General features: G+C 69.0%; 47 protein-coding genes and 1 tRNA gene. 31 read left to right on the forward strand and 17 right to left on the reverse strand.

All coding sequences use genetic code 11. From position 1 onward, the window contains the following. Window positions 1-89: 89 nt before the first annotated feature. The 3 genes from ABD089_RS01165 to ABD089_RS01175 all read right to left on the reverse strand — a co-directional run bounded on the left by ABD089_RS01165 (window position 90) and on the right by ABD089_RS01175 (window position 3,097). Window positions 90-866, reverse strand: coding sequence for an ATP-binding cassette domain-containing protein (locus tag ABD089_RS01165; RefSeq protein WP_343884329.1), 777 nt, complete (start codon window positions 864-866; stop codon window positions 90-92). A gap of 174 nt (window positions 867-1,040) precedes the next feature. After that, entirely contained in the window at window positions 1,041-2,105 is a 1,065-nt protein-coding gene (locus ABD089_RS01170; protein WP_343884330.1) for an ABC transporter permease, read from the reverse strand. After that, entirely contained in the window at window positions 2,102-3,097 is a 996-nt protein-coding gene (locus ABD089_RS01175; RefSeq protein WP_343884331.1) for a substrate-binding domain-containing protein, read from the reverse strand. The genes ABD089_RS01170 and ABD089_RS01175 overlap by 4 nt, the downstream gene beginning before the upstream one ends. Before the next feature lie 87 nt (window positions 3,098-3,184). Here ABD089_RS01175 and ABD089_RS01180 point away from each other — a divergent pair, with 87 nt between their 5' ends. Continuing rightward, window positions 3,185-3,925, forward strand: a complete 741-nt coding sequence (locus ABD089_RS01180) for a GntR family transcriptional regulator (protein WP_343884332.1) — start codon at window positions 3,185-3,187, stop codon at window positions 3,923-3,925. A gap of 27 nt (window positions 3,926-3,952) precedes the next feature. Here the strand turns inward: ABD089_RS01180 and ABD089_RS01185 are convergent, their stop codons facing one another. Further along, window positions 3,953-4,576 carry a hypothetical protein gene (locus tag ABD089_RS01185; protein ID WP_343884333.1) on the reverse strand — a complete coding sequence of 208 codons (624 nt, stop codon included), beginning with the start codon at window positions 4,574-4,576 and terminating at the stop codon, window positions 3,953-3,955. 106 nt (window positions 4,577-4,682) lie between these two features. Between ABD089_RS01185 and ABD089_RS01190 the strand changes: the two genes are divergently transcribed. The 5 genes from ABD089_RS01190 (at window position 4,683) to ABD089_RS01210 (ending at window position 10,402) form a co-directional block, all read left to right on the forward strand. Next, window positions 4,683-5,459 carry an SDR family NAD(P)-dependent oxidoreductase gene (locus ABD089_RS01190; protein ID WP_343884334.1) on the forward strand — a complete coding sequence of 259 codons (777 nt, stop codon included), beginning with the start codon at window positions 4,683-4,685 and terminating at the stop codon, window positions 5,457-5,459. Beyond that, entirely contained in the window at window positions 5,456-6,217 is a 762-nt protein-coding gene (locus ABD089_RS01195; RefSeq protein WP_343884335.1) for a lysophospholipid acyltransferase family protein, read from the forward strand. Before ABD089_RS01190 ends, ABD089_RS01195 begins: the two co-directional genes overlap by 4 nt. Then, entirely contained in the window at window positions 6,214-7,998 is a 1,785-nt protein-coding gene (locus tag ABD089_RS01200; RefSeq protein ID WP_343884337.1) for an FAD-binding oxidoreductase, read from the forward strand. Before ABD089_RS01195 ends, ABD089_RS01200 begins: the two co-directional genes overlap by 4 nt. A 66-nt stretch (window positions 7,999-8,064) precedes the next feature. Further along, window positions 8,065-9,369, forward strand: coding sequence for a lipid II:glycine glycyltransferase FemX (locus tag ABD089_RS01205; RefSeq protein ID WP_343884338.1), 1,305 nt, complete (start codon window positions 8,065-8,067; stop codon window positions 9,367-9,369). A 1-nt stretch (window position 9,370) separates the two neighbouring features. Continuing rightward, the gene (locus tag ABD089_RS01210; protein ID WP_343884339.1) at window positions 9,371-10,402 is read left to right on the forward strand and encodes an alanine racemase; all 1,032 of its coding nucleotides are present in this window, start codon (window positions 9,371-9,373) and stop codon (window positions 10,400-10,402) included. A gap of 27 nt (window positions 10,403-10,429) precedes the next feature. Here ABD089_RS01210 and ABD089_RS01215 read toward each other — a convergent pair whose 3' ends face one another. The 4 genes from ABD089_RS01215 to ABD089_RS01230 all read right to left on the reverse strand — a co-directional run bounded on the left by ABD089_RS01215 (window position 10,430) and on the right by ABD089_RS01230 (window position 16,239). Continuing rightward, window positions 10,430-13,303 (reverse strand): YhgE/Pip domain-containing protein, encoded by a 2,874-nt coding sequence (locus ABD089_RS01215; protein ID WP_343884340.1) that lies wholly within the window; start codon window positions 13,301-13,303, stop codon window positions 10,430-10,432. 174 nt (window positions 13,304-13,477) lie between these two features. Then, window positions 13,478-14,467 carry a Gfo/Idh/MocA family protein gene (locus tag ABD089_RS01220; RefSeq protein WP_343884341.1) on the reverse strand — a complete coding sequence of 330 codons (990 nt, stop codon included), beginning with the start codon at window positions 14,465-14,467 and terminating at the stop codon, window positions 13,478-13,480. Between the two features lies 1 nt (window position 14,468). After that, window positions 14,469-15,560, reverse strand: a complete 1,092-nt coding sequence (locus tag ABD089_RS01225; protein WP_343884342.1) for a DegT/DnrJ/EryC1/StrS family aminotransferase — start codon at window positions 15,558-15,560, stop codon at window positions 14,469-14,471. A 67-nt stretch (window positions 15,561-15,627) separates the two neighbouring features. Continuing rightward, entirely contained in the window at window positions 15,628-16,239 is a 612-nt protein-coding gene (locus ABD089_RS01230; RefSeq protein ID WP_343884343.1) for an acyltransferase, read from the reverse strand. Window positions 16,240-16,527: 288 nt separating this feature from the next. On the opposite strand from ABD089_RS01230, the gene ABD089_RS01235 reads away from it, so the two are divergent. Then, window positions 16,528-17,817: a hypothetical protein gene (locus ABD089_RS01235; RefSeq protein WP_343884344.1), complete on the forward strand. Its 1,290-nt coding sequence runs from the start codon at window positions 16,528-16,530 to the stop codon at window positions 17,815-17,817. A 130-nt stretch (window positions 17,818-17,947) separates the two neighbouring features. Here ABD089_RS01235 and ABD089_RS01240 read toward each other — a convergent pair whose 3' ends face one another. From ABD089_RS01240 to ABD089_RS01255, 4 genes are all read right to left on the reverse strand, one after another. Next, a complete protein-coding gene (locus ABD089_RS01240) occupies window positions 17,948-19,081 on the reverse strand; it encodes a glycosyltransferase family protein (protein WP_343884345.1) in 1,134 nt (377 codons plus the stop codon). Then, the gene (locus tag ABD089_RS01245; protein WP_343884346.1) at window positions 19,071-20,495 is read right to left on the reverse strand and encodes a glycosyltransferase family 87 protein; all 1,425 of its coding nucleotides are present in this window, start codon (window positions 20,493-20,495) and stop codon (window positions 19,071-19,073) included. Before ABD089_RS01245 ends, ABD089_RS01240 begins: the two co-directional genes overlap by 11 nt. 71 nt (window positions 20,496-20,566) lie before the next feature. After that, window positions 20,567-22,843 (reverse strand): transglycosylase domain-containing protein, encoded by a 2,277-nt coding sequence (locus tag ABD089_RS01250; protein ID WP_343884347.1) that lies wholly within the window; start codon window positions 22,841-22,843, stop codon window positions 20,567-20,569. Beyond that, the gene (locus tag ABD089_RS01255) at window positions 22,836-23,255 is read right to left on the reverse strand and encodes a DUF5318 family protein (RefSeq protein WP_343884348.1); all 420 of its coding nucleotides are present in this window, start codon (window positions 23,253-23,255) and stop codon (window positions 22,836-22,838) included. The genes ABD089_RS01250 and ABD089_RS01255 overlap by 8 nt, the downstream gene beginning before the upstream one ends. Before the next feature lie 226 nt (window positions 23,256-23,481). Between ABD089_RS01255 and ABD089_RS01260 the strand changes: the two genes are divergently transcribed. The 16 genes from ABD089_RS01260 (at window position 23,482) to efeB (ending at window position 38,040) form a co-directional block, all read left to right on the forward strand. Next, window positions 23,482-24,327, forward strand: a complete 846-nt coding sequence (locus tag ABD089_RS01260; RefSeq protein WP_386769331.1) for an aminodeoxychorismate lyase — start codon at window positions 23,482-23,484, stop codon at window positions 24,325-24,327. A gap of 65 nt (window positions 24,328-24,392) precedes the next feature. Next, window positions 24,393-24,468: transfer RNA gene (locus tag ABD089_RS01265), tRNA-Ala, on the forward strand. A 68-nt stretch (window positions 24,469-24,536) separates the two neighbouring features. Continuing rightward, window positions 24,537-25,544: a DUF2079 domain-containing protein gene (locus tag ABD089_RS01270; protein WP_343884351.1), complete on the forward strand. Its 1,008-nt coding sequence runs from the start codon at window positions 24,537-24,539 to the stop codon at window positions 25,542-25,544. Further along, window positions 25,448-26,560, forward strand: coding sequence for a hypothetical protein (locus ABD089_RS01275; RefSeq protein ID WP_343884352.1), 1,113 nt, complete (start codon window positions 25,448-25,450; stop codon window positions 26,558-26,560). The genes ABD089_RS01270 and ABD089_RS01275 overlap by 97 nt, the downstream gene beginning before the upstream one ends. 66 nt (window positions 26,561-26,626) lie before the next feature. Next, window positions 26,627-27,316 (forward strand): DUF4129 domain-containing protein, encoded by a 690-nt coding sequence (locus tag ABD089_RS01280; protein ID WP_343884353.1) that lies wholly within the window; start codon window positions 26,627-26,629, stop codon window positions 27,314-27,316. Then, entirely contained in the window at window positions 27,313-27,783 is a 471-nt protein-coding gene (locus tag ABD089_RS01285; protein ID WP_343884354.1) for a hypothetical protein, read from the forward strand. The genes ABD089_RS01280 and ABD089_RS01285 overlap by 4 nt, the downstream gene beginning before the upstream one ends. Further along, a complete protein-coding gene (locus tag ABD089_RS01290) occupies window positions 27,780-28,760 on the forward strand; it encodes an AAA family ATPase (RefSeq protein ID WP_343884355.1) in 981 nt (326 codons plus the stop codon). The genes ABD089_RS01285 and ABD089_RS01290 overlap by 4 nt, the downstream gene beginning before the upstream one ends. 15 nt (window positions 28,761-28,775) lie before the next feature. Then, a complete protein-coding gene (locus tag ABD089_RS01295) occupies window positions 28,776-30,092 on the forward strand; it encodes a DUF58 domain-containing protein (RefSeq protein ID WP_343884356.1) in 1,317 nt (438 codons plus the stop codon). 3 nt (window positions 30,093-30,095) lie between these two features. After that, the gene (locus ABD089_RS01300; RefSeq protein ID WP_343884357.1) at window positions 30,096-30,656 is read left to right on the forward strand and encodes a hypothetical protein; all 561 of its coding nucleotides are present in this window, start codon (window positions 30,096-30,098) and stop codon (window positions 30,654-30,656) included. Between the two features lie 91 nt (window positions 30,657-30,747). Then, a complete protein-coding gene (locus ABD089_RS01305; protein WP_343884358.1) occupies window positions 30,748-31,788 on the forward strand; it encodes an ABC transporter substrate-binding protein in 1,041 nt (346 codons plus the stop codon). Next, window positions 31,785-32,786, forward strand: a complete 1,002-nt coding sequence (locus ABD089_RS01310; protein ID WP_343884359.1) for a FecCD family ABC transporter permease — start codon at window positions 31,785-31,787, stop codon at window positions 32,784-32,786. Before ABD089_RS01305 ends, ABD089_RS01310 begins: the two co-directional genes overlap by 4 nt. Next, window positions 32,783-33,898, forward strand: coding sequence for a FecCD family ABC transporter permease (locus tag ABD089_RS01315; protein WP_343884360.1), 1,116 nt, complete (start codon window positions 32,783-32,785; stop codon window positions 33,896-33,898). Before ABD089_RS01310 ends, ABD089_RS01315 begins: the two co-directional genes overlap by 4 nt. Then, window positions 33,895-34,731, forward strand: a complete 837-nt coding sequence (locus ABD089_RS01320; protein WP_343884361.1) for an ABC transporter ATP-binding protein — start codon at window positions 33,895-33,897, stop codon at window positions 34,729-34,731. Before ABD089_RS01315 ends, ABD089_RS01320 begins: the two co-directional genes overlap by 4 nt. Before the next feature lie 35 nt (window positions 34,732-34,766). Next, window positions 34,767-35,636 (forward strand): iron uptake transporter permease EfeU, encoded by an 870-nt coding sequence (efeU, locus tag ABD089_RS01325; RefSeq protein ID WP_343884362.1) that lies wholly within the window; start codon window positions 34,767-34,769, stop codon window positions 35,634-35,636. After that, window positions 35,633-36,793 carry an iron uptake system protein EfeO gene (gene efeO, locus ABD089_RS01330; RefSeq protein WP_343884363.1) on the forward strand — a complete coding sequence of 387 codons (1,161 nt, stop codon included), beginning with the start codon at window positions 35,633-35,635 and terminating at the stop codon, window positions 36,791-36,793. The genes efeU and efeO overlap by 4 nt, the downstream gene beginning before the upstream one ends. Beyond that, on the forward strand, window positions 36,793-38,040 hold the full coding sequence (gene efeB / locus ABD089_RS01335) for an iron uptake transporter deferrochelatase/peroxidase subunit (RefSeq protein WP_343884364.1): 1,248 nt from the start codon (window positions 36,793-36,795) through the stop codon (window positions 38,038-38,040). The genes efeO and efeB overlap by 1 nt, the downstream gene beginning before the upstream one ends. 154 nt (window positions 38,041-38,194) lie before the next feature. Here the strand turns inward: efeB and ABD089_RS01340 are convergent, their stop codons facing one another. From ABD089_RS01340 to ABD089_RS01350, 3 genes are all read right to left on the reverse strand, one after another. Beyond that, entirely contained in the window at window positions 38,195-38,848 is a 654-nt protein-coding gene (locus ABD089_RS01340) for a hypothetical protein (RefSeq protein WP_343884365.1), read from the reverse strand. A gap of 72 nt (window positions 38,849-38,920) precedes the next feature. Next, window positions 38,921-39,880 (reverse strand): GNAT family N-acetyltransferase, encoded by a 960-nt coding sequence (locus ABD089_RS01345; RefSeq protein ID WP_343884366.1) that lies wholly within the window; start codon window positions 39,878-39,880, stop codon window positions 38,921-38,923. Window positions 39,881-39,974: 94 nt separating this feature from the next. After that, on the reverse strand, window positions 39,975-41,180 hold the full coding sequence (locus ABD089_RS01350; protein ID WP_343884367.1) for an alpha-amylase family protein: 1,206 nt from the start codon (window positions 41,178-41,180) through the stop codon (window positions 39,975-39,977). A gap of 294 nt (window positions 41,181-41,474) precedes the next feature. Between ABD089_RS01350 and ABD089_RS01355 the strand changes: the two genes are divergently transcribed. The 3 genes from ABD089_RS01355 (at window position 41,475) to ABD089_RS01365 (ending at window position 43,670) form a co-directional block, all read left to right on the forward strand. Next, window positions 41,475-42,752, forward strand: coding sequence for a sensor histidine kinase (locus tag ABD089_RS01355; RefSeq protein WP_343884368.1), 1,278 nt, complete (start codon window positions 41,475-41,477; stop codon window positions 42,750-42,752). Further along, window positions 42,749-43,417: a response regulator transcription factor gene (locus ABD089_RS01360; RefSeq protein WP_343884369.1), complete on the forward strand. Its 669-nt coding sequence runs from the start codon at window positions 42,749-42,751 to the stop codon at window positions 43,415-43,417. Before ABD089_RS01355 ends, ABD089_RS01360 begins: the two co-directional genes overlap by 4 nt. A gap of 79 nt (window positions 43,418-43,496) precedes the next feature. Then, the gene (locus tag ABD089_RS01365; RefSeq protein WP_343884370.1) at window positions 43,497-43,670 is read left to right on the forward strand and encodes a hypothetical protein; all 174 of its coding nucleotides are present in this window, start codon (window positions 43,497-43,499) and stop codon (window positions 43,668-43,670) included. Window positions 43,671-43,808: 138 nt separating this feature from the next. Here ABD089_RS01365 and ABD089_RS01370 read toward each other — a convergent pair whose 3' ends face one another. Both ABD089_RS01370 and mobA read right to left on the reverse strand, forming a co-directional pair. Further along, the gene (locus tag ABD089_RS01370; protein ID WP_343884371.1) at window positions 43,809-46,115 is read right to left on the reverse strand and encodes an esterase-like activity of phytase family protein; all 2,307 of its coding nucleotides are present in this window, start codon (window positions 46,113-46,115) and stop codon (window positions 43,809-43,811) included. A gap of 120 nt (window positions 46,116-46,235) precedes the next feature. Further along, entirely contained in the window at window positions 46,236-46,838 is a 603-nt protein-coding gene (mobA, locus tag ABD089_RS01375; protein ID WP_343884372.1) for a molybdenum cofactor guanylyltransferase, read from the reverse strand. Window positions 46,839-46,881: 43 nt separating this feature from the next. Here mobA and ABD089_RS01380 point away from each other — a divergent pair, with 43 nt between their 5' ends. Genes ABD089_RS01380 through ABD089_RS01400 form a run of 5 tightly spaced genes read left to right on the forward strand, consistent with a single transcriptional unit; the run spans window position 46,882 to window position 54,961 of the window. Then, on the forward strand, window positions 46,882-50,592 hold the full coding sequence (locus ABD089_RS01380; RefSeq protein WP_343884373.1) for a nitrate reductase subunit alpha: 3,711 nt from the start codon (window positions 46,882-46,884) through the stop codon (window positions 50,590-50,592). Beyond that, a complete protein-coding gene (gene narH / locus ABD089_RS01385) occupies window positions 50,592-52,286 on the forward strand; it encodes a nitrate reductase subunit beta (RefSeq protein ID WP_343884375.1) in 1,695 nt (564 codons plus the stop codon). Before ABD089_RS01380 ends, narH begins: the two co-directional genes overlap by 1 nt. Beyond that, window positions 52,283-52,948 (forward strand): nitrate reductase molybdenum cofactor assembly chaperone, encoded by a 666-nt coding sequence (narJ, locus tag ABD089_RS01390; RefSeq protein WP_343884376.1) that lies wholly within the window; start codon window positions 52,283-52,285, stop codon window positions 52,946-52,948. Before narH ends, narJ begins: the two co-directional genes overlap by 4 nt. Before the next feature lie 37 nt (window positions 52,949-52,985). Beyond that, on the forward strand, window positions 52,986-53,741 hold the full coding sequence (gene narI, locus ABD089_RS01395) for a respiratory nitrate reductase subunit gamma (RefSeq protein WP_343884377.1): 756 nt from the start codon (window positions 52,986-52,988) through the stop codon (window positions 53,739-53,741). Beyond that, window positions 53,738-54,961, forward strand: coding sequence for a nitrate/nitrite transporter (locus tag ABD089_RS01400; RefSeq protein WP_343884378.1), 1,224 nt, complete (start codon window positions 53,738-53,740; stop codon window positions 54,959-54,961). The genes narI and ABD089_RS01400 overlap by 4 nt, the downstream gene beginning before the upstream one ends. The last annotated feature ends 292 nt before the right edge of the window (window positions 54,962-55,253 follow it).

The following is a 55,253-nucleotide window of genomic DNA, read 5'->3' on the forward strand; positions in this document are numbered from 1 at the left end:
CCATCCGGGTCTTCGCCGTTCATGGGGAGGGCGGGTTCGTTCGCAGGGCGGGTTCGTTCGGAGGGCAGGCGGCCGCAAGGTAGCCAGTCTCAGGCGCTGAGTTCGTGGGCCAGTTCGTCGAGTTCGGCGCCGCCGGCCATCTGCTGGGTGAGTTGTTCGAGGGTGAGGGTCTGCTTGGACCCGTCCAGTACCACCCGTCCGAGCGCGAGGACGACGAAGTGGTCGCCCACCAACCAGGCGTGGTTGGGGTTGTGGGTGATGAACACGACCGCGATGCCGGCGTCGCGGGCGCGGGCCACCTGCTTGAGCACGACTCCGGACTGCTTCACGCCCAGAGCGGCGGTCGGCTCGTCGAGGATGAGCACCTTGGCGCCGAAGTGGAGGGCCCGGGCGATCGCGACGCACTGGCGCTGGCCGCCGGACAACGACCCGACCGGGGTCTCCAGGTCGGGGATGTCGATGCCCATCTGCAGCAGCGACTCGCCTGTGATCCGCTTCATCTCCGCGATGTTCATCCGGCCCAGGCCGTGGGTGATCTCGTTGCCGAGGAAGAAGTTGCGCCACACCGCCATCAGCGGGGTGAGCGCGAGGTCCTGGAAGACGGTCGAGATGCCCGCGGCCTGCGCGTCGCGGGGGGACGAGAAGCGCGTCTCGCGTCCGTCCACCAGCAAGGTGCCGGACGAGTGCTGGTGCAGCCCGGCGATGATCTTGATCAGCGTCGACTTTCCGGCGCCGTTGTCGCCGAGCACGCAGGTGACCTCACCGGCGCGGGCGACCAGGTTCACGCCGCGCAGCGCGTCGACATTGCCGTAGCTCTTGCCCGCCTCGCGAAGCTCGAGGTAGGCGGCTGGTCCAGTGGCTTCCATTCGTACTTCTCCTTCCACGAGCACAGCTCCGAGCCTGCGAGGAGCGATGCGTGCGAGTGTTCGGGGGTCCAAGGGGGTCGTCCCCCTTTGCAGTGACGAGCACAGCTCCGAGCCTGCGAGGAGCGATGCGTGCGAGTGTTCGGGGGTCAAAGGGGGTCCTCCCCCTTGCAGTGACTAGCGCTGCTCCGCCTTTCGCTTGAGCCAGACATTCAGCAGCGTGGAGAGCAGCAGCATCACGCCGAGGAAGGTCTTGAACCAGTCGGGGTTCCAGCCGGCGTAGTTGATGCCGAGCTGGGTCATGCCGTAGATCAGCGCGCCGACGGAGGCGCCGACGACCGAGCCGAAGCCGCCGGTCAGCAGGCAGCCGCCGATCACTGCGGCGATGATGTAGAGGAACTCCTTGCCGACGCCCTCACCGGACTGCACGACGCCGTAGCCGAACAGCAGGTGCATGCCGCTCAGCCAGGCAGCGAAGGCGACGAACAGGTACAGCCCGACCTTGGTCCGGCGCACCGGGACGCCCGAGGCACGGGCTGCGTCCTCGTCCCCACCGACGGCGAGGATCCAGTTGCCCCAGCGGTTGCGCAGCAGCAGCCACGCGCCCACCAGGGTGAGCAGCAGCCAGTACAGCAGCGTGATCTTGAGCCGCAGCGTGTGCGTGCCAAACTGCAGCACCCACTCGGACGCGAACACCGCGTGCGCGGAGCTGAAGCCTGCCATGTCGGAGATCGCCGGGGACGCGACGCCACCGCCCACCCAGCGGGTGATGCCCAGGTTCACGCCCTGCAGGACGAAGAAGGTGCTCAGGGTGGTGAGGAAGCTGGGCAGCCTCGTGCGGGTCAACAGCAGTCCGTTGACCAGCCCGACGGCCAGCGCGACGAGCAACGCCAGCACGACCCCGACCCAGACGTTGAGATTGAACGACCACGACAGCAACGCAGCAGCCAACCCCGCGGTGGTGACGAGCACACCGGCCGACAGGTCGAACTCACCCCCGATCATCAACAGCGCCACCGGCACGGCCATCAGACCGATCGTGGAGGCGCCGTAGAGGATCGTCCCGGCATTGTCGACGTTGCGGAAGCTCGGCGCCACGACCATGAAGAAGCAGAAGATCGCCAGCCCGCCAACCAGCGAACCGATCTCCGGACGCACCAGCAGCCGCGTCGCCAACGACCGGCGCCGGGTCCGATCGTCGCGGGTCAGCTCGCCCGCTGTGGTGGTTGCGGCACTGCTCATCGCTTGCCAGCCGCCGCGAACTTCTCGATCGCCGCGACATTCGTCTTGTCGACGAAGGCCGGCCCGGTCAGGGTCGCCGTGCCACCGCCGATGGTGTCGCCATTGGTCTTGTACAGCCACAGCGCGTCCACCGCGAGATAGCCCTGCAGGTAGGGCTGCTGGTCGACCGCGAACTGGACACTGCCGTCCTTGATCGCGCTCACCAACTCGGCATTGGTGTCGAAGGTGGCGATCTTCGCGCTCGACCCGGCCTCCTTGACCGAATCCACCGCCGTCAGCGCCACCGCCGCCTTCAGCCCGAGCACGTAGTCGATCGACTTGTCCTGCTGGAGCTTGCCGGTGATCTTGCTCGACACATCGGTCATGTCCGCGCCATTCACGTACAGCGTCTCGGTGCCCGGCAGCGTTGCCTTCACACCCGCGCAACGCGAGTCATTGCCGACATTGCCCTGCTCGTGGAGGATGCACAACACGTGCTTCGCGCCGTCGGCCTTGAGCCGCTCGCCGGTCTTCTCACCAGCAACGCGGTCCTCCTGACCGAAGAAACCCGCGACGCCGAGGCCCTGCCACACGTCCACACCGCCATTCAACGCGGTCACCGGAATGTCCGCGGCGACGGCCTTCTTCACCTCCGCCGACATCTGGTCGGGCTTGCTCAGCGTCACGGCAATCCCGTCCACCTTCTTGTCGATCGCGGCCTGCACCAGCGACGCCTGCTCGGCACCCTCCGGGGATGCCTGGTACTCGAAGTCGATGCAATCCTTCTTCGCCGCATCCTCAGCACCCTTGCGAACCAGGTCCCAGAAGTCGTCACCGGGAGCGGAGTGGGTGACCATCGTCACCTTCATGGTGGTTGTCGCGCAGCCGCCGTCAGCGGTGGCGGACGCCTCGGCGGACGACCGTCCGCCAGTGGCAGAGCAGCCCGCCAGGACGAGGGCCGGGACAAGCAGAGCCGGGACGAGCAGGGCGGGGCGCGGGCGCAGCGGAGTCACGAGGAGTCCTTCCGGTCGTGGGATCAACCCAAGGTACACCTATTGTCCTTTTGTCCTGACATTTGCACACGCCCTACTGTTGTTCCCATGCCCAGCACCCTGCCCGTCGTGGTCGACCGCACCTCACCGGTGCCGCTGTACCACCAGCTGGCGGAGCAGTGGGCGGCGGCAATCCACAGCGGCGCGCTCAAGCCCGGAGATCCCTTCGAGAACGAACTCGCCCTGGTCGCCCGGCTGCGCCTCTCCCGCCCCACCGTCCGCAAGGCGATGGATGAACTGGTCCGCCAGGGCCTGCTCGTGCGACGCCGTGGCGTCGGGACGCACGTCGCCTCCACCCTCAACCAGCGACGCGACCCACTCACTCCCCTGTTCGACAGGCTGCTCACCACTGGACGCCAGCCCGCCACCGAGGTGCTGCGACTACAGTCGTCGCGCCCCAACCCCGAGGCCGCCCGCCAGCTGGGCCTGGCGATCGGCACCCCGCTGCTCTACCTGGAACGCCTGCGGCGGGCCGAGGGACGTCCGCTGGTGGTGCTGCGCAGTTGGCTGCCTCCCCGCTTCGCGGACGTGATCGCGGACGACTTCACCGACCATGGCCTCTACGAGGTGCTCGGTGCCCGGGGTGCAAGCCAGGTGGTCGCCACCCAGCAGGTCACCGCGCGCATCCCCACCCTGCGCGAGCGCCGGCTGCTGGACCTGACCAGACGCGACGCCGTGCTGGCGGTCAGCTGGCTGAGCCAAGACGGGGACGGCAATGGCCTGGAGTACGGCCTACACACCTACCGCGGCGACGCAGCGATCGAGAACACCCTGTACAAGGAGTGCTGAGGGGTCTGCCCCACCGCACCGAACCGGTCAGGAGAGCGAGTCCCACAGTTCCTCGGCGTCGGAGCGCAGCTCGGCGGTCGTGGTCTGGTTTGAGCCGAACAGCTGGATGTTTCCGCCGTCCAACCACAGGTAGCAGCCCACCAGGCCGGTCGTCTGGATCGTCCCGCACGTGGTGTGGCCCTCGGTGACGGGCTCCGAGAGCAGCGCCAGCGCAGCCGAACGCTGCTGGCCCTTGGTCAGCGTCGCGACGAGCATCTGATCCTCGGTGGTGCCGGTGTACTGGCCGACGGAGGTGTTGGCGTCCTGCTCGAAGAGCTGACCCTTCAGCCCGGCCAGGGTGGTGGGCAGCTCTGCGGTGGATGCCTTCTTCAGGCTCTCGGTGGGCGCGGCGACGGTCGCGGTGACCGAGGGGCTCGCGTCGCCGACCTCCATCGCGCTGGAGGGGGTCGCGGCGGCGGTGCTGGGCGTCGAGGCAACGTCGCTGCCGGCCCCCTCGCTGGGCGTGCTGGCCGAGGTCGCGGTCGCGGTGGCCGTCGTGGTGGGGGCGGACGCATCGTCGGAGGCACAGCCGGACAGCGACAGCCCGCCGACCAGCAGGCCGGCCACGCAGGCGCCGAACAGGCGGGCGGACGAAAGATGGGTGCGGGTCATGGTGGCCTCCGGTCTACGTGCTCACAGCCCATTGTGTCCCATCAGCGGCAGTCGTCCTGGGGCAGGCGTGCACATGGCCGTTGCCGGGTGCCGTAAGTTTGTGCCCATGGCAACAGCACTCGTGACCGGCGGCACGTCCGGCATCGGGAACGCCTTCGTCCGGGCCTTCGCGGCCCGCGGCTTGGACGTGGTGATCGTCGCCCGCGACACCGCCCGCATGGATTCCATCGCTCGCGACATCACGGCCCAGCACGGGGTGCACGTCGAGACGATCACCGCCGACCTGTCCAAGGCCGAGGACGTCACCCGCATCGCCGCCTGGATCGAGGACCCGGCCCACGACCTCGACTGGGTCATCAACAATGCCGGCTTCGGGCTGCACGCCAAGCTGCTGGACGCCGACCAGCTGGCCACCCAGCGTCGGGCGATGGACGTGATGTGCTGGGCCGTCCTGGAGATCTCCGCCGCCGCAGGGCGCGCGATGACGACCCGCGGGCGCGGCCACATCGTCAACGTGGCCTCCACCTCGGCGTGGTACTACTCCGGCAACTACTCGGCCATCAAGGTCTGGTGCCTCAGCTTCACCCAGGCGCTCGCCAATGAACTGCGCGGGACGGGCGTCACCGCCACGGCGCTGTGCCCCGGGTGGGTGCACACCGAGTTCCACGACCGCGCCAGCATCGCCACCACCACACTTCCCGAGTTCGTCTGGGTCGACCCCGACGTGCTGGTGTCCGAGTGCCTGGCCGATGCCGAGAAGGGCAAGCCGGTCAGCATCCCCACCACCAAGTGGAAGGCCGTCATCGCCGTGGCCCAGATGCTGCCGCGCACGACCATTCGCTGGGCCAGCCGCAAGATCTCGGGAACGAGGACCAAGAAGTGAGCCCCAGCTTCGGTGAGCGTGGCCGCTACACCTCCGAGTCGACCGCACTGGCCCGCACGGGCGCACAGATCCTGTTGCTCAAGCCTGCCGTCTGGCGGCTGGTGGACATCGAGGTGCACAACCAGGGACTGCTGGAGAACCTCGAGGCACCCTTCGTGGTCGTCGGCAACCACTCATCGCACCTGGATGCACCGCTGATCATCGGCTCGATGCCGCGCCGGCTGGCGAAGTTCCTGGCCACCGGCGCTGCCGCCGACTACTTCTTCGACCGGTGGTGGAAGGCCGCCCCGACGGCACTGTTCTTCAATGCCTTCCCGGTCGACCGCAAGGGGACGCGTGCCCGCAAGGGCATGGCCGGCCAACTGCTGGCCGACGGCGTCCCGCTGCTGCTGTTCCCCGAGGGGACCCGTTCGCGCACCGGCGCGATGGCCCCCTTCAAGCCCGGCGCCGCGGCGTTGTGCATCTCGCGCCACGTCCCAGCCGTCCCGGTCGCCCTGGTCGGCGCCTACGCGGCGTGGCCACACAAGCAGACCCACCCGCCCCTCAACCGTCCCAAGGTGCACGTCGTCTTCGGCCGCCCGATGATGCCCCAGCCCGGGGAGATCGCCCACCAGTTCAACGAGCGGATCCGCCGCCAAGTGCTCGAGTTGCACGACTCGACGGCTCGCGCCTACGGCATGAAGACGCTCGCCGAGTACGCCCACACCGCCGCGCTGGAGAAGGCGCGCACCGCCGAAGCACCCGAGGAGAAGTCGTGAGCACCCCTGAGCAGGCCGGCACCAACCAGACCGGCCAGCCGAACAAGAACAGCGTGGCCGTGAAATTCCAGAAGTGGTGGGGCTGGGGCGACGAGGCTGCGAAGCCCTATGCCGTCGCGGACAAGCCCAAGTTCCCAACCTTCGCGATGGAGAACCTCGGCGTCGACATCCTGTCCAAGGAACTCGAGACCCCCAGCTTCGACGACCTCGACGTCCCCGCCTCCCAGCTCCGTGATGATCTGCGCGCCAAGCTGGTCGAGGTGATCGGTGAGCAGTACGTCGCCACCGACGACGAGGTGCGCGTGATCCACGCCTTCGGCAAGGGCGTGCGTGACCTGGTCCGCGTCCGTCGTGGGCAGCTGGACCGCATCCCAGACGTCGTCGTTTACCCCGCCGACGAGGCCCAGGTGCGCGCCGTGATGGACGCCGTGCTCGAGGCTGACGCCGTCGTCATCCCCTACGGCGGCGGCTCGAACATCGTCGCTGCGCTGGAGCCGGAGAAGGGTGAGCAGCGCCAGGTCGTCACCGTGAACATGGGACGGATGGGCAAGGTGCTCGAGATCGACGAGCACTCCTGCCTGGCCCGGATCGAGGCCGGCGCGTTGGGCCCCGACATGGAGGAGCAGCTCAACAAGCAGGGCTGGACCCTGGGCCACTTCCCAGACTCCTTCATGTGGTCGACGGTCGGCGGCTGGATCGCCACCCGTTCCACCGGTTCACAGTCCGACAAGTACGGCGACATCGCCGACATGACCCGCGGGGTGCGGATGATCATGCCCGCGGCTCCCGGTTCCGCCGAACGCACTGACGTCCTGGTGCTGCACCCGCTGCCGTCGTACTCGTCCGGCCCGAGCGTTCGGGAGATGGTCCTGGGCTCGGAGGGGCGTCTGGGCATCATCACCGAGGCGTGGATGCAGGTGCACAAGCTGGCCGAGGTCCGCGAGATCCAGGCCTACTTCTACCCGACCTACGAGGACGGGCTGCGAGCCGCGGAGGCGATCGCGCACTCCGATGCCGAGCCGATGATGCTGCGCGTCTCCGACGCGGCCGAGACCCAGTTCTCGATGGCGAACGGCAAGAAGAGCTCGAAGGTGAGCCACTACATGAACCAGGCCGTCCAGCGCGTGATGCTGGCCAAGGGCTGGAACCTCGACGAGATCTGCATCAGCTTCGTCGGCTTCGAGGGTTCGGCGACGCACGTCCGCTACACCAAGAGCGTCGTCAGCAAGATCGTGAAGGCCAACGGGGGCCTGGGCGTCGGCAAGGGCCCAGGAACCCTGTTCGACCAGAAGAAGTACGACATCCCCTACATCCGCGACTTCCTGCTCAACATCGGGATCCCGGCGGACGTCTCGGAGACCGCCACCCCCTGGAGCCAGGCGGAGGAGATCCACACGAAGACCGTCGCGGCAGCCGAGAAGGCCTTCGCCGAGACCGGTCACCGGGGCTTCATCATGTGCCACGTCTCGCACAGCTACCACGCGGGCGCCTGCCAGTACTTCACCTTCGCGGTGGCCGATGGCTCTGAAACCAGCATGGACACCTATGACCACGTGAAGCGCGCGGTGCAGCAGTCCTTCATCGACTGTGGAGGCACCGTGAGCCACCACCACGGCGTGGGCGAGGAGCACTCCCCCTGGATCGACCAGGACATCTCCCCCGCCGGAGTGCACATGCAGCGCAAGCTCTTCGAGGGCGTCGACCCGGGCCGCAACCTGAACCCCGGCAAGATCGTCCATGACGGACGTCCGGGGGTCTCGTCCAACTCCTCGGACGCCTGAGCCATCGCCAGCGACGCGCATCCCGTACCCAGCCTGTGCACCGCAGCCTCCCGCTAGATTGGCGGTGTGACGATCCACGCGCGCCGCATCACGGCTGACCAGCACCTCGCCTTCGTCGAGGCCCGGGCTGCCGAGGCCGACTACCCCACCACCGTCAGCTTCCTGCAGCTCCCCGCCTGGGCGAAGGTCAAGCCCGAGTGGGGCTCCGACTCGCTGGGATTCTTCGACGGCTCCGAGCTGATCGGCACCGGGCTGGTGCTCTACCGCCAGCTCCCCCGGCTGAAGCGCTACCTCGCCTACCTGCCAGAGGGTCCGGTGGTCGACTGGACGCGACCCGACGTCGACCAGGTGCTCACCGCGCTGGCCGATCACGTCAAGAAGCGTGGTGCCTTCGGGCTGCGGATCGGGCCGACGCTCGTCGAGCGGGCCTGGGGCCACAACACGATCAAGCATGCCGTCAGCGACGAAGCCGTCACAGCGCTGAGCCAGGCCACCCCCGACCGCACCAGCCCAGCCGCGGACCAGCTGCGCCGCACGCTGGAGGGTCTGGGCTGGAGGTCGCCCAAGGACGCCGAGGGTTTCGCCGCCGGACAGCCCAAGTTCAACTTCCAGCTGCCGCTGGCCGACGAGCACGGCAACCCGCTGGGTGAGGACGTCATCCTCAAGGGCATGAACCAGCTGTGGCGGCGCAACATCAAGAAGGCCGACAAGTCCGGCGTCGAGGTGGTCCAGGGCACCCGCGACGACCTGGCCGCCTTCCACGAGGTCTACCTTGTCACCGCCGAGCGGGACCACTTCACCCCGCGTCCGTTGGCCTACTTCGAGACGATGTGGGACGCGCTGAACACCGAGATGCCCGACCGGATGCGCGTCTACTTGGCCAAGCACGAGGGCGAGGTCGTGGCGGCCACCACCTGGATCCGGGTCGGACGCCATGCCTGGTACTCCTACGGCGCCTCGTCGAACCAGAAGCGGGAGGTGCGCGGGTCGAATGCGATCCAGTGGCGGATGATCCGCGACTCGATAGTGGCCGGTTGCTCCACCTACGACCTGCGCGGCATCACCGAGGGCGTCGCCGCCGATGATCCCGAGATCGGCCTGATCCAGTTCAAGGTCGGCACCGGGGGCGAGGCAGTCAGCTACCTCGGCGAGTGGGACCTGCCACTGAACCGTCCGCTGTATCAGGCCTTCGACGCGTACATGAATCGAGACAAGCTCCAAAGTCGCTTGTTGAACCGTGACAAGCTCCAGAGTCGCTTGTTGAACCGAGACAAGCACATCGCCCGCGCCCGAAACATCACCGCCAGCGCCCGCGACTTGGCGGCCGGTCCAAAGAACCTCGCTGCCCGCGGCTTGAACCGGGGGAAGTGAGATGAGCGTCACCCTGCGCATCGAGACCGAGGCCTGGCGCATCCACCTCGGCAATGTCTTCGGCGAGACCCAGGGCCTGGTGCCCGTCGCCAAGGGCAATGGCTACGGCTTCGGCCTGGCCCGGCTGGCCCAGGAGGCAGACCTGCTGGGCGCCTCCGTGCTCGCGGTCGGGACGGCCGACGAGGTCGCCGTCGTCCGGGACGCCGGCTGGGCCAAGGACATCGTCGTCCTCACGCCCTGGTCGGTCGCCGACGGCGTCGACCTGTTGGACGACGACCAGGTGATACGCACCATCGGACGACTGGACGACCTCGCCGCCGCGCAGGCTGCGCGTCCCGATGCCCGCGTCATCCTCGAGCTGCTCACCTCGATGCGACGCCACGGCCTGGCCGCTGACGACCTGCCCAAGCTGGAAACCCGCCTGGGTGACCTGCGGGTCGAGGGCTGGACCATCCACCTGCCCATGTCCGGGCCGCCCGAAGCGCACCTGGACGAGGCCCGTGGTCTGGCGTCGCGTGCCCTGGCCGTGCGCAAGGCGCCGCTGTGGCTCTCCCACCTGAGCGCCCGCGACTACCGGGCGCTCGCCCGTGAGGTGGATGTCGAGACGCACCTGCGCGTCGGCACCAAGCTCTGGCTCGGAGCCCCGCACGCGCTGCGGACCACCGCGCGGGTGCTGGACGTACACAAGGTGCGCCGCGGCGAGCGGATCGGATACTGGCAGCGTCGGATGCCCACCGATGGCTGGGTCGTCGTGGTCAGCGGCGGCACCGCGAATGGCGTCGCACTGGAGGCCCCGACGGCCGGCGCCAGCCTGCGCCAGCGGGCCGTTGCCCTGGCTGGAGGCTCGATGGCCGCCGCTGGTCTGGCGCTCAGCCCCTACACGCTGGACGGACGCAAGCGCTTCTTCGTGGAACCCCCGCACATGCAGAGCTCGCTGGTCTTCCTGCCGGGTGCCGCAACGGTCGCGATCGGTCAGGAGGTGCCGGTCGAGCTGCGCCTCACCACGGCCCAGTTCGACCGCGTCATCGGCTGACTATCCCGCCAGTCGTCCGGCGCCGGCTCAGCCGCCCTCGACGACCGTCGGGACGCGCTTCTCGGGTCCGCTGCGCGCACGCAGGATCGCCAGCGCGCTGAACAGCAGGCCGCCGGCCAGCCAGCCCGCGAGAATGCTGAGGTTGTGGCCCAACCCGGGAGCGCCGGTCATCGCGGCGCGCAGGGCGTCCACCATCGGCGTGGTCGGGGAGAGCTTGCGCACGGTGTCCAGGGTCGCCGGGAAGGCTGCCGTCACGACGCTGACCAGCGTCACGGTGGCCAGGCCGATCGCCACCGACATGCCGACCGCGCCCAGATAGGCGCGCAGTACGTGGTTCACCATGATGCTGACCAGTCCGGCCAGCATCATCACACCGGCCATCGCCAAAACGCGATCAACGTTCAGCCGCATCACGACCTGGCCGACGACGGCCAGCAACAGCGCCTGCGCCAGGGCAACGGCGCCGGTCGGGACCATCTCCTTCGCCAGCAAGAGCGCCGAGGCGTCGGCAGAACGCTTGGCCTGTGCGCTCACCGCCGGACGGACGGCGTGGTATGCCACCGAGCCACACCACAAGGCGATCACCATCAGCATGGACGTCCAGGTCAGGTTGCGGTTGCTGTTCGACTCTTGGGTGCTGATCGGTGCGTTGATCACGTCCGTGAGGCGCTGGTGTTCGTCCGAGGTGTCCGCCCTCGGGATGAGGGCCTGGTTCTCGGCCACGGCGGCGACCACTTGGTTCGCCCGCCGGGACTGGGTGTTGGCATCCCTCGAGACCGACTGCACCGACGTCGTGACGGAGCTGCCCGCTTGCTGCAGGGCGCTCACCTGTCGCTGGAGGGCCTGGGCCTTGGTCTGGGTGGCCGTGGCCTGGCTGCTGGCGGTGGTGGCCGCAGCCTGCAGGGCGGTGAGTTGTTCGTTCAAATCAGAGACCTGCTGGGCGAGCTGGGTGGCTCCGGAGTCGGTTCGGGAGGTCGACTGGGCGAGCTCGGCGGCGCCGGTGTCCACGGAGGAAAGGGCTGACGACAAGGTCGTCAGCTGGCGGTTCATCGCCGCGAGCTGCCCGGTCAGGGCGTTGACGACGGCGGTCTGGCTGGTGGCGACCGTGGTCATCGTCGTGGCGCTGGCGGTGAGGGTCGCACCCGGCCCGTCCTCGGCCTCGACGGCGGCCAACGACGCGGTGCTGGCGCTGATCTGCTTTCCCAGCGCTGCGAGGGCCTGGTCGGTGGTGGTGGCCTGCCCGCCCAGCCCGTCGACGGCCTCGGTGACCTCCGGGCTGCTCAAGGCGGTGATGGCGGCAATGCCTCGATCGGAGAGCTGGTCCTGCTGGTCGGCCAGGGCGTTCAGCTGGGTGGCCAGCGCCCGCAGCGTCGCCGCCGAGGTGGCCTGGGAATCGGCCAACCCCTTGATCCCGGAGCTGACCTTCGCCGTGTCAGCCGTCAGTGAGGAGATCTGGTCGCCGAAGTCCGAGCCGGCGAGCGCGGCGGCCACCTGGGTCACGGCGTCGTTGTACCCGAGTTCGTAGCCCTCCTTGTAGACGCGGCAGGCCTCAGTGGTCTTGTAGTCATCTGGGCACCCGTTGCCCAGTCCGTTGTTGAGCTTGATCTCGTCGGCGGGCAGCTCTTCTCGCAGGGCCGCATAGCTGTCGGACAGGGCGGACGCGTTCGACTCCGCGCTCGCCGCGGCGGACGCCACGTCGGCCGGGATCGCAGCCGCCTCGATCGTGCTCGCGGCCTCGGTCAGCTGCGTGGCTGACTCCCGGAGCATGGTTCCGGGCGCCATGGTCTTCGCCTGTTCGTCCTGGACGGATGTGGCGCTGGCCACGGCCCCGGCGACCACACCGACGCTGCTGGCGTAGGCGGTGAGCAGTTCCTGGGCGCCGCCGAGGGATGCCTGCAGGTCGGCCTGCTGGGTCAGCGTGTCCTTGATCGAGCCTCGGTAGGCCTGGGCGGCGGCCTTGTTCGCGGCTGCGGCCTTCGCCACGGCGTCCGCGTTGGTGGCGGCCTTGTCTCCCTGTGCCGCCGCGGTCTTGGCGTCGGCCGCGACCCCTGTTCCCGATTCGCTGGCCTTGTCGGCGGCACCGGCCAGCTCACCGGCAGCGGCTTCGACCGCGCCGATGGCCTCCTGCTGCGCAGTGGCGCCCGATTGCACGCCAGCCCCAGACACGGCGCTCTTGGCCTGTGCCGCGGTGGTGGCCTTTTGGGCTGCGGCATTCGCGGCGGCGGCCCCCTGAACGTCCGACGCCTGCGACGCAGCCGCTCCCGCCTGACGGGTGAGCTGCTGGCTCTGCCCGGCTGCCGTGTCGGCGTCCTCGGCGACCTGGCCCACTCCGCCGGCGAGTTCCTGCACCTGTGCGGAGGTCTCGGCCAGTCCGGCTCCCAGCTCGGTGGTGGCGACGAAGATGTTGTCCAGGTACTGGGTGGCGACGCCCTTGGCCAGCCCCTGGGTCGCAGCCTCGGAGAGGGTGTTCAGGACAATCTGGTCGCTGACCCCGGTCACCGGGGAGCGTTCGACGAGGAGCGTCGCGGAATCGTCCTGCTGCCCCGCGCCGGTGAGGACGCGCGAGAAGCCCGCCGGGATCACCACCGCGGCCGCATACCGTCCCGAGGCCAGACCCGACTGCGCCTCGGCGACCGAGACCCCATACCGCCAGGTGAAGTTCGGACCGCTCTGGTTACGCAATTGCAGGGCATAGGTCTGGCCCAGCCGCACCGTGTCGTCCCCGACCCGGGCTCCGGCGTCGAGGTTGACGATGGCGGCCTGCTGCTCGTGCAGGCGGCTGCTGGAATCCGCGGTGGCCCACAAGAAGGTGCCGGCGATGAGCAGGGGCATCAACAGGACGCCGACGATGGCGGCAACCTGCTCGCGTCGATCTCCGCGGGCTCCCGACGAGCTGCTCATGACCTCACCCCCCGTGGGCGTTCGGGTACTTTGGCGACCAAAGTAGCCAACGCCCCTCGAGAGGCGTTCGCTCACCACACAGGGTAAAGGGCCGTGACCAGCAGTGACCCTTCGGATCCGGCGGTGGTGAGGGGGGCACACCCCACCCACCGCTTCAGGAAAGGTTCAGCTTTCTCAGCCTACTCGGACGAAGGCATTCGTCCGGCTCGACTCCAGCATTGCCGCGCAGACCTCGACGACGGCGGCGCCCTGGCCAAAGGTGACGATGTCCGACTCCTTGCCCAGGACGGCGTCGCGGAAACGTTCGTGCTCGGTGCGCAGCGGCTCCGGCTTCGGGATCGCGAACCGCACCATGTCACCCTCGGTGACCCCGTGGAACTGGGCCAGGCCGTCCCAGGTCTCCACCTGCACGCCGTTGCCGTAGAAGGTGATGTCAGCCGTCATCGTGTCGGCGACGAAGGTGCCCTTCTCACCGGTCACCACGCACAGGCGCTCCTTGGTGGGGGTCAGCCAGTTGATGAGGTGGTTGGTCATCACCCCACCGGCCAACTGGCAGGTGGCCGCGACCATGTCCTCGTGCTGTCGGCCGGACTTGAAGATCGTCCGCGCAGCCACCAGCTCGTAGTCGCGCTGGGTCACCCACGCGGTGAGGTCGATGTCATGCGAGGCGAGGTCCATGATCACGCCGACGTCGGCGATGCGGGGCGGGAAAGGGCCCTGACGACGGGTCGTCACCTGGTAGATGTCGCCCAGGTCACCATTCGCGAGCCGGGCCCGCAGGCTCTGGATGGCCGGGTTGTAGCGCTCGATGTGGCCCACGCCACCGATGAGTCCCTTCGCGGCAAAGGCCTGCGCAAGTTCCCTGGCCTCGGTGGGGTCCTTGGCCAGCGGCTTCTCGATGAGCGCGTGCACCCCGGCGTCGGCCAGCTTCAACCCGATCTCGTGGTGGAAGGCCGTTGGTGCCGCGACGACGCAGTAGTCGATGCCCGCCGCGATCACCGCGTCGACGTCCGGCAGCACCTCCAGGTTCCCTGCGACGCCGTGGGGGTCACCGGTGGCATCGGCGACGGCCACCAGGTCGACGCCGTCGATGGCGCGCATGTTTCGGGAGTGGTGACGACCCATCGAGCCCAGGCCCACCAGCCCGGCGCGCAGGTTCCCCATCTCAGGCACCTGCCTTCGCCAGCGTGTTGACGGCTTCGACGATGCGCGCCAGGTCGTCCTGCGAGAGGGACGGATGAACCGGTAGCGAGAGGCACTCGGCCGCAGCGCGCTCGGTCTCGGGCAGTTCGACCGGGCTCTGGAAGGGCGCCAGGCGGTGGTTGGGCACCGGGTAGAACATACCCGAGCCGACGTTGAAGCGCTCCTTGAGCTGGGCGGCGAACTCGTCGCGTCCCTCGGGAACGCGCACCGTGTACTGGTGGTAGACATGCACGGCGCCAGCGGCGACCGGCGGCGGGGTGACGCCTTGCAGGTTCGCGGTCAGGAAGTCGGCATTGGCCTGGCGCTGGGCGGTCCAGCCATCGACCTTGGTCAGCTGCACTCGTCCGATCGCGGCATGGATGTCGGTCATCCGGTTGTTCAGGCCGACGACCTCGTTGTGGTACTGCTTCAACATCCCCTGGTTGCGGTAGAGGCGGCACTTGCGCTCGACCTCGGCGTCCTCGACTGTCACCATGCCGCCCTCGCCCGAGGTCATGTTCTTGGTGGGGTACAGCGAGAAGGCCCCGAAGGTGCCGAAGCTGCCCACGGGGACGCCGTGCAGCGATGCCCCGTGGGCCTGCGCGGCGTCCTCGAACAGCTGCAGCCCGTGCCGTTCGGCGATCCGTCGCAGCGACTCCATGTCGGCCGGGTGCCCGTACAGGTGGACGGGCATGATCGCGCGCGTCCGCTCGGTGATGGAGGCCTCGACGCTGGCCGGGGCCAGACAGAAGGAGTCGGGATCGATGTCGGCGAAGACCGGCGTGGCACCGGTCAGCGCGACGGAGTTCGCGGTCGCCGCGAAGGTGAACGAGGGGACGATCACCTCGTCGCCAGCGCCGATGCCGGAGCTCATCAGGCCGATGTGCAGTGCGGAGGTGCCCGAGTTGACGGCCACGGCACGTCGTCGGGGCGTGAAGTGCTCGGCGAACTCGGTCTCGAAGGCGGCGACCTCCGGGCCCTGGGCGATCATGCCGGAGCGCATCACGCGCGTCACGGCCTCGATCTCGTCCTCACCGATGATCGGCTTGGCCGGTGGGATGAATGCCTGGTTCACGTGTGGTCCCCCCTTGTCAGCGGCCGGACGTCCCGGTCTGCTGGTTGTTCTTGAGCCCCCCGGCTCCCTATTCGTTGCCGCCCTCGGACAACAACGTGAGCTCTTCCCCGCGTTGGACGAAGCGATCGCCCGTGCGGGTGTCGACCCAGCCGTCTGCGCCGTCGGCCTCCAGCGGGAAGCCCGAGCGTCCTACCCACTTGATCCGACGCGCGGGCACGCCGGCGACCAGTGCGAAGTCGGGGACATCCTTGACCACGACCGAGCCAGCAGCGACGGTCGCCCAGCGCCCGATGGTGACGGGGGCGACGCAGGTGGAGCGGGCGCCGATGGAGCAGCCCTCGCGCAGCGTCACGCCGACGGGCTCCCAGTCGCTGGCGCTCTTGGGTGACCCGTCCGGGTTCACGGCGCGCGGGAACTGGTCATTGGTCAGCACCACTGCGGGGCCGATGAAGACACCGTCCTCGAGGACGGCCGGCTCGTAGACCAGCGCGTAGTTCTGGATCTTGCAGTTGTCGCCTACCTGCACTCCCTCGCCGATGTATGCACCGCGTCCGACGATGACATTGCGCCCGAGATGTGCCCCGTGACGCACCTGCGCCAGATGCCAGACCGACGAACCGTCACCAACGACGGCCCCTTGGTCGATGTCGGCGCTCGAATGGATGCGTGGCCCAGTCATGACTCCCCCGATGTCGCTGATTGCCCTCGCAGGCTATCGGTGCTGATCGGGTGCAACGGCCCGGTCTGCCAAGCACTTCAGGCATCTTGCAGGAGGAATGCCTCACCCCAGGTACAGAATCGGTCGCCCGTGACCCCGGCCGGTGCCATGATGGCCGCACCAACAACACGTCTCATGGACATCGGGGGATCTCCTGAGTACGTGCCCCAACGGTGGGCGGGTGCCACCGGCGGTGCCCGTGCTGGCAACCCCTGGCGCCCGTGGTCGGGAATGATCGGGGGATCAATCATGGGCAAGAAGTCCATCCGCTTCGGCCTGGCAGCCGCTGTCACCGCCGCAAGCCTCACCGGGGGTTACCTGTCGGCCAGCCCGGCCCGGGCCGCCACGCAAAGTTCGATGACCTGCACCGACGGTGCGGATCCGACGCACTATGCGTGCTCCGTGGGGGGCACCACCGACCAGAAGAGCGTCACCCTGCCCGTCTCGGCCAGCGCGGGCGTCGACCTACCAGTCGGCACCTACCCGATGGCAACAGGTGCAGGAACGATGACGCTCACGAACGACCAGATGACCTTCACCTTCAGCGATGCCTACTTCGCCTCGCACACCGCACCCTTCACCTTCTCGGGTGAGTTCTCCTTCCTGGTGCGCTCCTACAACGTGGCCGGACCGTTCAGCGTGACCGTCAACGGCACCACCTTCAGCACGCCCGGCCCGGGTGGTTTCTGCGACGCCGATTGCCAGGCCGCGCCGGTCAACGGCACCTTCAAGGCTGCCTGGGACACCGGTTCCGGACGAGTGGGCTTCGCGCTCGTCAGCGGTGTGGAGACGGTCGTCGGCCAGCCAGTGACCTTCACCGACGTCGCGGGGCCCGGCCAGAGCGATTGCGAGGCAACCCTCGCACAGCAGCAGCCAACCGGCTGGTGGAAGGACCTCGTGACTGCCACCGGAACCGGCACCAGGCTGAGCGCGACCTACACGCCCACCGAGCCGGGGGCGCTGCGCATGGCCGGTAGCTGCGCGGTGGACGGCAGCCAGCAGGTCTACACCGACTTCGGCACCATCAACGGCGTGGCCGTCACCGCCAAGACCGCAGTGACGAGCGCCAGCGCCGACGGGCAGGGCGGCACGCCGGTGCCACCTCCCTCCCGGCCCACCACGCCGCCGTCGGTGAAGACGGTCACCGAGACCTACCAGGTTGACGTCGCGACGCTGCGCAGCAAGGTGGTGCTGAACAAGTACCTGGCGGCGGACGACGACCGTCGTCTGGTCTACCGCGAGCTGGGCCCGCTGTGGCAGCAGGCTCGTCACGCGAAGCACTTCTCCGAGAAGCACGAGTACGTGACGATCACGGTGCCCGTCGGCGCGACCGGTGCCCAGCGGATCGCGGCGATCAACGCGAAGACCCGGCTGGGTGACGTCAAGACCACCTCGACGGCCGGGCCGTCCACCAGGAGCCGCGCGACCGTTGTCTACGCCTGGAAGCTCGACACCGCCCGTGGCGCGAAGCCCGTCGACGGTGGTGCCGCCTGGGGCCCGAAGCGGAACCTGCCGCAGGTCTTCGTCGCCCGGGGTTGATCCAGCGGGGTTGATCGAACGGGGTTGTTGATCGAACCGGGTTGATCGAGCGCAGTTGATCGAACCGGGTTGATCGAACGGGGTTGACCCAGCACCACGCAGTACCTGACACCCAGTGGGCCGGCTGTTCTCAGCTGGCCCACTGGCCTGTGTAGAGCAACCACGCCCACCACAGGCCGGCGGCCAGGCTGCCCAACCAGACCAGCCCCATCACACCCCGCCAGACCAGCAGGTTGGCCGCGCTGCGCGGGCGCCAGGTGCTTGCCTGCCCCAGCAGCAGGTACAGCGGGAACCACAACAGCACCGCCCGGTTCACGCTCATGAACCAGTAGGAGGTGGCGAAGGCGACCACCTGGATGCCGACCCAACCGGCCTCCGGGATGCGGCGACGGGCCAGACAGGCGACCGACGTGGCCGTCCCGACCAGCATCGAGATCACCTCCAGCGCGAAGACCTGCGCGACGCGAGGCCGGTCGGGCCAAGCGGACGGACGGGCGCTGTCGAGGGTGTTGCGCAGCGCGCCGAGCGGGGACGTGAAACCGCGCGCCCAGCCCGTCTGCTGGGCGTCCAACCAGGCCCGCCAGGAACCCGTCAGCTGGTGCAGGTGGGCGAAGTATCCGACGATCGCCAGCGCGGGAACGACGGCCAGCCCCACCCCGGCGAGCGAGCGACGCGCGTCCAGCTCGCCGCGGCGGTGGTCGGTCCAGGTCTGGGCCAGCGCCAGCAGGCCCAGTGCGCCGACCAGGAAGAGACCCGAGATCCGGAAGCTGCAGGCCAGCAGGCCAAGCAGCGCGGCACTCGTCCAGTCGCGGGAACGCGCGCGTTCCCAGGCCCAGAAGGCGGCAGCGCAGAACGGACCCTCGGTGTAGGCGACGGTGGTGAACACCGCCGTCGGGGCCGCCAGCCACCAGGCGGCGGCAAACCAACCGCCCATCCGGTACAGGGCGACGGCTGCCAGCCAGGAGGTGACCAGGCCGATCACCACCCCGAGCCCGCCCAACGGAAGGTCGAACCAGACGCCGACGCGCAACAGCATCGGCAGGCCCGGGAAGAAGGCCTGGTCGATCTTCTCGGCGTAACCGTGCAGGGCGATGGCCTCGAAGTGCTGGACGTCCCAGGCCGAGATCACGTCGTGCAGGGAGCGTCCGGAGGTGCGCATCACGACCGCCGCCACCAGCGCGAACAGTGCGCGGGTGAGCAGGAAGAGGCCGGTGACCACAGCCAGGCCGTCCATCTGGCTGGCGCGGCGCGGTTCAGTCGTCATCGGACATCAGGGAGATGGGTTCCCTGGCGTCGTCCACCATGCCCGCATCGGGTGCGTGGTCGAGCACGCCGCCGATCGGGTCGTCCACGAAGGGGACGCGTACCGGGTCGTCCCAGGGGTGGCGGATGTCGTGGATGACACGCTGGGCGATCCACAGCTGGGCGCCGACGCGCAGCACGATCGCCGCCCAGTAGACGACCTCGGGGCCGCCGTCACCGGGAGCGATCTGCCCGCCCAGGTGCCCCCAGACGGCCCACCAGTAGAGTGCCTCGGCGAGCGACCAGACAGCCATGTCCAGCACCTTCGGACGGGCGAGGGCCACCAGCGGCAGCAACCACAGCGCGTACTGCGGTGCGTAGACCTTGTTCAGCACCAGGAAGCCGACCACCAGCAGCAGTACCACCTGCGCCACCCGCGGCCGGCGCGGGGCGCGGACCACCAACTGGGCCACTGCGGCAGTCCACACCAGCATCGCCATCACGGTGACCAGCGTCAGCAGGGGGACGGACGACGTCACCGCCGGCAGGCCCCACTGGTCGAACAGGTACCAGACCGAGCCCATGTCGGCACCACGGCGGTACCAGGCCTTGTAGTAGGCGAACCAGCCCTGGGGGGCGAGCGCGATGACGGGAATGTTGACGACCGCCCAGGTGCCGAGGGTGGCCACCGCGAACCGCGCCATCGCCTTGTGTGTTCCGGCCCGGGCGCAGAGCATCCCGACCGCGAGGAGCACGAGCAGTGGGTAGAAACGAGCGGAGACCGCCAGCCCCAGCACCACCCCGGCCGCGGTGGGGCGACGCAGCGCCCACAACAGCAACGCCAGACTGGTAAGGGCGACGCCGAACAGGTCCCAGCTGACCAGACCGGCGGTGAACAGCGTCGGGGCTGCGACGACGAACATCGCGTCCCAGCTGCGCACCCGCCCTCGGATCGTGTCGGCCAACCCCGTGGCAGAGCCACGTCCCATCAGCATCTGGCAACCGACCAGCAGCAGCAGACAGGCGAACAACAGCACGGCGTTGACCGCGAAGAAGGCATTCGCGCTGGCGAGGACGCGGGCCAGCGGCAGCTCGGGTTTGATCGGGAGCCCGAACCAGCCGGTGATGGTGCGCGCCAGCGTCATGAAGCCGCCGGTCAGCACCGGGTATTCCAGGTCCGTGACCTGTGAGTAGACGCGCGCACCCTCCCAGAGCCGGCTGCCCTGGTAGGTGACCGGGATGTCGCTGTAGCACAGCCTCAGGAAGGGGTCGGGGGCGTCGTCAACCGACACCTGCTGGCAGGGGTGCTGGCGCCACCAGGTCAGCGACCAGACGATGGTCGCCAACGAGACGATCCACGGCAGCGGGTCGAACCAGATGCCAGCACGACGGCCATGGGCGGCGACGGGCCCGCCCAGGCGTTCGTGTCTCGACATGGATGCGAGCCTATGCGAGCCCTCTACGGCCACGCTCCAGGAGCCCAGTGAGCTCAGGGCTCTCAGGGAGCTCAGGAGCCCGTTGCGGTCGGCTGCGCGGCCTGCGTGGTGGCAGCCGCCTGCGTCGTGGTGGCCCTGGTCGCGGTCCGGGTGGGCTGCGCCGCCTGGGTCGTGGTCGGGGCTGCCGCGGTGGACTGCGCCGTCGTCGTCTGGGGTGCTGCCGCGGTGGTGGTCTGTGCCGCGGCGGTCCGGGTGGTGGCCGTGGACGGGCTGGCACCACCCGAGGTCGTCTCCTGGGCGGAGGCCGACTCCGACGGCTGCTCGCTCTGGGTCTGGTCGGAGCTGCCCTGGCTGGAGGTGTCGGTCTGCTGCGTCTGCACCGGAGCCGGGGCAGGGTAGGCACCCGTGTTGACGCCCGCGGCGCTGTCGAACTGCTCGACCGGCAGTCCGTCCATGGCGGTCTCCATGTAGTCGCGCCAGGTCAGTGCGGGGTAGGTGCCACCGAAGAAGGTCGAGTCGTAGCTTCGCTTGTAGGGGTCGAGGGCCTGGTTGCCGTCGTCCCCGGCCACGTACATGACGGCCGTGGAGATCTGCTTGGTGTAGGCGACGAACCAGGCAGAGGTGATGATGTCCTCGCCGTTGCGGGTCAGGCCGTTGGTGCCGGTCTTGCCGGCGACGGGGTAGCTGCCGATCCGGGCATTGCCACCGGTGCCGTCGCTGACCACACTCTGCAGTGCGGAGGTGACGTCGCGGGTGATGTCCTCGCGGATCTGGCTCTCGCCCTTGGTGTCGGCGGTGTAGACCACCTTGCCCTTGGCATCCTTCACCTGCGCGACGACGTGGTTGTCGACCTGCACGCCACCGTTGGCGATGGTCGCGTAGCCGCCGGCCTGCTCCAGCGGGCTGACCTCGGCCATGCCGAGCGCGATGCGGTTGTTCTCCTCCCAGCCCGCGCCCTTGGCGATGCCGGCGTCGTTCGCCGCCTTGACCACCTTGGCCGGGCCTCCGTCGATCGACTGGGTCATGTCGACGAAGGCGGTGTTGATGGAGTCCTGGAGGGCCTTCTTGAGCGTCACGCGTCCGTACTGGTAACTGAACTCGTTGCGCACCGGCACCCCGTCCCCATTGGGGGTGAAGGTGTTGCCGTTGAAGGTCGAATAGAGGCTGTATCCCGAGCGCAGACCCGCGATGGTCGCGTAGGTCTTGAAGGTGGAGGCGGCCGGGCGATCGGTGGTGGCCCAGTTGCGCGAGTTCTTGATGTAGTCGTCCCCGCCGTAGATGGCGAGCACCTCACCCGTCCCGACCTTCACGGAAGCGATCGTCGGGTGGATCTTGGACGCCTTGGAACCGCCGGCATTCGAGCCAACCTCCTTGGCGTACGACTGGCCCACCTCGACCGCCTTGTCCTGCAGCTTCTCGTCGAAGGTGGTGGTGACCTGCAGGCCCCCGCCCTCGACCTGGCTCTGGGTGAAGCCATGGCTCAGCAGCTCCTCCTGCACCATCTGCAGCAGGTAGCCGCGGGTGCCGGCCCAGCGCTGGTTGAGGGGGATGTCGGGGAACTTGGGCAGCGCCTTGGCGTAGCTGTCGTGCTGCGCCTGGGTGATGTTGCCGGCCTGCAGCATGCCGTCCAGCACGTAGCGGTAGCGGTCGAGCAGCCGGGCGGTGTTGCCCTTCGCCGCCGAGGGATCCATCGCTGAAGGGTTGTTCAGCACGCTGGCCAGCACGGCGGCCTGCGGGACGGTGAGCTTGTTCGCATCCACGTTGAAGTAGGAACGCGAGGCGGCCTGGATGCCGTAGGCGCCACGGCCGAAGTAGATGGTGTTGAGGTAGCCCTCGAGGATGTCCTCCTTGGACACCTCGCGGCCCAGCTTCACCGCCAGCGCCAGCTCGCGGAACTTGCGCGTCATGGTCCGGTCGCTGGTGAGGTAGAGGATCTTGATGTACTGCTGGGTGATCGTCGAGCCGCCCTGCACCTCGCCGCCGCGGGCGATGGTCCAGGCGGAACGGATGATGCCCTTGGGCGAGATGCCGCGGTCGGTCCAGAAGCTGCGGTTCTCGGCTGCGATGGCGGCCTGCTTGATGGAGTCCGGCATCGTCTTGTAGTCGATCGTCTGTCGGTTCTGGACGGCGAAGGAGCCGAGCTTGGTCTTCCCGTCGTTGTAGTACAGGAAGGTCGTGTTGGTCTGGAAGTCCTTGTTCGGGTCCGGCAACGTGGTGCGCTGGTAGAACACGAGGCTCGCGATGCTGGCGACCAGAGCCATGGCCAGAATCAGAGCCAGCAGGCCCAGCCCGATCCTCGACCACAGGGCGCGGTTCGAGCGCTGGTGGCGCTTGGGTCGGTCAGCCATAGATGTCCTCCACAGTTGGCTCGCGCCGGGGCTTGCGACGTTTCTTGCCGTCGCCCAGCACGTAGGTGGTGATCAGGTGGTTCCAGCGGCAGTCGGGGCAGACCTCGACGACGCGGACGGTGAACTCGCCGAACTCGTCCTGCATCTGTTCGAGTTCGGGGGTGGACTTGATGCGTCCGGAGTACTGGCCCAACTGGTCACCGAAGGTGTAGTTCAGGTTCAGCATCCGATCGCTGCCGCAGACGGGGCACTCCACGTCCGACTCCTCGCCGTGGTGCAGCGCGGCGCGCACCAGTAAGGGGTCGGCGTCGCAGGGTCCGTCCTCGGTGAACGAGCGGTCGGGACGGCGCATCTGTTCCAGGGCATGGCGTCGCTGCAGGGCATGACTCATCACCTGACGTTGCGACCACATGACATACAGGGTACGCAGCGCGTCCTGATCGCAAGCTGTGAGCGCGGGGACACGGGCAGGTCTGCTGGGAATCGGACGCCAGCGGTCCAGATCGGCGATTGGATGCTTCAAACCTCACGATTCGTCCGGTTTTCAGTCGGGACGGCCACCCTGGGGCATCGACGGCGTGGGGACGTGCGTGGCACCGCGTAGGCTCCATGCGGTGAAGAAGCGCAAGTTCAGACAGTTGACCGCCGTGATGGGTGAGGGGGTGCTGTCGCCCGGGGCCCCCGTGGTCGGTGCGGACGACCTGGGCCTGACCCGCGGTGACGGCTGCTTCGACGCGACGCGGGTACACACGCATGACGACGGTGTCAGCGATGTGGACAACCTGGAGGCCCACCTGGCCCGGTTGAACCGTTCGATCGTCGGGCTGGGGGCGCAGCCGGACGACCTGGACGCTTGGCATGAGCTCGTCGACGAGGCCGTCGCCAGCTGGGCCTCCCCCGGCGAGGCAACGCTCAAGATCATGTGGACCCGTGGTCTGGAGTCGGTCTCCTCCGACCCGGTGCGAATGCTCACCATCACCCCGATGACCGAGGTGGCGCTGGCCCAGCGCCATGGCATCAAGGTCACCACCCTCACCCGCGGGATGCCCTCGGACGCCTTCGCCGACGCCCCCTGGTTGCTCGGCGGCGTGAAGTCGCTCTCCTACGCCGTCAACAAGGCGGCCCTACGCGAGGCGAAGGCCCGCGGCGTCGACGACGTCCTGTTCACCAGCACGGACGGCTACTGCCTGGAGGGTCCCACCTCGGCGCTGCTCGTCCTGCGCGATGGCGTGCTGTACACGACGCCTCGCGGCGCCACCGGCGTGCTGGACTCGATCACCGCCGACATCATCTTCGATCGGGCACGCAACAACGGCTGGCAGTGCGAGGACAAGCTGATGACCCCCAAGTGGGTCTCCAAGGCCGACTCGGCGTGGCTGGTCAGCTCGGTGCGTGGAGCAGCCCCGATCCTCGAACTGGACGGCAAACAGCTCGGCCTGGTGAACCAGGTGCACAAGAAGATCGTCCGCTGGGCCGGTTTCTGAGCTGACCGGCCGCGTCGCCCCAGTTCTGGGCTGGACGCAGTTCTGGGCTAGACTTCCCCCTCGCGGGGGCGTTGGCGCAGTTGGTAGCGCGATTGCTTTGCAAGCAATAGGCCACGGGTTCGAACCCCGTACGCTCCACCACCGTGCATGACCAGCAGGCCTCGACCGGATCATCCGGCCGGGGCCCTTGCCATTGGGCTTCGGGGACCGTGGACACCCCGACCCAGAACCCGACCCGGCGAGCCGCGAACACCCCGGCTGCCCGGCTGTTGGCGCTCAGCCTCGGACTGCTCACGACGCTGGTCTACTCACTGGCCGGTTTCCGGTTGTACGCGACCTTACGCAGCGGCATGGATCTGGCGATCTTCGACCAGGCGGTGCGCGAGCTCAGTCACTTCCGCGCCCCGACCAGCGCGATGAAGAGCCCCGGGATGAACCTCTTCGGCGACCACCTGCACCCCGTGATCGCGCTGGCGGCGCCCTTCTGCTGGATCTGGGACGACGCGCGGATGCTCATCGTGGTCCAGTCGCTGGCGATCGGGCTGACCGTCGCCATCCTCACCCTGACCGCCTCCCGGCACTTCCCAAGCCCGCGTGGGCTGGTGCTGTCGGGGGCGCTGGGGCTCTCGTTGGCCACTGCGCTGGGCGTCCAGTACGGAGCGCTGTTCGACTTCCACGAGGTGGCGCTGGGGATGCCGATCGTCGCGCTGGTGGTGGCGGCGCTTGCCTGGACCGCGCTGGCCGTCAAAATCATCATTCCCGCGCTCAGCCCGAACCATGCCTGGGCCTATGCCGGGGCGGTGCGTGGCATCGGGGAACAACTGCACACGGCTTGGGTCGCCTTCGTCGTCGACCACAGCCTGACGCGGACGATCTCCCTGCTCGCGCTGCCCGTTGTCTTCGCCTGCTTGGCGTCCCCGCCGGTTCTGGCGCTGCTGCCTGGGCTCGCGTCCCGAGCCGTCACCGACAACCCCAACTACTGGCAGATCTTCAACCACTACAACCTGGTGCCGGCCACGATCGTCTCCTTCGCGGCACTGGACGGGCTGCGACGCCTTCGGGCGCACGCGCGGCTGCGGACCTCCGACTGGCGCCCGAAGCGTCGGGACATACTGGCCCCATGCCCGCCCACCCCCAGTCGTCCGACGAGCCGACCACCGATGGCCAGCCCATCCTCAGACTGGGCGTCGTGCTGGAGCCGCGCGCGGCCGAGTTGACGCGCGATACCGTCGAGCAGACCCTGCCCGAGCAACTTGGCCAGCGCTTCCCGGGGGTCCGGTGGTCGGTGGAGGTCGTGCACGAGGTGTTGGCCCGGCGCACCGCCGAGCCGGCCGACCTGCTGGACTCGCTGCGCGACCGGATGCTCGACGCGGATTGGGACCTCGGCGTGGTGCTGACCGACGCGCCCCTCCGCGACGAGCACCGGGTGCTCGCCACCGTTGCCAGCCCCGTGCACCAAGTCGCTGCGGTATCGGTCCCTGCGTTGGGTCCGCTGGGTGTCCGGCGCCAGACGGAGGAATCGGTGGTCAGCGCCGTGGGCGCCCTGCTGGGGCTGGACGAGGACGATGAGGGACGGACGCTGGGCCGCCGGTTGCGCCAACTGGCCACCGACACCCGCGACCAGCCCGGCGACAGTTCCATCCAGTTCGCGGCCCGGGTGCTGGGCGGGAACATGCGCGTGCTGCTCGGCATGGTGCGCGCCAACCAACCGTGGCGACTGGCGCTGGGCCTGTCGCGGTCCTTGACGGTCGCTGCCGCCAGTGGGGTGGCGGCGCTCGTGGCCTCCGACCTGTGGTTGTTGTCCGCGTCCTACGGCCTGCTGCGGCTGGCCGCGCTCGGGCTCCTGTCGGTCACCGTCCTGACGGTGGCGCTGATGACCGGTGGCGGCCTGTGGGAACGGGCTCGCAACCGCCGGGAGCGCCAGCAGGTGATCCTGTTCAACGGCGCCACGCTGGCGACCGTCCTGATCGGCGTCTTCGTCTACTACCTCGCGTTGTTCGCGCTCTCGTGGTTGTGCGCGGTGCTGTTGGTGCAGGGTTCGGTCTACCAGGCATCGGTCGGACGCACGCTCGGGGCGGACGAGTACGGACGCCTCGCCTGGCTGACCGCCACCATCGCGCTCGTCGGTGGCGCACTGGGTGCTGGCATCGAGGACTACGACGACGTGCGCGACGCCGCCTACAGCCGCAGCAGCGAGGCGGCTGCGGTCTCGGACGGCACCGAACAGGGCTGAAACCGTCGGAGGCCGTTGTTAGGCTGCGAGCACGCTCGAGGATGCGGCTGCGGCAAGGGGGAACGCATGGACGTGAGGACGCGCCGGTTGGTGGTGCTGCTGGCCGCCTGCGCCGTCGTGCTGTCCGCGCTGGCCGCGAGCCACCCGCTGGGAGCCCTCTCGACCACCGGCCAGCCCCATCTGCCCAAGATGCCCCGGGCCACCGCAACGGCCGACCAGAGCCCCACGGCCCAGCCGCCCGCAGTCCCCACCCCCTGGCTGCCGCCCGACGTCGCACCGGCGAACCCTTGGGTGACGAGGGTGCTCGGCGGGCTCCTGCTGCTCGTACTGCTGGCCGCCGTCTTCTGGCTGGTGCGCCGGATCGTCCGCGATGTCGTGCTCGACCGCGAGGTCGAGTCCGAGGCGGAGGCGCGCGTCGCGCAGGGTCCGATCGACCTGGTGGGGATGGCGGACGAACTCGAGCGTGCCCACGAACAGGTGACGAGCGCGGACGACTTCTCCGGCGCGATCACCGAGGCCTGGCGACGGCTGGAAGACCTGGCCGCCGCATCTGGCGCCGAGCGCCAGCCCTGGCAGAGCACGAGCGAGTACTGCGTCGACGTTCTGCAGCACACGCCGGTGGAGCGAACCGACCTGGTCGAGTTGGCCGAGGTCTACCGGCGCTCGGTGTACGCGTCCACGGCCCCGACGACGGACGACCGGGAGCGCGCGCTGGCGTGTCTGTGTCGGCTGCGGTCCAGTTTGGGCACCTCATGAGCACCCGTCATGCGATGGCCGCCTGGCTGGGTGGGCTGGGCGTGGGATGGTTGGTGCTGTGGCTGTTGGGCGTGGCAGTCCGGTGGCCATGGCTGGTTGCCGTGGCGCTCGCAGGGTTGCTGCTCCGCTGGGTCTGGGACCTCTTGCCCGCCGGCCAGCGCGTCGAGTGGCCGCCGCCGACCCGGCCAGGCGCGCAGCGATGGTTCGGCATCGACCCCTTGGTGCGACGGTTGTCGCATGAGGTGCAGGCGGCAGGGTTGGAGTCACACGGCTCGGACGTACTCCGCACCCGGCTGCTCGCCGAGACCGGCCGCCGCCTGGTCGAACATCACGGCGCCGACCCCGCCACCCCCTTGGCACGCGGGCCGGAACTGCTCGGCGACCAGACGTGGAAGCTGCTGACCACGCGGCGACGCCTCAACTCGGACCAACTCAGCGCCGTGACGCGCAGAATCGAGGACCTGTGACCCACCACCCCCAGACCCAGGTGTACTCGGCCGCCGAGGCGGCTGGGCTGGCCCAACGGGTGCTCGATGCAGTCGACGGCGCACTCGTGGGACGGCGCGCGCAGATGGAACTCGTGCTCGCGGCCGTGCTCGCCGGTGGACACGTGCTGGTCGAGGACCTGCCCGGTTTGGGCAAGACCTTGGCCGCCCGGTCGCTGGCCCAGGCGATCGGCCTGAAGTTCACCCGCGCCCAGTTCACCCCCGACCTGCTGCCCAGCGACCTGACCGGCAGCTTCGTCTACAACCGCAGCACGGGCGAGTTCACCTTCCGCGAGGGTCCGGTCTTCACCGGCCTGCTGCTGGCCGACGAGATCAACCGCACCCCGCCCAAGACCCAGGCCGCGCTGCTGGAGGCGATGCAGGAGGGGCAGGTGAGCGTCGAGGGACAAACGTTCGCGCTGCCGCGCCCCTTCCACGTCATCGCCACCGCCAACCCCATCGAGCACGAGGGCACCTACCGGTTGCCCGAGGCCCAGCTCGACCGATTCCTGCTGCGCCTGGCCTTCGGGTTGCCGGAGCACGCGGACGAGGTGGAGATGGTGCGCCGACGCGTCGAGCGTCGGCAGGCCGAACAATCCGTGGAGACCGTGCTGGACGCCGAGCGGTTGCTCGCACTGCAAGCCAGCGTCGAGACCGTGTACGTGTCGGAGGCAATCCAGCAGTACGCCGTCGACCTGGTGCGTGCCACCCGCGAGCACCAGTCAGCGCTGGTCGGAGCATCCCCGCGCGGGTCACTGGCGCTGGTCACCTGCGGTCGCGCGGTGGCCCTGCTGCGGGGACGCGACCACGTCGTCCCCGAAGACCTCAAGGAACTCGCCGTCCCCGCACTGGCGCACCGAATCACCCTCCGGCCCGAGTTGTGGCTGGGCGACGAGACCCCCGCCCAGGTGGTCCGCGCCGCACTTGCGAGCGTCCCCGTCCCCGACGCCCGCCGCTGAGCCCGAGCCGTACCGATGACCAGCACCCCGATGCGGACCACCGTGCGACCCCGCACCCTCGACTGGCGCCCCACCCCGGCGCTGGTCGCTTCGGTCGCGCTCGCGTCCGCGTTCGCGCTGGTGGGCATCGTGCTGGCCCGGCCACAGCTGTTGGCACTGGCGTTGGCCTTCGCCGTCCCCGCCGTCCGTGGTCTGTGGGTGCGAGGACGCTGCACCGGGAGCGCTGCCATCACGCAGTCAGCCACCGAATTGCAGGAGGGACAGGCCGTCACGGTCGGCGTCCGGGTGACCGGCGCCTCGGCCACGATCTCATCCCTCGCCTGGACCCCCGCAGCACTTGAGGAAACCCGTCCGGCCTCGGGATCGGCCACCGGACTCGCTCCCCAGATCGAGGTTGAGCCGCGCCAGTGGGGGCGTCACCTGCTCGGCCCGGTGGTCGCCAGCGTCGAGGACCAGTCCGGGCTGTGGCGCGCGACCCTGCCACCGGAGAAGATCCCGCTGCGGGTGCGCCCGAAGGCCTCCCGAATGGTGGGCGGCTCGGGCGTGAACGCCCCGGTGGGGCTGAACGGGGCGCACGTGTCGTCGGTCCGCGGTGAGGGGACCGAGATCGCGGACGTGCGGGAGTACCGCCCCGGAGACCGAATGCGGCGCGTGGTCTGGCGCCTGAGCGCACGGTCGGAGGGGGATGACTTGCACGTCGTCGAGTCCCGCACCGAGCGCGACACCGACGTGCTGGTCGTGCTGGACACCCTGAACCCCGCCCAAGAGGTGGGCCCGGAGCCCGAGTCATCGCTGGACGTCGGGATGCGGGCTGCCACCGCGCTGGCCGACCACTACCTCGGCTTCGGCGACCGGGTGGGCGTGCACGACCTGGGCTGGCGGATCGGTGACCTCCCCGCGCGCTCCGGACCTCGGCAGGCCATGGTCTTCACCGAGCTGGTCTCCTGCGCAGCGCGCGGCCCGCTGGATGGCCGGCGCCCGCTGCGGCGGACCCCGGTGCAGCCTCCCGGCACCCTCTGCTTCGTCTGCACTCCCCTGCTGGACGACGAGGTGCTGACCGAGATCGGGCGCCTGCGGTCGATGGGATGTGAGGTGGTGGTCATCGACACCCTGCCCGAGCACATCGCTTCGACGGTGCCCGGTCAGCGTCGCGACGCCGAGACCCGCCGCCTCGTCCAGGCCTGGGAGCTCCGGCGGCTGTTCCGGGACGACGTGCTGGACGGCCTGGCCCGGCACGGCGTTCCGGTGACCAGCTGGCGCGGGCCCACCAGCCTGGCCGGGGTGCTGCTCGCAATGGAGCAGTCCGGGCGTCCCCGGCTGGCGAGGCGGTGAGCCATGGGTGACGTCTCGGAGTTCATCGGCCAACTGCTCAGCATGCTGGCGCGCATGTCGCTGGCGCACCGCCTCGCCCGTGTGGGCATCGTGGCCGCGTCCCTCGTCCTCGCGGGGATGGTCGCGGCACCCGGGCCGGATGTGGCCCGGCTGCTGGCCCTTGCCGTATTGGCCTCGGGCCTGGCGCTGGCTGCTGCCCCCGGATCGGCTGCACTGCCCGTCTGGGGTGGGCTGGTCGGCTTCTGGGTGCTCGTGCACTCGATGCCTGTGGCGCAGCTCCTGACCGTCGTGGCACTGGTCTGGGCCACGCACCGGTTGGTCCGGCTGGCCGACACCGGGCCCTCCCATTCCGTGGTCGAAAGCGCCGGACTGCGGGCCGTCGCTCGGGACGTGCTGGTGGAACTCGGCTGGCTGGTCGCCGCCGGAACCTTGCTGGCAGGGGGATTGCTGTTTGGCGGCCTGGTGCCCGGGGGTGCGTGGTGGCCGCTGGGCGTGCTGGGACTGCTGGCCGTCGCCGCGCTGGCCTGGCACATCCTGGCCGATGTGCGCCAGCCCACCAGATGACCTTAAGGTAAGGCTTGCCTTAGTGAGTTTGGTAACCTTCTGCTTGCCAAATTCGCCCAACCTGCACGACCGAGCCTTCCCAGGAGACCGCATGACCACCCGTCGCACCCTGCTGATGTCCGCCCTTGCCACCGCGTCCGTCACCGCCCTGAGCGCCTGCGGGGCCTCCGAGGACGCGAGCAGCGCCAGCACCGCAGGCACGTCGACGAGTGCTGCCAGCTACCCGATCACCATCACCCACGCCCTCGGTACCACCACCATCGAGAAGGCACCCGAGCGGATCGCCACCGTCGGCTGGGCGAACCACGAGGTCCCCCTGGCGCTGGGCGTCGTCCCCGTCGGCATGTCCAAGGCCACCTTCGGTGACACCGACGGCGACGGGATGCTGCCCTGGGTCAAGAGCAAGCTCACCGAACTGGGCGCCGCCACGCCCGTCCTGTTCGACGAGACCGACGGGGTCGACCTGGAGGCCGTCGCCGACACCACCCCCGACGTGATTCTGGCCGCCTACTCCGGCCTGACCGCGGAGGAGTACGAGAAGCTCAGCAAGATCGCGCCGACCATCGCCTACCCCAAGGTCGCCTGGACCACCACCCTGGACGAGATGATCTCCCTCGACGGGCAGGGCATGGGCCGCGCCGCCGACGCCGAGGCGCTGGCCAAGACGCTCAACGAGACGATCGCCACCAAGCTGGCCGACCACGCCGACCTCAAGGGCCTGACCGCGATGTTCGCGTACATCGACTCCACGGACATGTCCAAGATCGGCTATTACACCAACCACGACCCCCGCGCGGCCTTCCTCTACGACCAGCTCGGCTTCACCATGCCGGCCGCCGTCAAGAAGGGATCGGACGACCAGACGGTCTTCTACCAGACCATCAGCGCCGAGCAGGGCGACCAGCTCGACGACGTCGACCTGATCATCGGCTATGGCGACGCCGCCACCCTCAAGACCTGGCAGTCGGACAAGCTGCTCGCCCGGGTTCCCGCGCTCAAGGCCGGCGCCGTTGCGATGCTCGGCAACGACACCGCGCTCGCGGCCTCCTCCAACCCGAGCCCGCTCGCCATCGACTCCACTCTGGACGAGTACCTGGCGCTGCTGTCGGCAGCCGCCAAGAAGGTGGCATGAGCCACCACGACCGACGACGGACGACCGCCCTGATCGTGGTGGCGGTCGTCATCGTCGCGTTGTGCCTGGCCTCGGTGGTCTTCGGCGCCCGCGAGATCGCACTGGGTGACGTCATTGCGGCCCTGCGCGGCCACGACGACACCATCGCCCAGACCGCCGTGCACCGCCGGATCCCGCGGACCCTGCTGGCCCTGGTGGTCGGCGCCTCGCTGGGCCTGTCGGGGGCGGTCATGCAGGGCATCACCCGAAACCCGCTGGCCGACCCGGGCCTGCTCGGAGTCACCGCCGGCGCATCGCTGGCCGTCGTCGCCACGATGGCCTTCGTCGGCATCTCGTCCCCGGTCGCCATCACCTGGGTAGCCGTTGTCGGCGCGGCAGTCACCGCAGTGTTCGTCTACCAGATCGGCTCGGCCGGACGTGGCGGCGCGACGCCGCTCAAGCTCGCTCTGGCGGGTGCCGCCATCTCCGCAGCACTCAGTTCACTCACCAGCGCGGTGATGCTCCCCCGTCTGGAATCGCTCAACGACTACCGGTTCTGGCAGATCGGCGGGGTCGGCGGTGCGTCCACCGAAAGCCTGGTGCAGGTGCTGCCCTTCCTGATCGTCGGCGCCGTGCTGTGCCTGCTGAGTGCTCGCGGGCTGAACTCGCTGGCGCTCGGGGACGATCTGGCAGCGGGGCTGGGTGAGAAGGTCGCCCGCACCCGCGCCCTGGCCGCCCTGGGCAGCGTGCTGCTGTGCGGCGCGGCGACCGCGCTGGCCGGCCCGATCGGTTTCGTCGGGCTCGTCGTCCCGCACGCCTGCCGCCTGCTGGTGGGCCCCGACCACCGCTGGCTGTTGCCCTTCTCGCTGGCCGTCGGCGCCGCGCTGCTGGTCGCCTCCGACATCCTCGGACGGGTCGTCGCCCGTCCCGACGAGATCGACGTCGGCATCATCACCGCCCTGCTGGGTGCCCCCATCTTCATCGCCATCGTGCGTCGGCAGCGGGCGCGTGCCCTGTGAGCAACACCACCGCAGGCACCGAACAGGCGCTCTCCGACCAGGCTCTCCCCGAACAGGCGCTCCCCGAACAGGAACTGGCCCACCGGATCCGCGCCGCCCGCACACGCCGCACCCGCAGCCAGTCGGCTCGTCTCGGGCTGCTGGCCCTGGCCAGCGTCGCCGCGGTCGCGGCCGGGCTGATGCTGGGCCACACCGTCTATGGACCCTCGGCCGTCTGGCGGGTCGTGCTCTCGCAGCTCGGGCTCGGCGGCACCGTTCCCGGAGCCTCCTTCACCGTCGGCGAGCTGCGGATGCCGCGCGTCGCCCTCGGCCTACTCACCGGCGCCGCCTTCGGGATGGGCGGCTGTGTCTTCCAGACCATGCTGCGCAATCCGCTGGCCTCCCCCGACATCATCGGCATCACGTCTGGCGCCAGCGCCGCCGCGGTCTTCTCCCTCACCGCGCTGCACCTCGACCCCTCGGTCGTCCCGTTGGTCGCGATCGTCGCCGGGCTGGCCACCGCCACCGCGATCTACCTGCTGGCCTTGAAGGACGGGCTGGTCGGCACCCGGCTGATCCTGATCGGCATCGGCATCTCGGCGATGCTGCATGCGCTGACCACCTGGTTCACCTCACGCGCATCCATCTGGGACCTCCAAGGGGCGATGCGCTGGCTCTCCGGCAGCCTGAACGCCGCCAGCTGGACGCAGATCCTGCCACTCGGCGTCGCGCTGCTGGTGCTGGGCGGGGTGCTGCTCGGACAGTCTCGTTCGCTGGACCGGATGCGGCTGGGGGACGACCTGGCGCACGGCCTCGGCATCCGGGTTGAACGCACGCGGTTGGTCACCATCCTCGCCGCCGTCACCCTGGTCGCCTTCGCGACCGCGGCCGCCGGGCCGATCGCCTTCGTCGCCTTCCTGGCCGGCCCGATCGCCTCGCGCATCGTCGGCCCCTGCGGCCCGGTGCTCCCGGCCGCCGCCCTGGTCGGATCGCTGCTGGTGCTGCTGTCAGACCTGGCCGCCCAGTACGCCTTCGGCTCCCGGCTGCCGGTCGGCGTCGTCACCGGCGTGCTCGGCGCGCCCTACCTCATCCACCTGCTCGTCAGGACCAACCGACAGGGAGGAAGCCTGTGACCACCCAGCACAGCCTGCGCGCGGACGGCGTCCGCCTCGGCTACGGCGACCGGATCATCGTCCCCGGCCTCGACCTCGAGGTCGACGCCGGACGCATCACCGTCATCGTGGGCGCCAATGCCTGCGGCAAGTCGACCCTGCTGCGTGCCCTGTCGCGGATGCTCACCCCCTCCCACGGCCACGTGCTGCTGGACGGGCAGGACATCGCGACCCTGCCCACCAAGCACGTCGCGCGGGTGCTGGGGCTGCTGCCGCAGTCACCCACCGCGCCCGAGGGCATCACCGTCGCCGACCTCGTGGCCCGCGGTCGCAGCCCCCACCAGGGCATCTTCACCCGGTGGACGAGCGACGACGACCTGGCCGTCGCCCGGGCGCTCAAGCTCACCGACACCGCGGAACTGGCCGACCGCGCGGTGGACGAACTCTCCGGCGGACAGCGCCAGCGGGTCTGGATCGCGATGGCGCTGGCGCAGCAGACCGACCTGCTCCTGCTCGACGAACCCACCACCTTCCTCGACCTGCGCCACCAGGTCGACGTGCTCGACCTGGTCAGCGACCTGAACCGAGAGCGCGGGACCACCGTCGTGATGGTGCTGCACGACCTCAACCTGGCCGCTCGTTACGCAGACACGATCGTGGCGATGCGTACCGGCGAGATCGCCGCCGTCGGGAGCCCTGCCGACGTCCTCAGCCCGGAACTGGTCGAGGAGGTCTTCGGGCTGGCCAGCCAGGTCATCCCCGACCCGGTGAGCGGCAAGCCGATCGTGCTCCCGATCGGTCGCCACCATGTCTCTCGAACACCGGACGAGGTGGCGCAGCCCCGCGCCATGTGAGTAGGTTAGGCTGGCCTTACAAAATAGGAGACGAGATGCTTGCGAATTTCTTGATCGGCCTGCGCGAGGGACTCGAGGCCTCGCTGGTGGTCACGATCCTGATCGCCTACGTCGTCAAGGGCGGACGACGAAACCTGCTGGCCCCGATCTGGGCCGGCGTCGCGGCTGCCGTCCTCGTCTCCGTCGGCTTCGGCGCGCTGCTCACCTATGGGCCCAAGGGCCTCACCTTCCAGGCCCAGGAGATCATCGGCGGGACGCTGAGCATCCTTGCCGTGGGCCTGGTCACCTGGATGGTCTTCTGGATGGCGACCGCCGCGCGGACCATCTCCACGAACCTGCGCTCGGCCCTGGACGCCGCCACCAACCCCGCGTCCGTGGCCGTGATCGCCGCCCTGTCGGTCGGACGCGAGGGCCTTGAGACCGCCCTGTTCCTGTGGGCCGCCACGAAGCAGGCCGAGGGTTCCACCACCCCGCTGGTCGGCGCGCTGCTCGGGCTGGCCACCGCCGTCGCGATCGGCGTCGCCCTGTACCGCGGCGTGGTCAAGATCAATCTCTCGCTGTTCTTCACCTGGACGGGCGCCTTCCTGGTGCTGGTCGCCGGCGGGGTGCTCGCCTACGGCGTCCACGACCTGCAGGAGGCTGGCATCGTCCCCGGCCTCGGCGCGACCGCCTTTGACATCTCCGCGCAGGTGCCGCCGACCTCGGTCTTCGCCAGCGTGATGAAGGGCATCTTCAACTTCACCCCGAACCCGACCTGGGCCGAGAGCATCGCCTGGGTCGCCTATGTCGGCATCGTCCTGCCCCTGTTCTGGCGTCGCACGCACCGTCCGTCCGCCCCAGCCACCACCCCGAAGCCGGCTCCGCTGCCGGCCGAGAACCGTTCCACGCAAGGAGTCCTCTCATGATTCGTCGCACCCTCGCTCCCGTCCTCGGCGCCACCTTGGCGTTGGGCGCGCTGGCCGGATGCACCGACAACAACGCCGCCGCGCAGGGCAGCTCGGGCGCGTTGACCGTCAAGGCCACCGACACCGAGTGCGCGGTGAACGCCGCCGAGGCGCCGTCGGGCGTGATCAGCTTCAGCGTCACCAACTCCTCGTCCAAGGTGAACGAGTTCTACCTGCTGGCCGAGGACGGGTTGCGGATCATCGGCGAGGTCGAGAACATCGGCCCCGGCCTGACCCGCGACCTCGTGCTGACCGCCCAGCCGGGCACCTACTTCACCGCCTGCAAGCCGGGCATGGTGGGCGACGGCATCCGCAACCAGTTCACGGTCACCGACTCCGGTATCACCCCGAGCGTGGACGCTGACACCCAGGCCCTGGTCGACACCGCGAACACCCAGTACCAGAGCTATGTGAAAGACCAGGTCGCCTCGCTGGTGACCAAGACCGAGGCCTTCGCGGCGCTCTACAAGGCGGGCAAGGACGACGAGGCCCGCGCTGCCTATGCCCCCACCCGTCTGCACTGGGAGCGGATCGAGCCCGTGGCCGAGAGCTTCGGTGACCTGGACCCGATCCTGGACGCGCGTGAGGCCGATCTCGAGCCGGGCGAGACCTGGACCGGCTGGCACCGGATCGAGAAGGACCTGTGGCCGGCCCGCGCCACGAACTACACCGCGATGACGACCGCGGAGCGTGCGGCGATGGCCGACAAGCTGGTCGCGGACACGAAGACGCTGGCCGAGCGCACCCAGAAGCTGACCTTCACCGTCGACCAGATCGCCAACGGCGCCAAGACGCTGCTGGACGAGGTGGCCTCCGGCAAGGTGACCGGCGAGGAGGAGTACTGGAGCCGCACCGACCTGGTCGACTTCCAGGGCAACCTCGACGGCGCGAAGGTCGCCTGGGAGGGACTGCGCCCGATCCTCAAGCTGCGCAACCCGGAGCTCGACACAGAGCTGGCGACGCAGTTCGCGGCCGTCCAGAAGCTGCTCGATGCCCACAAGTCCGGTGATGGTTTCGTCGGCTACGACAAGCTCACCGCGGCCCAGGTCAAGGCCCTGGCGTCCGGCGTGAACGCCCTGTCGGAGCCCTTGTCGCGGCTCACCGCGGCGGTCATCTGATGGTTTCGCGGCGGGGAGTGCTGGGCGGCGCGGCGGCTGGTGCCGCCGCGCTGGGCACCGGCGTCCTCGCGGGCCGGGCCAGCGCCGGCGGGGACGACGACCAACAGGCGGCAGCCAGCTACTCCTTCACCGGCGAGCATCAGGCCGGCATCGTCACCCCGGCACAGGACCGGCTGCACTTCGCGTCCCTCGACCTGGACGCCGGCGAGCGCGGACAGGTCGTCCAGCTGCTCAAGGACTGGACGGCCGCGGCCCGGCTGATGACCCAGGGCAAGCAGGTCGGCGAGGGACGCCCGGAGCAGTACGAGGCGCCGCCGTCGGACACGGGCGAGGCGGTCGGGCTGTCGACGGCCGGGCTGACCATCACCTTCGGTTTCGGTCCGGGGCTGTTCACCGCCAACGGCAAGGACCGTTATGGGCTGGCGAACAACAAACCCGAGGCATTGGAGGACCTGCCGCACTTCCCCGGTGACCTGCTCGACGCCTCCCGCACCGGTGGCGACCTGTGTATCCAGGCCTGCGCGGACGACCCGCAGGTGGCGGTGCACGCGATCCGCAACCTGACCCGGATCGCCTTCGGCCGCGCGCACATCCGCTGGTCACAGCTGGGCTTCGGCCGCACCTCGTCCACCTCGACCACCCAGGACACCCCGCGCAACCTGTTCGGTTTCAAGGACGGCACCAACAACCTCAAGCTCGAGTCGCCGGACCTGCTCGCCGAGCACCTGTGGGTGAAGCAGGGCGCCGACCCGGCCGCCGACTGGCTGGCCGGCGGCAGCTACCTGGTGGCGCGACGGATCCACATGCTGATGGAGACCTGGGACCGAGCATCCTTGTCGGAGCAGGAAACCATCTTCGGACGGACGAAGCCCGCGGGCGCCCCGCTGTCTGGTGGCGAGGAGTTCACCGCTCCCGACTTCGCCCTCGAGGGTCGTGGCGGTGCGCCGATGATCGACGTCCGCTCCCACATGGCGCTCGCGCACCCCTCCGCCAATGACGGAGCACAGATGCTGCGCCGCGGCTACAACTATGTGGACGGCAACGACGCGCTCGGACGCCTGGACGCGGGCCTGTTCTTCCTGGCCTATGTCTGCGACCCGCGGACGCACTACATCCCGGTGCAGAACCGCCTCGCAAAGAACGACCGGCTCAACGAGTACCTGCGCCACACCGGCTCCGGCCTGTGGGCGGTGCCCCCCGGCGTCGGGGACCAGGGCTACGTCGGCGAGACGCTTTTCGAGTCCTGAGCAAACGCTCCCCGAGCCATGCCCCAAACGATCCCCGAGCCGCCCCTCACACGATCCCCGAGCCGCCCCTCACACGATCCCCGAGCCTGTCGAGGGGTCCCTCCGGCCAGGAATCAGTCCCCCCAGGGGCAGATGCGCCTCCGACGCGGTGCACTCAACGAACTCGCAACGGCCCGTTGGTCGTGGGCGGGCCCGCCGGCTCGTCCACCGTGGTCGTCACGGTCGTGACACTCGGACGCGTAGGGGTCGAGCCGAACCCGAACCGCACGGGCGGACTCACCCGGCGCAAGGCACCCAGGTCCTCACCCTCCCAGGTGGCCTCGAGCGAGGTGATCTCGCGCACGTCCCGGGCGCCGTAGAACTCACGTCGGCCATTGCCGGCGGTGCCTGCCGTGCGCAGTCCCACGACACGCGCCGGGAGGTCGGTGAGCCGACAGAAGGCGGGCGCGGTGGCGACCTGTCGGGGGATCGCGGCGAGCAAGCGTCCCAGCGCGGTGCGGCTGCCGGACGCGAACGTCAGCCGGAGCGGCCCGGCCTCGACGCACCACAGCTGGGAAGAGCCCTCGAGGGGCGCGTCGACGGCGCACGTGACGGGCGTGAGGACGTGCTCGTCGAAGTGGTAGGTCGCGGTGACGAAGTCAGCCACATCCTCGCTGGGGGCCAGCAGGATCCGGTGACCATCGGCCCGTTCCACCATGACGTCGGTGAACGAGCCCAAGGGTGATTCCGGCCAGTGCCCGACGACCAGCCGCGTGCCCTCGGCCGTGCCCATCCCGGCGATGAAGCCGTGGAATGCGTATCGCGTCATGAGCGGTGCGTCTCCTTCGGTGTGCGGTGGCTGATGGTACGCGCCCCGATCGGCGGCCAGGGGCAATGCGCGTCACACCTCGAGGAGCATGACCCCGTCGTCCTCGCGGCCGGCGACCGCGACGAATCCCAGTGACTCGTAGAGCCCGCGGGCGTGGTTCTCACCCTCCACCGACAGGCTGAGCCGTTGCAGCCCGGCCGTTCTGGCGGACGCAATCAGGGCCTCCAGGAGTCGACGTCCATGCCCACGGCCTCGTGAGCCTGGCTCGACCCACAGGCTGGTCTCGGGCGTGGCCTCGTCGACGAACCCATATCCACGATCGTCCGCTGGCAGCAACTGCGCCCAGCAGACCCCGACGACGACCCCTCCCCGTTCGGCAACCACCCCGAAGTCGCCGCGCTCAGGATGGATCCGCGTGTAGTGCGCGAACTCGGGACGCGTCAGGACGTCGCTCATGGTGAACCGTTCCCCGCACCAGTTCATGTTCCCCAAGGTGGCCCGCTGCAGCAGGTCCTGCTCGTCCGCGCGCAGGGGCCGAAGAGTGGTGGGCGCCGCGACCCGGCAACCATTGGCGGCGAAGATTGCGGTCATCGGCGCATTGCTCGCGCCAGTGGACCCCAGGTAGGTGTTCGCCCCGCGACGGCGCAGTTCGGACAGTCCGAGACGATGCAGCTGACGTCCAAGACCCCTCCCCCGCCGACCCGGCACCACGGCCAGGTAGAACAGCGTTCCCGCCGTGGGGTCGTCCGGGAACACCTGGGGCAGGACGACGCCGATCTCACCCTCTGCGTCCGAGACGACGAGCCAGCCACCAGGCTCGAACCGGTCACCAGCGGCCTCGACGAGCTCGCGAAAGTCTTCTGCGGCAGTCTCGGGCGTGGACGTGTCGTATGGGTCGCCCTCGCTGGCGCGCAGCAGGACCCGGACGAAGTCCTCTTCGCCCATCTCGGCCAAGCTGGTCAGCTGCCATCCGTCCGGCACCGGCTCGGGTTCATCGAGGGCGCGTCTGGCCACGATCTTGGTCTGGTCCACCCGGCAATCGTCGTCCGGTTCGTGGCGCAACGCCACCGAATTGATCACGCACGAGATCGGGCGGAGGTGGTGTGGCGGCCGCCCTGAGCGCGTCCTATTCGGGCCAGCGGAACTCCGCCGCGTCGTCCACCTCGACGGTGGCGGAGGCCTGGGGTTCCAGCGCCAGCCGGACCCGCACATGACGTCCGTCGTCACTGGTCACCGAGTAGATGATCGAGGTGTTCGTCTTCTCGTCCACGTGCAGGTGTCCGCGCACCAGCCAGGGATTGCGGCGACGCAGCGCCACCAGCGCCTGGTAGTGCCGCAGCAGCCAGGCCCCCATGTCCGACAGGTCGGCGGGCGAGTCGGGCAGGGGCGGACGGATCTGGTCGTCCGCCTCGTATCCCGAGAGCTTCTCCCCGCGGAAGCCCTCCTCGTCCCCGTAGTAGATGCTCGGCATCCCGGGGACGGTGAGCAGGATGACGGCCGCCAGCGCCGCCCCGGAGTCACCGACCAGGGACGCGATCCGGGCGACGTCGTGGTTGCCGACGAAGGTGTTCGGCACGAAGACGCGGCAGAACTCGTCGTGCCGCTGCAGCGCCCACGCCAACTCCCACAGGTTCCGGTCCTGGATCGAGCTCCAGATCGCCTTCCACAGTTCGTACTGGGTGATGGAGTCCAGCGTGGACGACTGCGCGATCGCCGGGTAGTCGCCGTGGATGACCTCGCCCAGGAAGAGCGCCTCCGGGAACTCCGCCCGAACGCGCGGTAGTACTTGCGCCCAGAAGGCGGCCGGCACGGCGTAGGCGACGTCCAGCCGCCAACCTGCTGCACCGCGGCGCAGCCAATGCGTCATCACGTCGACGACGAGGTCGACGGTGCGGGGGTCGTCGTGGTCGAGTTCGGCCAGCGAGTCGTGGCCCTCCCAACCAACCGGACGTCCGTCACGGACCTTCACGATGCCGCCACCGGTCACGGCCTCCCGCACCAAGGGATGCTGCACACCCACGTGATTGAAGACGCCGTCCAGCATGATCGACAACCCGCGCGAGCGGCACTGCTGCACGAAATGGTCCCAGTCGGCCTCGTCACCGAGCCGCCGGTCGAGTCGGAAGTGGTCGAGGGTGTCGTAACCATGGGAGGACGACTCGAATACCGGCCCGAGCAGCAGGCCGGAGCAGCCCAGCGCGACCACGTGGTCGAGCCAGGGTTCCAGACGCCCCAGCCGGTGCCCGGTGTCGTCGCCCGGGTCGCGGATGGGGGCTCCGGTCGCACCGAGCGGGTAGACCTGCCACCAAATGGCGTGCTCTGCAAGGGACATCGACAACTCCTGTGCTCGGGAGCTTCCAAGTCAAGCACCTCGAGCGGCGTCGAGTCGTGCCGCGGGCCTCGAACCCCATCCCGGCAGCCTTGGCCATGAGGGCATCGGCCCTGTGGAAGATCTGCTCGACTCGATCCGAGGGCTTGGAAGCCCAAGCCAAGGAGCTCCGACCGCGCAGCCGTAGCGAGCCACGTCTCGGCCAAGCAGAGCAGTGCACCTCAGATCCTGGGATGATCCGTAGGCGATACCCGGGGCGGAGGTGCAGGCACCAACCGCCTGCCTAGAGTTCTCGGCATGAGTTCCCCGTCGGCCCGCAACAGGTCAACGCTCCTGCGCGCCGATGCCGAGGCCGTTCACCGGCTCCGGCTGCTCGACGGGCTCTGGACCTTGCTCCTGGTGCCCCTCGCGATGTTGCCGACCATCATGATGGCGGTCGGCACCAGCGACATGAGCCTCCGGGCTGCGGTGGTGATCGGGGTGGGTTCGCTGGCTCCGCTCGTCTTCCGCCGGACGAATGCCGACGCGGCGATGTGCGTGGTGGTCGCGGCGCACGTCGTGCAGTTGTTCGCCATGGACTCGATGTCGCCGAGCAACATCGCCGTCCCGATCATGATCTACGCGGTACTGCTGTACGGGAACCCCCGCTGGCACCGGCTGTGGCTGGTGGTGGCGGTGGTCGGCGCGGTCGCCGGTGGTACGCGATGGGGCTGGTACGAGGCCCCCGAGCTGGGCGCGATCGGCCTGAACCAGAAGATCCTGCGCGCGATCGCCTGGGTCTTGTTCAACCTGATCGTCATCGCGGCCAGCTGGTTCATGGGCCAGTGGGCCCGCCAGCGCCGCCTGAACGCGCAGGCCCAGCTCGACCGCATCGACGCCCTCACCCGCGAGCGCGAACGGGACCGCCAGCTCGCCGCCGAGGAGGAACGCACCCGCATCGCCCGCGAGATGCACGACATCGTCGCCCACTCACTCTCGGTCATCGTCGTGCAGTCCGATGGCGCGGGATATCTGGCCGGTGCCACCGAGCTGGGCGACGCAGAAGCGCGGCTTGCGCAGGTGCGCACCGCCATCGAGACGATCAACCAGACCGCCCGCCAGGCCTTGGGCGACACCCGGCGCCTGGTCGGGGTGCTGCGCCAGCCGGGCGAGATGACCGCGCTGGCCCCGGCCGCGGCACTGGAGCAGATCGAACAGCTCGTCGAGGGGGTGCGGGCGGCTGGTGTCCCTGCCTCCTACGCGGTGACAGGTGATGCGTCGGCCCATCCCGAACTCACCACCGGCGCCCAGATGGCGCTGTACCGCGTGGTGCAGGAATCGTTGACCAATGTGATGAAGCACGCCGGAGCCGAGGCGACGGTCCAGGTCACGCTCGCGCATTCACCCGGCGGCGTGCGCCTGGACGTGCTGGACACCGGAGCGGGTACCACCAGCAGCGACGGCCAGGGCCATGGCGTCGTGGGCATGCGGGAGCGCATGTCCGCCTGGGGCGGCACCCTCGAGGCCGGCCCACGATTCAGCGGCGGCTACCGGGTCGTCGCCACGATCCCCACCACTGATAGGAATCCTTCATGATCAACCTCTTGCTGGCCGATGACCAGGCCATGGTCCGTGCCGGATTCCGGATGGTGCTGGACGCGCAGCCCGACATGAGCGTGGTCGGGGAGGCCGGAGACGGCCACGAGGCCTGCCAGTTGGCCGCCCAACTGGCCCCGGACGTCGCCCTGATGGACATCCGGATGCCCGTGATGGACGGCGTGGCGGCCACGCGCCGCATCACGGCCGAGCACCCCGAGTGCAAGGTTCTGGTGCTGACCACCTTCGACCTGGACGAATACGTCTTCTCGGCTTTGCAGGCCGGGGCCTCGGGCTTCCTGCTGAAGGACGCTGGGCCCGCGGAACTGCTGGCCGGGATCCGGGCCATCCATTCGGGGGAGGCGGTGGTCGCGCCGTCGGCCACGCGTCGGCTGCTGGAACGGTTCGTCCCCTCGCTGCCGGTCGGCAGCACGGACCGCCGCACCGGGGACGAGCGGCTGACCCCCCTGACCGAGCGCGAGCGTGAGGTGCTGACCTGCGTCGGGCAAGGGATGACGAACTCCGAGATCGCCGGGCACCTCTTCTTGGCGGAGGCGACGGTGAAGACGCACATCGGGCATGTGCTGGCCAAGATGGGCTTGCGCGACCGGGTGCAGATGGTGGTGCTGGCCTACGACACCGGGCTCGTGCGTCCGCAGCTTTGAGAGTGCGCTGAGAGCCAATTGTTGGACAAATGTCCGTCATTTTCCGACGCGAGGGCACTTTTCGGCATACATTCGTTGCATGACACACTTCCAGCGCGCCTGCGCCACCATCCTGTCCGCCCTCACGCTGTCCACCATCGTCGCCCTCGCTCCCGCGAATGCGGCCCTGACCACGTCGTCCACCACGTCCATCACGACGTCGAGCGGCAGCACCTACCGCGACTTCGGCCGCCGCATCATCTGGATCGCCTGACCCACACAACCATCCACGAGCGCGCGACTGGTCCATCCCCCGAGGTACCAGCAGCCGATCTGGATCAAGACACCGCGACGCCCGCCCCCTTGAGGGGGACGGGCGTCGTGGCGCTGCTGGGGGTGGGTGGTTGTGTGATCAGGCCTGCTCGGCGGCGAACTCGCGCACCGCGGCCACCGCGATGTCGGGCTGGTCGCTGAACACGTTGTCCATGCCTGCGGCGAGGAAGGTCTTGATCTCGCGCTTGAGGTCACCCTGCTCGGCCGGGTTGGCCGAGGAGCGCAGGTTCGTCGGCAGGAAGTTGTTCTCGGCACGGAAGGTCCAGCCGGTGACATCAAGGCCCGCAGCGTGGGCGTCCGCGATGACCGAGCTGGGCTTGCGGATGGACCCATCCGCCGCCTTGGGGAACATCACGTCCTTGCACAGCCCGACCGAGTCGGCGTACTTCGCGACCTGGCGCAGACCCGCAGCAGTGGTGATGTCCTTGTAGGTCTTCGTGCTGCCGCCGGCGACCCAGTCGGCGGGGGCGCCCGAGCAGTCGACCAGCTGCACCAACTGCACCTTGGTCATCTTGTTGAGCTCCTGCAGGTTGCCCACCTCGAAGCTCTGGATCACCACGGGGGAGCTCTTCTTGCCATAGCCGGCGGCCTCCAGCGTGGCGACCGTCTTCTCCTCCATCGACAGGCCCAGTCGATCGAAGTAGCTGCCGTGCTTGATCTCGGGGATCACGCCGACCGGCTTGCCGGAACAGCTCACCGAGTGCCGCGCATAGTCGACGACCTCGGCGAAGGTGGGCACCTGGTAGAGGCCGTTGTAGGCGACATTCGCTGCGCGAAGCTGCGGCAGGCGCTCCACCGCGCGCAGGCTGCGCAGCTCGGCGAGAGTGAAGTCCTCGGTGAACCAGCCGGTCAGCTTGGCGCCGTCGATGACCTTGGTGGTCTTGCGGTCGGCAAACTCCGGACGAGTGGCGACGTCCGTGGTCCCCGAGATCTCGTTCTCGTGGCGGTCGACCAGCACCCCGTCCTTGGTGGAGACCAGATCGGGCTCGATGTAGTCGGCGCACTGCTGGATCGCCAGCTCGTAGGCGGCCAGCGTGTGCTCGGGACGGTAGCCGGAGGCGCCACGGTGGGAGAAGACGATGTGGCCGGCGGGGTTGGCCGCGACCCTCTTCTTCTGAAGGTCGATGATCGCGATCTCGGTATTGTCGGGCTCGCCCGGGTGGCGGGCGTCGTTGCCGGGGTAGTTGTTGTCGACGGCGGTCAGCAGGCGTCCGTCCTTGAGCTGGACGATCGTCTCGACGCTCTGGAAGGGGAAGGAGAAGGTGGTGCCGACGCCGTAGGCGCCGGGGTCGGTCTTCGTCCCGATGCCGGCCGGGTTGTCGATCTTGAGCAGGTCGACGACGAGCTCCTTGGCCAGGAAGCCCGACTTCTCAGCGGTGTCGAGGTTGATCTTGTAGACGCGCTTGGTGACGGCCTTCGGGCCCCAGAAGTTGTCCCGCTCCATGATCAACATCGTCCGTCCGGAGACCATGAAGGCGTCCGCGACGTAGTTGGCGTCGGTGTCGGTCTGGTAGCTCCAGGTGCGCCCGGTGTAACGGTTCAGGCGGGTGTCGAACTCGCTGATCACGCGGCGGCGCATGTCGTCACCGTTGAGGTAGCCCTCGAGGATCGGGTAGAGGTAGCGGCCGTTCTTGCTGCCGGCCATCGCCTCGAAGCCCGAGGAGTTGCGCAGGTTGGCGGTCTCGTTGGCGCCCAGCGTCGGGTTCGACGGGGACTTCACGGCCGTGCCGCCGGGAAGCGTCATCGGGACGGGTGCCTGCAGCAGCACGCCGTCCTTGCTGAAGTGGAGCAGGAAGGGGCCGAACTCCTCACCGATCCAGAAGGAGCCGTCCTTGGCGCGCACGACCGACTCGACGTCGAAGTCGGCGCCGGTGAGCAGGCGCTTCTTCGTGTACTCGTTGACGATCTTCCACGAGATGTTGTGGTTGGGGTCGCGCAGCTCGATGAACTTCTGGATCGCGACCTCGCCAGTGCCGCCGCTGGCGGTCTCGAAGTCGGGACGGATCTTGTACATCCGCAGCAGGAAGTCCGAGGAGTTGTTCTTGGCGCCGAAGCCGTTGTCGGGCAGACCCCAGAAGGTTCCGTCGCCGTTGTCGAGCATGCCCGAGAAGCCGGGGATGATCTGGCCGTCGAAGGGGCCCTGGCGGCCGTTCGCGGCAGTCGCCTGCGCGCCGGAGGGAGGCCCGGAGGTGACCAGGTCGGCATCGATCTGGGCGCGGGCGGTCAGCGTGGGAACGACCACCTTCGCGGTGTCCTTGGCGGCCGTCGCGGAGGCGGGCGTGGGGGACGGCGCCACGGAACCCGAGGCGACGGCATGGCTGGGCAGCACGGAGGCGAGGAGCGCGGCAGAGCAGAAGCTGGCCGCGAGCAGGCGGGGGGTACGCATGTCTCCGACCCTCGCGGGTGCCGGTACCCCATTGGGTGACCTCTGTGTGAGACCTGCGTGAACTCTGTGTGCACACGATTTCGGGACGATCGTTCAGCTCGCCGCTTGGCTCCAGTGGCTTCAGCGGGGAGGACGCAACCCCGCGCGGGCCGCGGCAGCCGGGTCGTCCACGTCGGCCAACAGGTCGTCGTCCAGCCGCAGTTCGACGCGTGACAAGGCTCCCAACACGCTGCGGACGGACCGGTCCCGCACCTCGCCGGACAGTGCCTCCCGCAGCGCACCGGCGCGGAAGCGGCCGCACAGGTACTGCGCCCAGCCGTCTGAATCGATCGGGACGACGGCATCGGCGTCGGGATCGGTGGCCGCCACGGGTTCCAGCGCGGCGACCACTTCGGCGGCGCGCGGCAGGTCACAGCTCAGCAGTTGCACCCACTCGACGTCCGCAGGAAGCGAGCGCACCCCCGCCTGCAGACCGGCGCAGGGGCCGCCGCCGGGAGGGTCCTCCAGGGTGACGAGCAGGTCGTCCCGGGCCCTGGTGGCATCGTCCAGCAGTTCGCGCACCCGGTCGGGGCCGACCAGCACCACCGGTGATCCGGCGCAGGCGTCCACCACCACCTGCAACAGTGGGCGCCCGCCGAGCAGGAGCGTCTCCTTCGGCTGACCCATCCGCGTGGACCCACCCCCGACCAGCACGATCGCGGCGACTCTCGAGGTTTTCTGCACCCCCACACCGTAAATTGTCGGAGGCGCCCGTTAGGGTCGCACCATGGCAGACACTCCACGCACCGACGGGGCAGCTTCCAACGCCCTGTTGAAGTTCGGGCGCTTCTTCACGAAGTGGGACGAGACCGACGACGGCCGCGCCGTCTTCCGCGAGGGCGGCCGCGCGGGGGACGTGTTCTACCGCGACCGGTGGAGCCATGACAAGGTCGTCCGCTCGACGCACGGCGTGAACTGCACGGGTTCCTGCTCGTGGAAGGTCTACGTCAAGGACGGCATCATCACGTGGGAGTCGCAGCAGACCGACTACCCCACCACCGGCAACGACCGGCCCGAGTACGAGCCCCGTGGCTGCCCTCGCGGCGCGGCGTTCAGCTGGTACACCTACTCCCCCACCCGGGTGCGCTACCCCTATGGCCGCGCCGTGCTGGTGGAGATGTACCGCGAGGCGAAGGCACGTCTGGGCGATCCGGTCGCCGCCTTCCACGAGATCAGCACCGACCCCGAGAAGCGTCGCCGCTACCAGCGCGCCCGCGGCAAGGGCGGTCTGGTGCGGATCAGCTGGGACGAGGCGCTCGAGATCAGCGCCGCCAGCTATGTCAACACCATCAAGACCTATGGCCCCGACCGCGTCGTCTCCTTCTCGCCGATCCCGGCGATGAGCCAGGTGAGCCACGCGATCGGCACCCGCTTCACCCACCTGCTCGGTGGCGCGATGACCTCCTTCTACGACTGGTACGCCGACCTGCCGGTGGCCAGCCCGCAGGTCTTCGGCGACCAGACCGACGTGCCCGAGTCGGGCGACTGGTGGGATGCGACCTACCTCATGATGTGGGGCTCCAATGTCCCGGTCACCCGTACCCCGGACGCGCACTGGATGGCCGAGGTGCGCTACCGCGGCACCAAGGTGGTCACCGTCAGCCCCGACTACGCCGACAACGTGAAGTTCGCCGACGACTGGCTGCCCGCCCAGGCCGGCACCGACGCGGCGCTGGCGATGGCGATGGGCCACGTCATCCTCAAGGAGAACTACGTCGACCGCCAGGTGCCCTTCTTCACCGACTACGTGAAGCAGTACACCGACCTGTCGATGCTGGTGCGCCTGGAGGACCACCCCGAGGGCCACGGGCTCACCGCGTCCAAGTTCCTGTTGGCCGCCGACCTGCCCCAGCACGCGCACCAGGCGGACGCGAACTTCAAGACCGTCGTCTGGGACGCGGTGACCCAGTCGCCCGTCGTCCCCAAGGGTTCGCTCGGCTTCCGGCACAACGCCACCGACGAGGGCCAGTGGAACCTGGAACTGGACGGCATCGACCCCACGCTGTCCATCGCCGAGGTCCCCGGCCACGGCACCGCGGCGATCTCGCTGCCCTGCTTCGAGGACCCGCGCGGCGCCGGTTCGGTCATCCACCGCGGCGTCCCCACCGTCACGATCGAGGGGCGGCAGTACTGCACCGTCCTCGACCTGATGCTGGCCCAGTACGGCGTCGGCCGCGAGGGCCTGCCCGGTGACTGGGCCAAGGGCTACGACGACGTCGACACCCCCTACACCCCGGCCTGGCAGGCGGAGATCACCTCCGTCCCGGCCGAGGCCTGCATCCGGACGGCGCGCGAGTTCGCGCAGAACTCCGAGCAGTCCAAGGGCCGCACCATGATCATCATCGGTGCCGGCATCTGCCACTGGTACCACGCGGACGTCACCTACCGCTCGATCATGGCGCTGTTGATGCTGACCGGCTGCATCGGTCGCAATGGCGGCGGCTGGGCGCACTACGTCGGCCAGGAGAAGTGCCGTCCGATGACGGGCTGGTTCAACATGGCCAATGCCCTCGACTGGAGCCGCCCGCCGCGCACCATGATCGGCACCGGCTATTGGTACATGCACACCGACCAGTGGCGCACGGACGGCTTCAGCGCCGACGCGATCACCTCCCCGCTGAGCACCGGCAACCTGGACGGGATGCACGCCGCGGACGCGATGGCGACCGCCGCCCGGCTGGGCTGGATGCCCTTCTACCCCCAGTTCGACCGCAACCCGCTCGACCTGGCCGACGAGGCGCAGGCCGCCGTCGACCGCGGCGAGGCGCCGGACGTCTCGACCTGGGTCGCCGGTGAGCTGAAGGCCGGGCGGCTGAAGTCGGCGATCGAGGACGTGGACGCGCCCGAGAACTGGCCGCGCAACCTGATCCTGTGGCGCTCCAACCTGTTCGGCAGCTCCGCGAAGGGCGAGGAGTACTTCCTCAAGCACCTGCTGGGCACGCACAACAACGTGATGGAGAACGGGCACGGCTCCGAGCAGCGTCCCAAGGACGTCGTCTTCCGCGAAGAGGCGCCTGAGGGCAAGCTCGACCTGCTGATCACCAGCGACTTCCGCATGACCAGCTCGACGCTGCTCTCGGACATCGTCTTCCCGACCGCCACCTGGTACGAGAAGTACGACCTGTCGAGCACCGACATGCACCCCTACGTCCACGCCTTCACCCCGGCGATCGACCCGCCGTGGGAGGCCAAGAGCGACTTCGAGATCTTCAAGGCGCTCTCGCAGGCGATCGGACGGATGGCGAAGACCCATCTGGGCGTCCGCAAGGACATCGTCGCCGTGCCGATGCAGCACGACACCCCCGGCGAGCTGGCCCAGCCCGGCGGGCACGTCCCCGACTGGAAGGGCACCGACGTGCCCGCCGTGCCCGGCAAGAACATGCCGGCGCTGATGGTCGTCGAGCGCGACTACACCGCGATCGCCGACAAGTTGTTGAGCGTGGGCCCGCTGGCCGACCGCCTGGGCTTCACCACCAAGAACGTCACCTTCGACGTGACGCACGCGGTGGAGCGGCTGGGCAAGTTGCACGGCGTCTTCGACTCCGGCCCGGCGGCCGGGCGTCCGGCGATCGACACGGACGAGCGGATGGCCGAGGCGATCCTGACCTTCTCCGGCACCACGAACGGTGAGCTGGCCACCCAGGGCTTCAAGACCCTGGAGAAGCGGACGGGCGTGAAGCTCGCCGACCTGGCCGAGGGCTCGGAGGAGAAGATCATCACCTTCGCCCAGACGCAGAGCTCCCCGCAGCCGGTCATCACCTCCCCGGAGTGGTCCGGTTCGGAGACCGGTGGCCGTCGCTACGCCGCCTTCACCATCAACACCGAGCGCCTGAAGCCCTGGCACACCCTCAGTGGCCGGATGCACTTCTTCCTCGACCACGACTGGATGATCGACGCCGGCGAGCAGTTGCCGATCTACCGTCCGCCGCTGGACATGAGCCGTGCCTACGGCGAGCCGGAGATCGGTGCCCGGGGTGAGAAGGCGATCACGCTGCGCTACCTGACGGTGCACAACAAGTGGTCCATCCACTCCGAGTACCAGGACAACCTGTTCATGCTCTCGCTCGGTCGTGGCGGGCCCCAGGCCTGGCTCTCGGTGGAGGACGCGGCGTCGATCGACGTCAAGGACAACGAATGGGTCGAGTGCACCAATGCGAACGGCGTCTTCGTCGCCCGCGCGGTGGTCTCGCACAAGCTGCCCGTCGGCGTCGCCTACGTCCAGCACGCCCAGGAGCGGACGATCGACGTCCCGAAGTCGGAGGCAACGGGTCGTCGCGGCGGCATCCACAACTCCGTCACCCGAATCTTGCTCAAGCCCACGCACCTGATCGGCGGCTACGCCCACCAGGCCTATGCGTTCAACTACATCGGCCCGTCCGGGGTGAACCGAGACATCATCTCGACCATCCGGAAGCGGTCGCAGGAGGTGCAGTACTGATGCGCGTCATGGCACAGGTTGCGATGGTGATGAACCTCGACAAGTGCATCGGTTGCCACACCTGTTCGGTCACGTGCAAGCAGGCGTGGACGAACCGGGCCGGCACCGAGTACGTCTGGTTCAACAATGTGGAGACCCGCCCCGGGCTGGGTTACCCGCGCCGCTACGAGGACCAGGAGAAGTGGCAGGGCGGCTGGGTGCGCACGCCGTCCGGTGGTCTGAAGCTGCGCTCGGGCGGACGCTTCAAGAAGCTGCTCAGCATCTTCGCGTCCCCGGTGCAGCCGGAGATGGAGGACTACTACGAGCCGTGGACCTACGACTACGAGACGCTCACCAATGCCCCGCTGGGTGACGACTTCCCCGTCGCCCGTCCGAAGTCGCTGATCACGGGCAAGGACACCAAGATCACCTACTCGGCGAACTGGGACGACTCGCTCGGCGGCACCTATGCCACCGGCGACACCGACCCGATGATCGAGAAGATGCGCCGCGACGCCTCCGACAAGGTGAAGTTCGAGTACGAGAAGAGCTTCATGTTCTTCCTGCCGCGCATCTGCGAGCACTGCCTGAACCCCTCGTGCATGGCGAGCTGCCCCTCGGGCGCCATCTACAAGCGCGCGGAGGACGGCATCGTGCTCGTCGACCAGGACCGCTGCCGCGGCTGGCGCCAGTGCATCACCGGCTGCCCGTACAAGAAGATCTACTTCAACCACCGCTCCGGCAAGGCCGAGAAGTGCACCTTCTGCTACCCGCGCCTCGAGGCGGGCATCCCGACGGTCTGCTCCGAGACCTGCGTGGGACGTCTTCGCTACATCGGCATCATCCTCTACGACGCGGACGCGGTGACCAAGGCTGCCTCGGTGAAGGACGACCAGGACCTCTACCAGGCCCAGTTGGACGTCATGCTGGACCCCTACGACCCGCAGGTGATCGCCGACGCCCAGCAGGCAGGGATCCCCTCCGACTGGCTGGACGCGGCTCAGAAGTCGCCGGTCTACGCGCTGATCAAGCACTTCAAGGTCGCGTTGCCGCTGCACCCGGAGTACCGCACCATGCCGATGGTCTGGTACATCCCTCCGCTGAGCCCCGTTGTCGACCTGCTGCGTGACCAGGGCCACGACGCGGAGGCTCCCGGCAACCTGTTCGGGGCCATCGACGCCCTGCGCATCCCGGTGGACTACCTCGCCGAGCTGTTCACCGCGGGCGACACCTCGATCGTGACCGGCGTGCTGCAGAAGCTTGCCGCGATGCGCTCCTACATGCGCGGGGTCACGCTCGGCGGCACTGGCGACCCGGAGATCGCCGCGGCAGTCGGCATGGACACCAAGGCGATGGAGCAGATGTACCGCCTGCTGGCGATCGCAAAGTACAACGAGCGCTACGTCATCCCGAAGGCGCACATCGAGCAGGCCCACAACCTGGAGGAGATGGGCTGCTCGCTCGACTTCGACGGTGGCCCCGGCATGAACGAGGAGGGGCCCTTCGGTTCGTCCTCGCGCGGCCCGGTGCCGGTGGCGATCGAGACCTACCAGTCGATCAAGGCGCGGCAGGCTGCCGCCGAGGCCGATGTCGCGCCGCCGCCGCTGATGCCCTCGGCCGACGGCCTGCGGGGCGTCGACCAGTCGGGCCTGGCCACCAAGGCGGTCGAGGACCAGATGCCGCGCCGCGGGATCTCCGGCGACGAGGCGCGATGAGCGCCGCGCGCAGGTCGAACGCAGCGCCGGAGGTGCCGGCCGAGGAGCAGGCGGTTTGCTACGAGGCCGCCTCCTTGCTGCTGAGCTACCCGGACGAGCAGTTGCTGGAGCGCCTTCCGGTGATCCGGGAGGCCGTCGCCCAGACCCGGTTCGCGGGGCAGTTCGAGGCCGCGATCGCGCAGCTGGAGACCCTCCCGCTCGCGGAAGCGCAGGCCTTCCACGTGCAGGAGTTCGACATCTCGCGGCGGCACGCCCTGCACCTGTCCTACTGGACCGACGGTGACACCCGTCGCCGTGGGGAGGTGCTGGCCGGGATCAAGCAGGTCTACCGCGACTCCGGGCTGCTCGTCCGCCTGGACGGGGAACTGCCCGACCACCTGCCGCTGGTGCTGGAGTTCGCCGCCATCGGCGACCGGGAGCGCGGACGCCAGCTGCTGATCACCTACCGCGCCAGCCTGGAGCTGTTGCGGCTGCAGCTGGAGAAGGACAAGCTGCCCCAGGCCGGCATCCTGCAGGCGATCGTCGCCACCCTGCCGGGGCCGTCGCCGCAGACCTATGCCGAGGTGCAGGCGCTGCACGACGCGGCGCATCCCGTCGAGACCGTCGGTCTGGACGGCTATGGGGTCTCCGGACCCCAATTCGTGGAACTGGAGACCCGATGAACGACCTGTTCTGCGGGCGCTCACCCGAGGAGACACCATGAACGCCTTCTTGTGGGGGATGCTCCCCTATGCGTGCATCACGCTGCTGATCGGCGGCACGATCTGGCGCTACAAGTACGACCAGTTCGGCTGGACCACGCGCAGCTCGCAGCTGTACGAGGGCAAGATCCTCAAGATCGCCTCGCCGCTGTTCCACTTCGGCATCCTGATGGTGATCGCCGGCCACTTCATGGGCCTGGTGATCCCCAAGCGCTGGACCGACGCGATCGGATTCCACCAGCACCAGTACCACATGCTCGCGTTGGGCGGCGGCCTGGTCGCAGCGGCGGCGACGATCATCGGCCTGCTGATGCTGATCTACCGCCGTCGCACCGTGGGTGAGGTCTTCAACGCCACCACCGTCAACGACAAGATCATGTACATCTTCCTGGGCGGCGCGATCCTGCTGGGCACCAGCGCCACCCTGTTCGGCACCCACGGCCCAAACGGCACCGAACACAACTACCGAGAGACGGTCTCGATCTGGTTCCGTTCGCTGTTCCGCTTCCAGCCGGACGTGGACGCGATGACCCATGCGACGCTCGTCTTCCAGATCCACGTGCTGGTCGCGCTGCTGCTGTTCGCGATCTGGCCCTTCACCCGTCTGGTGCACGCCTTCACCGCCCCGTTGCACTACCTCTTCCGTCCCTACATCGTGTACCGCACCCGGGACGGTGTCCCCACCCCCTCGTCCCAGGGCAGCCGTCGCGGCTGGGACCCGATCGGTACCCCTGACAGAAAGAACCGCCGATGAGCTCTGCCACCACCCACGCGCCCACCCCCGCCGCCGGCGCCGACCTGAGCGGCCAGCTGGGCCAGGTGCTGCTCGCCACCCTCGCCTCGGCCACCGGCTTCTGGGCATGGATGTCGATCGCCCCGATGCAGAAGACCTACGCCACCTCGATGGGGCTGTCCGAGAGCCAGATCGCGATGATGCTGGCGACCCCGGTGATCGTCGGCTCGCTCGGCCGCATCCTCGTCGGCGCGCTCACCGACCGTCTGGGCGGTCGCAAGATGTTCGCGACGATCCTGCTGCTGGCCGCCCCGGCCGTGATCCTGGTGTCGATCGCCGGGCAGACCAAGAACTACCCGCTGCTGATCGGCGCGGGCTTCTACCTCGGCGTCGCCGGGACGATCTTCGCGGTCGGTATCCCCTTCTCGTCCGCCTGGTACGCGCCGGAGCGTCGCGGCTTCGCCAACGGCGTCTTCGGGATGGGCATGATCGGCACCGCCGTCGCCGCCTTCGTCACCCCGCGCCTGGTGAAGGCCACCGCGTACACGACCGCGCACTACATCATCGCCGCGATCCTCGTGCTGGTGGCGGCGCTGGTCTGGTTCACGATGAAGGAGTCGCCGACCTGGCAGCCGCAGCACCAGCCGCTGGTGCCCCGCGTCGCCGCCGCGCTGAAGCTGGCCGTCACCTGGCAGATGTGCTTCCTGTACGCGATCGTCTTCGGCGGCTTCGTGGCCTTCTCCACCTTCCTGCCGAAGTACCTGACCACCGTCTACCCGCACCTGGACGCCGTGGCTGCGGCCAACCGGATGGGCTCCTTCGTGATCGCCGCCGTGCTGGCTCGTCCCTTCGGCGGCGTGCTGGCCGACAAGGTTGGTCCGAAGATCGTCACGCTGGTCTCGCTGGTCGGTGTCGCCGTGATGGCCTTCCTCGCGTCCACGCAGCCCACCGAGGGCGCGTTGACCGGCCTCACCTTCCTGTTGATGGCCGCCTGCCTCGGACTGGGCCAGGGCTCGGTCTTCGGCTGGGTGCCGCGGATCGCACCGAAGGACAAGGTGGGTGCCGTCTCCGGCACCGTCGCCGCCGCCGGTGGCCTGGGCGGCTACTTCCCGCCGCTGGTGATGGCCGCCACCTATGACGCCGCCACCCACTCCTACGCGAAGGGGCTGTGGGCGCTGGTGGCCACCGCCATCCTCGGCCTGGTGCTGGCCTTCGTCCTCATGGAGAAGCGCGACGCCTGAGGGCTGTCCTCGTGACGCACGAAGCCGCCGGATCCCGTTGGGGGTCCGGCGGCTTCGTCGTGCTGTCCCTGCAGCGGCCGTCGTGAGTGGGGTCTCGAAGGAGGTTCGTGGGACCCTCCACTGCAAAGAGACGGAGGTTGCCAAGAGCTGGTGATTGGTACCGCCTGCGGTACCATTGCAGCATGCCGAGTGTTTCGAGGATCCTCGCCGAGATGCGAGCCAATCCGGCTCTTCACAATCGAGGGTGTAGTTGGGGTCTGAACCCGCCGGCCTCGAGCAGGGATCTGGCGAT

The organism is Luteococcus sanguinis, assembly GCF_039527675.1.
In the GTDB taxonomy this organism is placed as follows: domain Bacteria; phylum Actinomycetota; class Actinomycetes; order Propionibacteriales; family Propionibacteriaceae; genus Luteococcus; species Luteococcus sanguinis.

Coding starts and splice junctions, on each gene's coding strand:
- efeO (WP_343884363.1), top strand. CDS start 35,633: ATGATTCGTCGCACCCTCGCTCCCGTCCTCGGCGCCACCTTGGCGTTG.
- ABD089_RS01210 (WP_343884339.1), top strand. CDS start 9,371: ATGAGCGTCACCCTGCGCATCGAGACCGAGGCCTGGCGCATCCACCTC.
- ABD089_RS01355 (WP_343884368.1), top strand. CDS start 41,475: ATGAGTTCCCCGTCGGCCCGCAACAGGTCAACGCTCCTGCGCGCCGAT.
- ABD089_RS01380 (WP_343884373.1), top strand. CDS start 46,882: ATGGCAGACACTCCACGCACCGACGGGGCAGCTTCCAACGCCCTGTTG.
- ABD089_RS01235 (WP_343884344.1), top strand. CDS start 16,528: ATGGGCAAGAAGTCCATCCGCTTCGGCCTGGCAGCCGCTGTCACCGCC.
- ABD089_RS01280 (WP_343884353.1), top strand. CDS start 26,627: ATGGACGTGAGGACGCGCCGGTTGGTGGTGCTGCTGGCCGCCTGCGCC.
- ABD089_RS01340 (WP_343884365.1), bottom strand. CDS start 38,848: ATGACGCGATACGCATTCCACGGCTTCATCGCCGGGATGGGCACGGCC.
- narJ (WP_343884376.1), top strand. CDS start 52,283: ATGAGCGCCGCGCGCAGGTCGAACGCAGCGCCGGAGGTGCCGGCCGAG.
- ABD089_RS01360 (WP_343884369.1), top strand. CDS start 42,749: ATGATCAACCTCTTGCTGGCCGATGACCAGGCCATGGTCCGTGCCGGA.
- ABD089_RS01190 (WP_343884334.1), top strand. CDS start 4,683: ATGGCAACAGCACTCGTGACCGGCGGCACGTCCGGCATCGGGAACGCC.
- efeB (WP_343884364.1), top strand. CDS start 36,793: ATGGTTTCGCGGCGGGGAGTGCTGGGCGGCGCGGCGGCTGGTGCCGCC.
- narI (WP_343884377.1), top strand. CDS start 52,986: ATGAACGCCTTCTTGTGGGGGATGCTCCCCTATGCGTGCATCACGCTG.
- ABD089_RS01220 (WP_343884341.1), bottom strand. CDS start 14,467: ATGGGGAACCTGCGCGCCGGGCTGGTGGGCCTGGGCTCGATGGGTCGT.
- ABD089_RS01305 (WP_343884358.1), top strand. CDS start 30,748: ATGACCACCCGTCGCACCCTGCTGATGTCCGCCCTTGCCACCGCGTCC.
- ABD089_RS01310 (WP_343884359.1), top strand. CDS start 31,785: ATGAGCCACCACGACCGACGACGGACGACCGCCCTGATCGTGGTGGCG.
- ABD089_RS01370 (WP_343884371.1), bottom strand. CDS start 46,115: ATGCGTACCCCCCGCCTGCTCGCGGCCAGCTTCTGCTCTGCCGCGCTC.
- ABD089_RS01240 (WP_343884345.1), bottom strand. CDS start 19,081: ATGACGACTGAACCGCGCCGCGCCAGCCAGATGGACGGCCTGGCTGTG.
- ABD089_RS01230 (WP_343884343.1), bottom strand. CDS start 16,239: ATGACTGGGCCACGCATCCATTCGAGCGCCGACATCGACCAAGGGGCC.
- ABD089_RS01400 (WP_343884378.1), top strand. CDS start 53,738: ATGAGCTCTGCCACCACCCACGCGCCCACCCCCGCCGCCGGCGCCGAC.
- efeU (WP_343884362.1), top strand. CDS start 34,767: ATGCTTGCGAATTTCTTGATCGGCCTGCGCGAGGGACTCGAGGCCTCG.
- ABD089_RS01300 (WP_343884357.1), top strand. CDS start 30,096: ATGGGTGACGTCTCGGAGTTCATCGGCCAACTGCTCAGCATGCTGGCG.
- ABD089_RS01365 (WP_343884370.1), top strand. CDS start 43,497: ATGACACACTTCCAGCGCGCCTGCGCCACCATCCTGTCCGCCCTCACG.
- ABD089_RS01350 (WP_343884367.1), bottom strand. CDS start 41,180: ATGTCCCTTGCAGAGCACGCCATTTGGTGGCAGGTCTACCCGCTCGGT.
- ABD089_RS01275 (WP_343884352.1), top strand. CDS start 25,448: ATGCCCGCCCACCCCCAGTCGTCCGACGAGCCGACCACCGATGGCCAG.
- ABD089_RS01215 (WP_343884340.1), bottom strand. CDS start 13,303: ATGAGCAGCTCGTCGGGAGCCCGCGGAGATCGACGCGAGCAGGTTGCC.
- ABD089_RS01185 (WP_343884333.1), bottom strand. CDS start 4,576: ATGACCCGCACCCATCTTTCGTCCGCCCGCCTGTTCGGCGCCTGCGTG.
- ABD089_RS01255 (WP_343884348.1), bottom strand. CDS start 23,255: ATGTGGTCGCAACGTCAGGTGATGAGTCATGCCCTGCAGCGACGCCAT.
- ABD089_RS01250 (WP_343884347.1), bottom strand. CDS start 22,843: ATGGCTGACCGACCCAAGCGCCACCAGCGCTCGAACCGCGCCCTGTGG.
- narH (WP_343884375.1), top strand. CDS start 50,592: ATGCGCGTCATGGCACAGGTTGCGATGGTGATGAACCTCGACAAGTGC.
- ABD089_RS01285 (WP_343884354.1), top strand. CDS start 27,313: ATGAGCACCCGTCATGCGATGGCCGCCTGGCTGGGTGGGCTGGGCGTG.
- ABD089_RS01180 (WP_343884332.1), top strand. CDS start 3,185: ATGCCCAGCACCCTGCCCGTCGTGGTCGACCGCACCTCACCGGTGCCG.
- ABD089_RS01245 (WP_343884346.1), bottom strand. CDS start 20,495: ATGTCGAGACACGAACGCCTGGGCGGGCCCGTCGCCGCCCATGGCCGT.
- ABD089_RS01170 (WP_343884330.1), bottom strand. CDS start 2,105: ATGAGCAGTGCCGCAACCACCACAGCGGGCGAGCTGACCCGCGACGAT.
- ABD089_RS01295 (WP_343884356.1), top strand. CDS start 28,776: ATGACCAGCACCCCGATGCGGACCACCGTGCGACCCCGCACCCTCGAC.
- ABD089_RS01165 (WP_343884329.1), bottom strand. CDS start 866: ATGGAAGCCACTGGACCAGCCGCCTACCTCGAGCTTCGCGAGGCGGGC.